The 57,671-nt window shown below is 69.2% G+C and carries 49 protein-coding genes and 2 pseudogenes (2 of these 51 running past the window's edge); 14 read left to right on the plus strand and 37 right to left on the minus strand.

Translation table 11 applies throughout. The annotated features are described in order from the left end of the window. The 5 genes from PV646_RS39360 to PV646_RS39380 all read right to left on the minus strand — a co-directional run. Positions 1-4,652, minus strand: partial view of an SAV_2336 N-terminal domain-related protein gene (locus tag PV646_RS39360; protein WP_500347616.1) — the 5' portion only. The gene continues 652 nt to the left of window position 1, outside the view; the window shows 4,652 of its 5,304 coding nt (coding positions 1-4,652); its start codon is at positions 4,650-4,652; its stop codon lies beyond the left edge, outside the window. 3 nt (positions 4,653-4,655) lie between these two features. After that, positions 4,656-5,567: an AAA family ATPase gene (locus tag PV646_RS39365; RefSeq protein ID WP_500347618.1), complete on the minus strand. Its 912-nt coding sequence runs from the start codon at positions 5,565-5,567 to the stop codon at positions 4,656-4,658. Further along, positions 5,564-7,552 (minus strand): vWA-MoxR associated conflict system protein, encoded by a 1,989-nt coding sequence (locus PV646_RS39370; protein WP_500347619.1) that lies wholly within the window; start codon positions 7,550-7,552, stop codon positions 5,564-5,566. Before PV646_RS39370 ends, PV646_RS39365 begins: the two co-directional genes overlap by 4 nt. A 5-nt stretch (positions 7,553-7,557) precedes the next feature. Next, positions 7,558-8,964: an esterase/lipase family protein gene (locus PV646_RS39375; protein WP_500347621.1), complete on the minus strand. Its 1,407-nt coding sequence runs from the start codon at positions 8,962-8,964 to the stop codon at positions 7,558-7,560. Positions 8,965-9,033: 69 nt separating this feature from the next. After that, a complete protein-coding gene (locus tag PV646_RS39380) occupies positions 9,034-9,960 on the minus strand; it encodes a DNA topoisomerase IB (protein WP_500347623.1) in 927 nt (308 codons plus the stop codon). A gap of 61 nt (positions 9,961-10,021) precedes the next feature. Between PV646_RS39380 and PV646_RS39385 the strand changes: the two genes are divergently transcribed. From PV646_RS39385 to PV646_RS39395, 3 genes are read left to right on the plus strand one after another with little or no spacing between them, the layout of a single operon-like run. Continuing rightward, positions 10,022-10,480, plus strand: coding sequence for a hypothetical protein (locus PV646_RS39385; protein ID WP_500347625.1), 459 nt, complete (start codon positions 10,022-10,024; stop codon positions 10,478-10,480). After that, positions 10,480-11,247: an iron-containing redox enzyme family protein gene (locus PV646_RS39390; protein WP_500347626.1), complete on the plus strand. Its 768-nt coding sequence runs from the start codon at positions 10,480-10,482 to the stop codon at positions 11,245-11,247. The genes PV646_RS39385 and PV646_RS39390 overlap by 1 nt, the downstream gene beginning before the upstream one ends. A gap of 20 nt (positions 11,248-11,267) precedes the next feature. Continuing rightward, positions 11,268-11,633, plus strand: coding sequence for an STAS domain-containing protein (locus PV646_RS39395; protein ID WP_500347628.1), 366 nt, complete (start codon positions 11,268-11,270; stop codon positions 11,631-11,633). Here the strand turns inward: PV646_RS39395 and PV646_RS39400 are convergent. The 4 genes from PV646_RS39400 to PV646_RS39415 form a co-directional block, all read right to left on the minus strand. After that, positions 11,618-12,022, minus strand: a complete 405-nt coding sequence (locus PV646_RS39400; RefSeq protein ID WP_500347629.1) for a hypothetical protein — start codon at positions 12,020-12,022, stop codon at positions 11,618-11,620. The genes PV646_RS39395 and PV646_RS39400 overlap by 16 nt on opposite strands. 10 nt (positions 12,023-12,032) lie before the next feature. Beyond that, positions 12,033-12,476 carry a nucleoside deaminase gene (locus PV646_RS39405; RefSeq protein WP_500347630.1) on the minus strand — a complete coding sequence of 148 codons (444 nt, stop codon included), beginning with the start codon at positions 12,474-12,476 and terminating at the stop codon, positions 12,033-12,035. Between the two features lie 27 nt (positions 12,477-12,503). Next, on the minus strand, positions 12,504-14,828 hold the full coding sequence (locus PV646_RS39410) for an immune inhibitor A domain-containing protein (RefSeq protein ID WP_500347632.1): 2,325 nt from the start codon (positions 14,826-14,828) through the stop codon (positions 12,504-12,506). A 119-nt stretch (positions 14,829-14,947) separates the two neighbouring features. Next, a complete protein-coding gene (locus PV646_RS39415; RefSeq protein WP_500347633.1) occupies positions 14,948-15,277 on the minus strand; it encodes a TfoX/Sxy family protein in 330 nt (109 codons plus the stop codon). Positions 15,278-15,397: 120 nt separating this feature from the next. On the opposite strand from PV646_RS39415, the gene PV646_RS39420 reads away from it, so the two are divergent. Next, positions 15,398-15,637, plus strand: a complete 240-nt coding sequence (locus PV646_RS39420) for a YggT family protein (protein ID WP_452255505.1) — start codon at positions 15,398-15,400, stop codon at positions 15,635-15,637. Here PV646_RS39420 and PV646_RS39425 read toward each other — a convergent pair. Beyond that, entirely contained in the window at positions 15,618-17,150 is a 1,533-nt protein-coding gene (locus PV646_RS39425; protein WP_500347635.1) for an FAD-binding oxidoreductase, read from the minus strand. The two genes, PV646_RS39420 and PV646_RS39425, sit on opposite strands and share 20 nt — an antisense overlap. Positions 17,151-17,243: 93 nt before the next feature. On the opposite strand from PV646_RS39425, the gene PV646_RS39430 reads away from it, so the two are divergent. Continuing rightward, on the plus strand, positions 17,244-18,035 hold the full coding sequence (locus PV646_RS39430; protein ID WP_500347636.1) for a hypothetical protein: 792 nt from the start codon (positions 17,244-17,246) through the stop codon (positions 18,033-18,035). A 4-nt stretch (positions 18,036-18,039) separates the two neighbouring features. Here the strand turns inward: PV646_RS39430 and PV646_RS39435 are convergent, their stop codons facing one another. Continuing rightward, complete coding sequence (locus PV646_RS39435) at positions 18,040-20,628, minus strand: CHAT domain-containing protein (protein ID WP_500347637.1); 2,589 nt, start codon at positions 20,626-20,628, stop codon at positions 18,040-18,042. Then, a complete protein-coding gene (locus PV646_RS39440; RefSeq protein WP_500347638.1) occupies positions 20,625-21,047 on the minus strand; it encodes a hypothetical protein in 423 nt (140 codons plus the stop codon). The genes PV646_RS39435 and PV646_RS39440 overlap by 4 nt, the downstream gene beginning before the upstream one ends. Between PV646_RS39440 and PV646_RS39445 the strand changes: the two genes are divergently transcribed. From PV646_RS39445 to PV646_RS39465, 5 genes are all read left to right on the plus strand, one after another. Beyond that, a complete protein-coding gene (locus tag PV646_RS39445; protein ID WP_500347640.1) occupies positions 21,009-21,905 on the plus strand; it encodes a S8 family peptidase in 897 nt (298 codons plus the stop codon). The genes PV646_RS39440 and PV646_RS39445 overlap by 39 nt on opposite strands. Before the next feature lie 54 nt (positions 21,906-21,959). After that, positions 21,960-22,577 carry an RNA polymerase sigma factor gene (locus PV646_RS39450; RefSeq protein ID WP_500347641.1) on the plus strand — a complete coding sequence of 206 codons (618 nt, stop codon included), beginning with the start codon at positions 21,960-21,962 and terminating at the stop codon, positions 22,575-22,577. Beyond that, positions 22,555-22,998, plus strand: coding sequence for a hypothetical protein (locus PV646_RS39455; protein ID WP_500347643.1), 444 nt, complete (start codon positions 22,555-22,557; stop codon positions 22,996-22,998). The genes PV646_RS39450 and PV646_RS39455 overlap by 23 nt, the downstream gene beginning before the upstream one ends. A gap of 98 nt (positions 22,999-23,096) precedes the next feature. Then, on the plus strand, positions 23,097-23,897 hold the full coding sequence (locus PV646_RS39460) for an SAM-dependent methyltransferase (protein ID WP_500347644.1): 801 nt from the start codon (positions 23,097-23,099) through the stop codon (positions 23,895-23,897). Continuing rightward, positions 23,897-25,729, plus strand: a complete 1,833-nt coding sequence (locus PV646_RS39465) for a diguanylate cyclase domain-containing protein (RefSeq protein ID WP_500347646.1) — start codon at positions 23,897-23,899, stop codon at positions 25,727-25,729. The genes PV646_RS39460 and PV646_RS39465 overlap by 1 nt, the downstream gene beginning before the upstream one ends. A 43-nt stretch (positions 25,730-25,772) precedes the next feature. Here the strand turns inward: PV646_RS39465 and PV646_RS39470 are convergent, their stop codons facing one another. The 5 genes from PV646_RS39470 to PV646_RS39490 all read right to left on the minus strand — a co-directional run bounded on the left by PV646_RS39470 (position 25,773) and on the right by PV646_RS39490 (position 31,643). Continuing rightward, complete coding sequence (locus PV646_RS39470) at positions 25,773-26,288, minus strand: snapalysin family zinc-dependent metalloprotease (RefSeq protein ID WP_500347647.1); 516 nt, start codon at positions 26,286-26,288, stop codon at positions 25,773-25,775. A gap of 322 nt (positions 26,289-26,610) precedes the next feature. Then, positions 26,611-27,207 carry a GTP-binding protein gene (locus PV646_RS39475; protein ID WP_500347649.1) on the minus strand — a complete coding sequence of 199 codons (597 nt, stop codon included), beginning with the start codon at positions 27,205-27,207 and terminating at the stop codon, positions 26,611-26,613. A gap of 16 nt (positions 27,208-27,223) precedes the next feature. Then, positions 27,224-27,646, minus strand: coding sequence for a roadblock/LC7 domain-containing protein (locus PV646_RS39480; RefSeq protein WP_030468876.1), 423 nt, complete (start codon positions 27,644-27,646; stop codon positions 27,224-27,226). Next, a complete protein-coding gene (locus PV646_RS39485) occupies positions 27,643-30,429 on the minus strand; it encodes a nitrate- and nitrite sensing domain-containing protein (RefSeq protein ID WP_500347651.1) in 2,787 nt (928 codons plus the stop codon). The genes PV646_RS39480 and PV646_RS39485 overlap by 4 nt, the downstream gene beginning before the upstream one ends. Positions 30,430-30,647: 218 nt before the next feature. Next, on the minus strand, positions 30,648-31,643 hold the full coding sequence (locus tag PV646_RS39490; RefSeq protein ID WP_500347653.1) for an ABC transporter substrate-binding protein: 996 nt from the start codon (positions 31,641-31,643) through the stop codon (positions 30,648-30,650). Between the two features lie 198 nt (positions 31,644-31,841). On the opposite strand from PV646_RS39490, the gene PV646_RS39495 reads away from it, so the two are divergent. Both PV646_RS39495 and PV646_RS39500 read left to right on the plus strand, forming a co-directional pair. Further along, the gene (locus PV646_RS39495; protein WP_500347655.1) at positions 31,842-33,011 is read left to right on the plus strand and encodes a 4-hydroxybenzoate 3-monooxygenase; all 1,170 of its coding nucleotides are present in this window, start codon (positions 31,842-31,844) and stop codon (positions 33,009-33,011) included. A gap of 175 nt (positions 33,012-33,186) precedes the next feature. Further along, entirely contained in the window at positions 33,187-33,882 is a 696-nt protein-coding gene (locus tag PV646_RS39500; RefSeq protein WP_500347657.1) for an IniB N-terminal domain-containing protein, read from the plus strand. A gap of 165 nt (positions 33,883-34,047) precedes the next feature. Here PV646_RS39500 and PV646_RS39505 read toward each other — a convergent pair whose 3' ends face one another. From PV646_RS39505 to ald, 14 genes and pseudogenes are all read right to left on the minus strand, one after another. Then, on the minus strand, positions 34,048-34,845 hold the full coding sequence (locus PV646_RS39505; protein WP_500347726.1) for an ABC transporter ATP-binding protein: 798 nt from the start codon (positions 34,843-34,845) through the stop codon (positions 34,048-34,050). Beyond that, positions 34,838-35,605 (minus strand): ABC transporter permease, encoded by a 768-nt coding sequence (locus tag PV646_RS39510; protein WP_500347658.1) that lies wholly within the window; start codon positions 35,603-35,605, stop codon positions 34,838-34,840. The genes PV646_RS39505 and PV646_RS39510 overlap by 8 nt, the downstream gene beginning before the upstream one ends. Then, positions 35,602-36,180 (minus strand): ABC transporter permease, encoded by a 579-nt coding sequence (locus PV646_RS39515; RefSeq protein WP_500347660.1) that lies wholly within the window; start codon positions 36,178-36,180, stop codon positions 35,602-35,604. The genes PV646_RS39510 and PV646_RS39515 overlap by 4 nt, the downstream gene beginning before the upstream one ends. A 245-nt stretch (positions 36,181-36,425) precedes the next feature. Continuing rightward, entirely contained in the window at positions 36,426-39,158 is a 2,733-nt protein-coding gene (locus PV646_RS39520; protein WP_500347662.1) for an nSTAND1 domain-containing NTPase, read from the minus strand. 115 nt (positions 39,159-39,273) lie between these two features. After that, positions 39,274-41,988, minus strand: coding sequence for an nSTAND1 domain-containing NTPase (locus tag PV646_RS39525; protein WP_500347663.1), 2,715 nt, complete (start codon positions 41,986-41,988; stop codon positions 39,274-39,276). Between the two features lie 182 nt (positions 41,989-42,170). After that, positions 42,171-44,882 (minus strand): nSTAND1 domain-containing NTPase, encoded by a 2,712-nt coding sequence (locus tag PV646_RS39530; RefSeq protein ID WP_500347664.1) that lies wholly within the window; start codon positions 44,880-44,882, stop codon positions 42,171-42,173. Positions 44,883-45,052: 170 nt separating this feature from the next. Continuing rightward, a complete protein-coding gene (locus PV646_RS39535) occupies positions 45,053-45,787 on the minus strand; it encodes a pseudouridine synthase (RefSeq protein WP_500347666.1) in 735 nt (244 codons plus the stop codon). Beyond that, a complete protein-coding gene (gene scpB / locus PV646_RS39540; protein WP_500347667.1) occupies positions 45,780-46,712 on the minus strand; it encodes an SMC-Scp complex subunit ScpB in 933 nt (310 codons plus the stop codon). The genes PV646_RS39535 and scpB overlap by 8 nt, the downstream gene beginning before the upstream one ends. Continuing rightward, entirely contained in the window at positions 46,709-47,536 is an 828-nt protein-coding gene (locus tag PV646_RS39545) for a segregation and condensation protein A (protein ID WP_500347668.1), read from the minus strand. Before PV646_RS39545 ends, scpB begins: the two co-directional genes overlap by 4 nt. After that, a pseudogene (locus tag PV646_RS39550) lies at positions 47,533-47,754 on the minus strand (hypothetical protein); the annotation flags it as partial. The gene PV646_RS39545 and the pseudogene PV646_RS39550, both read right to left, overlap by 4 nt. 98 nt (positions 47,755-47,852) lie before the next feature. After that, positions 47,853-48,761, minus strand: a pseudogene (locus PV646_RS39555) (ParA family protein); the annotation flags it as partial. A gap of 116 nt (positions 48,762-48,877) precedes the next feature. Continuing rightward, complete coding sequence (locus tag PV646_RS39560; protein WP_090074115.1) at positions 48,878-49,207, minus strand: ArsR/SmtB family transcription factor; 330 nt, start codon at positions 49,205-49,207, stop codon at positions 48,878-48,880. 24 nt (positions 49,208-49,231) lie between these two features. After that, positions 49,232-50,119, minus strand: coding sequence for a site-specific tyrosine recombinase XerD (xerD, locus tag PV646_RS39565; RefSeq protein ID WP_500347670.1), 888 nt, complete (start codon positions 50,117-50,119; stop codon positions 49,232-49,234). Next, the gene (ald, locus tag PV646_RS39570) at positions 50,116-51,186 is read right to left on the minus strand and encodes an alanine dehydrogenase (RefSeq protein WP_500347672.1); all 1,071 of its coding nucleotides are present in this window, start codon (positions 51,184-51,186) and stop codon (positions 50,116-50,118) included. Before ald ends, xerD begins: the two co-directional genes overlap by 4 nt. A gap of 52 nt (positions 51,187-51,238) precedes the next feature. On the opposite strand from ald, the gene PV646_RS39575 reads away from it, so the two are divergent. Next, entirely contained in the window at positions 51,239-51,838 is a 600-nt protein-coding gene (locus tag PV646_RS39575) for an NINE protein (RefSeq protein ID WP_500347674.1), read from the plus strand. Here the strand turns inward: PV646_RS39575 and PV646_RS39580 are convergent. Genes PV646_RS39580 through pyrG form a run of 3 tightly spaced genes read right to left on the minus strand, consistent with a single transcriptional unit; the run spans position 51,835 to position 54,536 of the window. Continuing rightward, positions 51,835-52,230, minus strand: coding sequence for a DUF2752 domain-containing protein (locus tag PV646_RS39580; protein ID WP_500347676.1), 396 nt, complete (start codon positions 52,228-52,230; stop codon positions 51,835-51,837). The genes PV646_RS39575 and PV646_RS39580 overlap by 4 nt on opposite strands. 9 nt (positions 52,231-52,239) lie before the next feature. Further along, on the minus strand, positions 52,240-52,857 hold the full coding sequence (locus PV646_RS39585) for an NUDIX domain-containing protein (RefSeq protein ID WP_500347678.1): 618 nt from the start codon (positions 52,855-52,857) through the stop codon (positions 52,240-52,242). Then, on the minus strand, positions 52,854-54,536 hold the full coding sequence (gene pyrG, locus PV646_RS39590; RefSeq protein ID WP_500347679.1) for a CTP synthase: 1,683 nt from the start codon (positions 54,534-54,536) through the stop codon (positions 52,854-52,856). The genes PV646_RS39585 and pyrG overlap by 4 nt, the downstream gene beginning before the upstream one ends. A 176-nt stretch (positions 54,537-54,712) precedes the next feature. Between pyrG and PV646_RS39595 the strand changes: the two genes are divergently transcribed. Then, positions 54,713-55,372, plus strand: a complete 660-nt coding sequence (locus tag PV646_RS39595) for an SMI1/KNR4 family protein (RefSeq protein ID WP_500347681.1) — start codon at positions 54,713-54,715, stop codon at positions 55,370-55,372. Here PV646_RS39595 and PV646_RS39600 read toward each other — a convergent pair. From PV646_RS39600 to PV646_RS39610, 3 genes are all read right to left on the minus strand, one after another. Continuing rightward, a complete protein-coding gene (locus tag PV646_RS39600) occupies positions 55,369-56,307 on the minus strand; it encodes a copper transporter (RefSeq protein ID WP_500347683.1) in 939 nt (312 codons plus the stop codon). The genes PV646_RS39595 and PV646_RS39600 overlap by 4 nt on opposite strands. Continuing rightward, a complete protein-coding gene (steA, locus tag PV646_RS39605; RefSeq protein ID WP_500347685.1) occupies positions 56,304-57,488 on the minus strand; it encodes a putative cytokinetic ring protein SteA in 1,185 nt (394 codons plus the stop codon). The genes PV646_RS39600 and steA overlap by 4 nt, the downstream gene beginning before the upstream one ends. A gap of 62 nt (positions 57,489-57,550) precedes the next feature. Further along, positions 57,551-57,671: the 3' portion of a hypothetical protein gene (locus tag PV646_RS39610; protein WP_500347687.1), read on the minus strand. It continues 320 nt past the right edge of the window; only the last 121 of its 441 coding nucleotides appear in the window; its start codon lies beyond the right edge, outside the window; its stop codon occupies positions 57,551-57,553.

The following is a 57,671-nucleotide window of genomic DNA, read 5'->3' on the forward strand; positions in this document are numbered from 1 at the left end:
GGGACAATGCCGTTGTCTTCGGCCGTCCTGCGGAACTCACGAGCCATTTCGACCGCATCGGCGCGCAAACCCGCCCGTTGCAACGCGAGCAGGTTGAGCCGCACCAACCGTTCCCGAAGCGGAAAACGGGCACGAAGGTTCGCCAGCTCCACCAGCAACTCCAGATGCCGGTCGAGCTCGAGCTCCGCCTCGATGCGCTCCTCAGTGGCGGAGAGCCGCAGCTCGTCCACCTCAGCCTTGAAGGGCAGGTCCGGCATGTCTTCGAACGCAGGTCCGCGCCAGAGCCCCAAAGCCTCTCGCAACAGCGCCACACGGATCTTGGCGGGCTTACCGCCGGCAGACTTGATCAGTTGACGTGCTCGATCCAAGTCGAGGCACACCGGATCTACGATGAACACGACGCCGTCCGACGTCGCGGAGATCATCGCGGAGCCACGCGCATCCGCGTCGGAGAACACCTCGTCCAGCCGCGAAACAGTCCGACGCACGATGGCTTGCGCGGTTTTCGGAGGCTCGGCGGGCCAGAGCCACCCGACGATGTCGTCGATGCGGACCGATCGACCGACGTTCGCCACCAGAAGAGCGAGCAACCTGCGCCCTTGGGGCGGTAAGTCCCACACTTCTGACCCGTCGACGACTATCCGTACCCGCCCGAGCACATCGATCTCCAACTGCTGGCCGTGCTCGGCTCTCTCTCGGAGCAGCGCCAGCTCGGTTTCGAGCAAGCGCCAATCCTCGCTGCTCGCGGTAAGCCTCAGCGCCGGTGCGTACTCAGCCTGCGGCCTCTCTCCGACGCCGTCGAGATACGCCGACAGCTGGGCGCTCGGTTCGACCGTCAACGAGTGCACGTGCTGGTACAGGGGCCTGGCCCGCTCACTCGTCCGGGCGTACCTGATGACCTCGATCCATTCCGAGAGGTCGGTGTACCCGTCGACGAGCCGATGGGCGAGCGCCACCGTGGCCGGTTGTCCTGGCTCTACGGTCAACCTCTCGAGGATGGTCCGGAGCACCTTCATCCGCTCGGCGAGCACTTCGAACGCATGGTCGTCGTTGTCGGCGACGTGGAGGATGGAGACGTTGAGGCCCTTCTTCCGCAGTCGCACGCGGCCTTGCCTGATGACTTCGTCGAAGGTGAGCGCCGGAGACTCGCGCAGCAGCTCGGCCAGCCTCTCCAGCGCCAGGTCGACACGGCGCTGCGCGATGCTCTGGCTGTGGGCGGCCGTGCGGGCAAGCCACTCGAGGCGCTCCCCTGCTGTCAGCATCGCGGTCTCCGTGCTCAAGCCCAGAGCGGCGGTCGCCACGATCTGCTGAGCACTGTTGAGCTGCTCGCAGGCCAGACTCAACCTTCGAGTCAGCAGGCGGTGCACTATCGCGGTGTCGTCGTGGTCCGACACGCCGCAAACCGCGCGCAGTGCGGGACCCACGCGCAGTTCCAGATCAGGCTCTCGCAGTCCCAGCCCTCGTGACAACGCCCTGAGCTCGTCCACGAGCTCCGGACGCAGTCTCTTGACCACCAGGTCAGCGATTTCAGCGGACGAGTGAACCCTCGCGTCGAGGAAGGTGATCTCAGGCCGAGACGACCGGCCGGCATCGTCGAGCACCATCGGCAAGATCCGCTGGTGTTCAGATGCCTCCCCGTCGACCAGCGCCCGCAAATCGACACGGTAGTGCGCCGACATGATCGGCAGGAGGTATCTCGCCGCTCTGTACATCGCCGGGAGGTCACGAAACCCGTCCTCGTAGTAGAAGACAAGAACACCACGAGAGCGGAGTTGCTGTGCTATTTCTGCGGCATACGAACCATCCTCTGGTGCGCAGGTGATGGCCACGTCCCAACGCAGGGTCTCCATGACGCGCACGATCAGCCTGGCGAACTGCGCTCTCCGCGGATGCAGCTGCCGCAACACGCGCAATTCGTTCACCAGCTCGATCACGCGATCCGGCGTCGGTTCCAGGGCGAGGTCCGCTTCGATCCTGGCGGCGAGCGCGTCCAAGCGGAGCCTCTCGGCGTGTGCCGCGAGCGGATGCCCGGGGAGCTCGGGGAGAGCCGGCCCTCGCCAGAGGTGCAGTGCGTCCCGCAACATCTGGGCGCGGACCTCCGGCTCCCGCGAGCGTGCTGCCGTGATCAGACGCTCGGCGCGGTGGACGTCGACCCTGGCGAGGTCCACCACGAGGGTGCACCCGGATTTTGATTCTCGAATCATCGCCGAACCGTCCCCGCCGGCGGCCACCAGCCTGGCACGCAGACGGGTGAGAACGTGACGTCCGGTCATGGGCTCGAGCGCCAGCGTGCGGTCGATGGTCTCGAACGTGACGAGCTCGTTCGCGTTGGCGACCAAGAGCGCGAGCAGGGTCAGTGAGTGGACGGTCTGCAGCGGTACGGGGATGCCGTCGGAGAGCAGTTGCACCGGGCCGAGCACGCTGAACCCGACACCTGACTCCCCCTGGTCCAGGTCTGGAACCGCCCTGGGGAAAAGGCCGCTCGGCACCCCGTCACAGCAGTAGCCGGACCGGCGACCTGTCGCCTCGAAGTCCTGTGCGAATGCGCTCAGGAACGTGGGCCCGTCGATGAGTTCACCGTGCCCGGGCCAGCCGGCAGCTGGACCGGCCCGCAGCAGCCCGGTCACCTGGTCGAGGAACACGTCGTCCAAGTCGCCGCCTGACTTGAGCGCACCCCACCAGCTCGGGCCGTCGTCACCCGAGCTGTCCCACAGGTGGTCGTCGAGGTCGAAGTCGGCTCCACGAGCGTCGAGGATCAGAAGCACCTGATCCGCGCCGGACCGCAGACACCAGGCCCAGAGATCGGAAAGCGCCACACCACCGGAGTCGTGATCGTTGTCCACGGCGAGAAGCCGGACCTCGTTCGAGGTGACGGCGGCGTGCCCGCTCCAGACGACGACGAGTGCGCCGCCTTGCTGCGGAGCACTGGCGATCATGGACAGAGATCTCCGCATGACCACTTCGGCCGGGCCCGTGTGCGTGGCGCAGCGGAAACCCCCGAACATCAGGAAGTCGACCATCTCCGACACACTGCGTCCAGCCGACAACGGTTCCAGCGACTGGTATTCGTCAACGGCGATGCCCACGAATCTGGGTTGTGGAGGTGGCTGTTCGACATCAGGCGACGTGGTTCGACGGGGTTCCCGCACGGGCACGGAACGCGGTTCCAGCAGTCGCAGGGTCGCCGCTTCCGCGTGTGCGAAGGGCACCAGGTGGTCGGGCACCATGAGGTCGCCCGTGTCGGTCTCGGCCGCGGCGGCGACTCGGCCGCGGTCGACGCCGGAGCGTCGCAGGACGGCGCTCATCGCGTCGTGCACAGACCACGTATCCATTGTGGACAGATGATCGCGCAGCACCTCGGCCACGCCGGGGAGGAAGGCCAGAACCAGGTCGGACGGGGAGGATTCCGCCGCCTCGGCGAAGAGGCCGCTCACCACCAGTTCGGCCAGGTCGGACACCTGGGACTCGGGGACCATCTCCTGCGCGATCGCGCGCAGCACACCCAGTGGCAGGCGGTCCTGGGTCGAGGACAGGACGGCCAGGCGCCAGGCCTGCGGGGAGGCGGTCATGCGGAACGCGTGGACCTGGTCGGCAGTACTCGCCGGGAGATCGTCGTCCTCGTCGGTGCGGGTGAGTCCGTCATCGTCCGGGACGAGGACGCCGTCGCAGCCGCCGCGGTGGCCCGCCATCGCGGTGTCAGCCCACTGGCGCAGCGAGAACGGGGACAGGCCCGCCACCGGCAGCGGGAGCCAGCGGCCGGCGAACCACAGGCTGGCCATGGCCGGCACGTCGTGCTTCAGGGTGGCGCTCGGGGCACCCGGTGTGGTGGCGTGCAGGCGGGTGGCGGGGAGGTCCAGGGCCGTCTGGCGCCACAGCTTCGGAGGCAGCGGGTTGAACAGGACGGTGTGGGTGGAGGCGAGCCAGGAACGCACCATCGTCCACGTTCGTCCGGCGTACCAGCCGGAAGCGACGCAGTCCGAGATGATCACGATGAGGCGGCGCTGGTGCGGATCACGCAGGCGTTCTGGCCGGATCGGCATGCCGTTGATGTCACGCAGCAACGACTCCTGGTCGTCAACGTCCAGATGCCACTCGCGGACAAGCCGGAACGCGCCGGTCTGCCGCAGGAGCTCAACCGCCTCGCGGACGGTCTCCTGCCACACCCGCATCGACGAGGAACGGTCGATGACGACATCGACGTTGAACCAGCGTTCCGGCACCGGCTCGAACACCGGTGTCAGGGAGCGGGTTTCCACGTACCGGTCGATGGTCGCGTCGACCGCCAGCTCGTAGCGGGCGCCGTTGCGGAACGGCGTCTTGAACGGCCTGAGCGCTCGGCCGAGTTCCAGGGCCTGGGGCAGCGCACGGCCCGCTGGGACGTAGGTCCTGGCGGCGCGGCGGGTTCCCACGTCGTCGGGCTCGTGCGAATGGACGCCGATCTCGTTCGTCGTGCCGTGCGCGGGCTCGACCCGTTCCTGCTGCCGCGGCGGGTCGAGCGGAACGAGGGGCTCGCCGGGGCCGGGCGCCTCCACCGGCCCGGCCTCTGGCTGCTGCTGCTGCATGATCGCGGCCAGCCACAACGACTCGGCGATCGACGTGGTGTCCACGTCGACGCCGAGCTCGCGGAGGCGGCGGATCAGGTGTTCCAGCACGGCTCAGGTGGCGGAGAGGTCGCGGAGCAGGAGCTTGGTCAGCCTGTCGCGGTGGTCGCCGTCCGCGGGCAGTTCGCGGGTCACCAGGAAGATCGCGTTGAGCAGTTGGTCGACGGCGAGGTTGCGACCGTTGCGCAGGTCGTCGGCGAACGTGTTCAGCAGTTCGTCCGCCTGCAGCGCGGCCTCCGGACCAAGGTGCGCCTTCACGATCTTCGCCAGCATGCCGGCGTCCGGGCTGGGCATGTGGAAGCGGATGCAGCGCCTCAGGAACGGGGCGGGGAAGTCTCGTTCGCCGTTGCTGGTCATCACGATCACCGGGAACATGTCGCACCGCACCTGGCCTTTGCCGATCTCCCACGTCGACTCGGACTTCCAGGTGCGCACCCGCACGGACTCCGTCTTGTGCCGGGTGAGTTCGGGAACGTCGTACTCACCGCGTTCGAGCACGTTCAACAGGTCGCTCGGCAGGTCGATGTCACTCTTGTCGATCTCGTCGATCAGCAGGATCCGCTGCTGCCCGGAAGGTAGCAGCGCCGTTCCCAGGGGGCCCAGTTCGATGAAGCCGCCGATGTCGTCGTCCTCCTCGCGCTTGGTGGCCTCAAGCCGGCCGAGCGCGTCGTAGCGGTACAGGGCGTCGACGAGCGTGCTGCGGGAGGTGATGTGCCAACGCAGCAACGGTTCCAGCCGCAGTTCGGCGGCGATCGACTCGGCCACCGAGGACTTGCCGGAGCCAGGGGCGCCGGTCAGCAGCAGCGGGCGGCGCAGGCACAGCGCCGCGTTCACCGCGTCGACCAGGCCGTCCGGCGGCTGGAAGGTCGGTTCCGGGACGACGTCGAAGGTGCGCCAGGGCGGCGCATCCGGCAGTTCGACGTCACGCGCCTCGCCGGTGCCCCGGTAATAGGTGTTCCAGGTCATGCGGCTCCTCCTGATGGGGCGATTCGCGCGCGTTTCTTGGCCTTGCGGCAGAAGGTCAGCCATTCCTGGTCATCCCACACGGCACGCATTCCGGACAACGGCGTCTTCTCACGTCGTGGCGGCCAGTTCAGCCGGTAAGCCCTGGCGAGCGCCGCCGGCAGCACCGTCCACTGCACGCGGAGCTCGTCGTCGATGCCGTCCCAGCAGGACGTTTCCCCGTCCGGCCACAGCAGCACCGGTGAGAAGGCGAGCAGCAACTCCAGCAACTCGTCGTTGCGCTCCGGGGTGAACCGCAGTCCGAGGCCACCGGGATAGCCGCCGCTGCGCAGGTGTCCGAGCAGTTGCCCGAGGTCGCGCGTGTCGCGGTCGGCCAGCCAGTCGACCCCGCCGTTCTGCTCGATCACGGGCCACCTCCTGCCCGCCTCGCGCACGGCGAAGCTGAGATGGGCGGGCGGACTCAGCCGCTCACTCCAGCGCACCACGACGTCGTGGTGCAGTCCGAGCCTGCTGCCGATCTCCGCGTCCTCCGGCCGCCACAGCGACAGCAACGCGGTCGGAACAGCCACGTCGATCCTGCTCACCTGCAGCGCGGAGTCGCCCAGCAGGTCGTCGACCCAGTCGAGCAGCACGCCGATGGTCTTCTCGACCGACCGCTGGTTCGGGGCGCAGGGTTCCGCGGTCGAGGCGCGGACCTCGTCGCCGTCGAGCAGCAACACCGCGATCGACTCCGGCCACCCGCCCGTCGGCGGACCGTGCAGGCTCAGCAACACCCGGAGCCGCGCCGACTCGTGGAGTCGCCGCACCTTGTCGTGCAGGTCGTTGACGGCGACTCGGCCGACCAGCGGCTCTGCCCACGCGAGGAACTCCGGCACCAGCGGCTCGACACCGACGTCGAGGGCCAACGCGAGGACGAACGACACCAGGTCCGGACCGCAGTGCCCGTCCAGCAGGCGGTGGTGCGACGCCACACAGGTGAGGTAGTCCCGGTCGTCATCGGCCGCGGTCATCTTCTTGACGAGGTCGGGTTTGACCATGCCCAGCGCGCTGCGGAGCCTGGCCGTGGTCAGCGCTTCCGGTATCCAGCTCCGTACGAACGCCGTCGCGTCCAGCGCACTGCGCAGCGTGCTCACGACGCCGGCCAGTGCGTTGTCCTGAGTGGACACGCGGTCGAGGTCGTCGATGTCGCTCTGTCCGGTGAAGGCGGGCAGTTCCGGCTGCCACCTGTGCAACGCCTCGACCCCGAACCTGCCGATCCCGGACCTCGCGGCGGGAACGCGCATCGCGGGCCCGTACGGCTGTTGCAGCCGGTTCACCTGCAGATAGGTGACGTCGACCAGGTCCTTGAGCTGGTTGCCCTCCAACTGCTCGGCGCCCCGCTGCAGCGCGGCGTCGAACGACAAGGTCCCGGTGTCGCCGTTCAACGTCTTCGTCTCCGCGAAACCGGTGCACTCGACGAAGACCCATTGCTTCCCGTCGGCCCGCTCGATCAACGCCGCGACAGCATCGTCGCGGTCGCTGCCGGGAGTGAGCAACCCGCGCCGCATCAACGGGTAGTCCTCGCGCGGAGTGGCGAGCGTGTCCACGACCGGTGCCAGGTCCCGGTCCAGTCGCACGGCGACCAGCGCGTGTCGCTCGAACAGCACCACCATCGGGTAGAGCTTCAGCTTCTGGCACAGTCCCGCGAAGATCAACGACAGTTCGAGGCAGTTGCCACCACTGGCCGCGACCTCCTCCGGCCGCCTGATCGACTGCTGGACCTGGTTGAAGTCCATCAAGTCGATTTCCGCCGTGCTGTAATGGATTCCCCGCGACGCGAGGTGCTCGTACGCCCGGCGGACCAGCGAGAGCCGATCAGCGACCTGCAGGTCGTAACCGACCGCACCGGCCGTCGGGGGCTCGCCGAACAACCGCACCGACTCGATCTTGTGCACGTAGCAGGCGATCCGGGCGGGCTCGGTCTTGTTCCAGGGAGGCCACTGAAGCATGGGGCTCAGCAGACTTCGAACACGTCGGTCACCGAGCAGCCAGCCCAGTCGACCGTCACCTCGTGCGCGCCCACGGGCAGGCCCCGGAGCATGAAGCGGTGCCCCTCGCTGGTCTCCGTGCGCTCAACCGTCACGTTCTCCGATGTCGTCAGAGAGGGTGGATCAGTTACGGCCGGATCGTCGAGCACGCAGTCGACGGCCACGGGGTCGCCCTGCGCGTGCACCTCGGCCAGCCGGACGTCCAGCGCGGCGCGGTCGGGACGGGGTGCGCCCTGGTCCGCCGATCCCGGGTTCTGCAGATCCCCCAGATCGGTGAACGGCGTGAGGGTCCTGACCAGGTTGTCCAGCACGTCCTTCTTGGTGTGCATCGACGAGTGCTTGCCGTTGTGCCACCACCACGGCGAGTCGGTCAGTTCGACCGGCATGGCCGACACCTCGGGCACGGTGCCGTCACCTGTGTTCATCGCACGTAGTGAAGCGTTGTCCGTGACGACCTGGTCACCGACCAGCACGGTGCCTCCGCGGACCACGGCCGACTGCGCGGTGCGGTGTCCGTAGCCGATCAGCGGCCTCAGCCGGCTCCGGTAGCGCTCGGGCGTGCCGAGTGCGCGGTGGAAGTCCTGGTAGGCGGCCTGTGCCCGGCTGATCTTCAACTCGCCGAGGTCGGTGTCGAACTCGTGCACCCTGCGCACCTGGCCGTGCTCGTCGCGAACCATCGGGTAGCGGGGCAGCAATTGGTGCACCGATGTGAACCGGCGCAGCAACGCCGACACCGCGCCGATCTCGGCACCGCACGCGGTGAAGCCGTTGGCCAGCACGTTCAGCGCCTTCGGAGCGCCGCGGAACGGCGTGCCGAACGTGACCAGCGCCCGGCAGTGCCGCCAGCCGCCGAGGACGTCCAGGTAGTACTTGGCCACCAGCCCACCCATGCTGTGGCAGACCAGCACGGTCCGGGGTTCGCCGTAGGGCAGCACCGACCGCCACTTCGGCAGTTCGCGGTCCACCAGTTCCTTCAACCTGGCCGCCGAGATCCTGTTGTCCCGGCGCCAGTCGTAGGCGAACTCGAAGTAGTTCGCAGGTGGCCCGTCCACCAGCGGATCGCCCCGGACGAGCTCGAACGAGCCGGTGAGCGCCGCCGTCAGCGATCGGTACTGGTTGGTCGAGGCCAGGCCGGGGATCGCGACCGGCGAACGGATGAGGCCGGTGGCGACGACGCCGTCGTCGTGTTCGGGGTCGTCGAGCTTCTCCGGATCTCCTCCAAGCCTTTCGAGCACGTCGTGCCGGTCCTTCAGCAACGATCCGGCCAGGCGGCGCGACGGTTCCCACAACGGGCCGCCGGGCGAGCTCAGGACGCTTCCGCCGAGACCGGGGATGACGACGAGGAAGTCACCGAACTTCAAGCCCTCACGCATCAATCCCCCAAACGAGTCAGGCCAGCAGCCTAGGCAACGGAGGATCGGCGCAGGGGCGAATTCGCCCGTTCAGACCAGCTGCCGCAGCAGCTTGCGCACCGCCCGTTCCGGATCACCCCCGCCGATGACGTCGCCGCTCTCGAACGCCTCGACCAGGCGCGGATCCACGTAGGACTTCCTCGCCACGGTCGGAGTGTTCCCGAGGTTCGCCGCGACCTCCTTCATCACCGCGCTGACCGCCCGTTGGGACGGCCTGCCGCGGTCGGCGAGAGCCTGGGCGAACGCCTGCGCGGCGTACACGGTGGCGTGCCAGGTGCGGAGGTCCTTCACGCTGAACTCGTCGCCGACCAGTTCGCGGAAGCGCTCGTTCACGTCGTCTGCGGTCAGGTCGAACACCCGGCAGTCCGGTGTCCTGTCCTTGAGCAGGGTCCGGACGGCGCGGGCGAGTTTCGGGTCGGTGATCTCCTCGTCGACCTCGACGCCGGACTTGGCCGGGAAGCGGAACCGGACGCGCTCACCGCGCACCTCGAGGTGTTCGCACAGCAGCGTCGCGACGCCGTGCGTGCCGTTCTCCTCCACGTACTGCTCGTGGCCGACGCGGAAGACACCGAGGTCGAGCATGCGCAGTGCGATGGCGAGCAGCCGTTTGCGGCCGCGTGACGCCATGTCCCGCTCGATCTGCTCGCGGAACCTCCCGAGCTTCGGGGCGAGCTTCAGGACGCGGTCGAACTTCTCCGCGTCGCGCTCGGTGCGCCACTGCTCGTGGTAGAGGTACTGGCGGCGGCCGGCGTCGTCGTACCCGACGGCCTGGATGTGGCCGGTGGGATGCGGACAGATCCAGACCTCCTGCCACGCGGGCGGGATGACCAGGGCTTTCGCCCTTGCGACGTCGTCGGCGGTGAGGGCCTGGCCGTGGGCGTCGGCGTAGCGGAAACCCTTGCCGTGACGGCGGCGGGTCCAGCCCGGGCGAGCCGGGTCGCTGCGGCGCAGTCTCATGTGGCCACTCCGAGATTGATCAGCACGAGACGCGGGTACCCGCTCGTCGATGAATCACCACATGGTCGGGGTGGAACAGGAGTTCCTCCTCGTCGATCCCTCCTCCCGGCGGCCGGTCGCACTGGCGCCGCGTGTCCGGGAGATCTCGCGCGCGCCGCAGCCGGCAACGGAAGTCGCGGTTCCCGCCGAGTCGATCCGGGCCCTCGTCATGACGGAACCCTCCGAACAGCGGGTGGACGATTCCGTGCTGCGAGCGGCATATTGGCGGGCGTCGCGCGACGGGGTCGACGGACTGGCCGCCGATCCACACACCGGAAAACTCTCCCCCGCGTTCGACCGGGCAGTGTCGCTCTTGGAGCACGTCGAAGTCGCCCTGCGCGATCACGGCACGCTGTCTACTGTGGAGCAGCAGTTGGACTGGTTGCGCCACAACGGCTGCGGTGCCGCTCGGCAACGACGCTGCCCGGACCCCGAGTCCCTTGTGGACATGCCGATCGCCCGAACGCGTGAGGAAACCTGATGCGCCTCCCCGCTCCCCGCGGCCACATGAGCTCGGCCCTGGTCGCTGCGCTGCGACTGCCGCCCCCGCCGCGGCCCGCGCTGCTCGTCAGCGGCGGCACCAGGGAAGCCTGGCAGGACGACGACCTGCAGCTGTCGCTGTGGATCTGCTACGAGCTGCGGATGCGCGGCTTCGACGACGCCGACACCGGCTGGGAGGACCACCCGGCGCTGGCCCAGTTCCACGCGGCACTGGAAGCCCGCTGGGAGGAAGCCCTGCGGTCGCTGACCGGAGTCACCACTCCCGCCGTGCTGTCGGAAGAGGGACTTCTCGAGCTGCGCAAGCACCACGCGTTCTGGCAGCCGCGCCGCGAGATGCGCTCGGTGCTGCGCGACATCCACGGCGACGCCTACGGCACGCGTTCCGAACGCACCCACTCGGTGCTGTTCACCGTGACGCTTCGCGACCTGGACCCGTTCGTGAGCGCCGACGAGATGCCCGCGCCGACCCTTGCGCTGGTGAACGCGCTGTCGCTGTTCGGCCTGCACCGGCGCCTCGTCGGCGCCCTCGTCGGCTTCCTGAGCGCCGTCGACACCATCGGCGGTGACCCGTTCGCCCAGCTGCTGCCCGTCCAGTGCCCGCCGGAGGACGTCCGGCTCGGCTTCACGGCGTGCCACGAACTGCACGCCCGACTCACCCACCACGTCCGCACATCAGTGCAGGCCGGTCGCACCTCGCTGAGGGGCCGTAGGCTGGCCTCGCAGACCCGCGTCAACGTGGGGTGCTGACGCTCTTGAAGGGAGACAGCGTGCCCGACCCCACCGCTCTGGCCACCGTGGTCGTCGATCGGATCACACCCGACGTCGTAGTGCTGCACGTGTCCGGTGAACTCGACACCACGTCCAGCGGCTCTCTGACCGGTCCGCTCGAAACGCACGCGGTGCAGGGACAGCGGGCCGTCGTGGTGGACCTCGCCGGGGTGCGCTTCCTCGGGTCGGCCGGGCTCGAGGCCCTGGTGCTCGGGCAGCAGCACGCGTCGAAGGCCGGCGTCGAGTTCGTGGTGGTGGCTTCGAGCCGCGCGGCGTTGCGGCCCATCGAGGCGACCGGCCTGGACGCGGTGTTCACGATCGTGCGGTCGGTGGACGAGGCGACGGAGCGCTACACGTCGAAGTAGCCACCGCTCGGCCCGTCCGGCCCGATCAGCGCCGTCCTCGCGACGATCTCCGCGTCCGGTGCGGCCGCGTTGATCCGGAGCCTCGGGAAGGTCCTCGCGTACTGCACGGTCACCAGGGTGGCCGCCGCCTCGGCCTCGGCGTCCCGGGCGACGACCACCACGACCGGTGCCGCGGACCGTTCCAGCGCCGGCAAGAAGGCCTGCAGCACGCGGGCCAGGCCGGAGACCTCGTCCTCGAACGGCTCGGAGCCGATCCCGACAACCAGCACGTCCAGCACCGCGGGTTCGGGGTCGGCGCTGACGGACACGGTGTGCCCGGCGCGGGTGAGCAGGCGGGCGGTGTCCCGCGCTAGTTCGTCGTCCGCGCCGGCGATCAGCACAGCAGCCATGCGCCCCACGCTAATCCTGGCCGATGTCCTCGTACCAGAGTTCCGGGCGGTCGGCGATGAACGTCGTCATCAGCTCGATCAGCTCCGGATCCTCCACGACGGTGATGCCGACGCCGTGTTCCGCGAGCCAGTCGTGGCCGCCGTGGAACGTCGTGGCCTCGCCGATCAGGACGTTCGAGATGCCGAACTGGCGGACCAGGCCGCTGCAGTACCAGCACGGCGACAGGGTCGTGACCATCGTGGTGCCGCGATAGCTCCGCTGGCGGCCCGCGTCGCGGAACGCCGAGGTCTCCGCGTGCATCGAGGCGTCACCGTCCTGCACGCGGCGGTTGTGGCCACGGCCCAGCAGAAGGCCGTCGCCGTCGAAGAGTGCCGCGCCGATGGGGATCCCGCCCTCGGCGAGTCCCGTGCGCGCCTCCTCGACAGCGACGGCCAGCATTTCTGAAGCGGTCATGCCGTTGAAGCTACCCGTAAAGGCGTACTACTTCGTCTTGAACAACTTCACCGTCATCGACGTGCCCGACTGGCGGAGAACCTTCAGGCCGACACCGGCGGCGGGCAGCTTCACGCCCGCGTTGGGCTGTTCGGCGAACCAGAACTGCTTGGTGTCGTCGAAGGTCGGCTGGGCCGCGGCGCCACGGACGTAGGACGCCTTGCCGTTGACGTGCAACGTGAAGGAGTCCGACTTCTGCAGCCCGAACGGCGCGTCGTACCCGCTGACGGACGGCGACCAGCGCTGTCCCTCGAGGTTGTAGAGCGGGGCCGGGTTCGCGTCGATCGGCAGGATCAGGCCCTCACCGGGGTGCTCGCTGACGTTGTTGTCGAGGAAGCTCGTGTTCCACAACGAGACGAGCAGGCCGTCCTGGTACGGGAAGTGCTCCACGAAGTCGGGCTTGTCCGGGAAGCTGTAGCGGTACGGGCCGGTCTGGTTGTACTTGCCGTACGACTCGTACGTGCGGTTCGACGCGATGTAGAACTGGTCGAACGTCTTCGTTTCCTTGCCCTCGGTCGTGCGGAAGCCGCGCGTGGTCCACACACCGGCGGTCTCACCGCCGTCCGTCAGCACCGGTGCGCCGTCGGCGGTCACGGTGATCTGGTCGGCGAAGAAGCCTTGCAGCGCCAGGGCTCCGTCGGTGCGGTAGGCGAAGCGCAGCTTGGTGTTCTTGCCGGCGTACGCGTCGAGCGACACGTTCACGTCGACCCACTGGTTGGCAGACGAGCTGCTGATCGCGGGCGAGTCGCCGGAGTCGCGGGCGAACGGCTGACCGCCGGCGGTGCCGTCGAGCTGCGTCCAGCTGCCGTCCTCATTGGACGCTTCGACGTAGAGGTAGTCGTAGTCGGCCTCGATGTCGAAGCGGGCCTTCAGCGTGAGCGACGCGCTGGTCTTGCCGCGCAGGTCCAGCGGGGCCGTCATGGAGTGGTCGAGGTCGTTGCCCTTCTCGCTCCACCACATCTTGCTGCCCGCGAACGGGGTGCCGTAGTCGAAGTTCTTCGAGATGTCCGGCAGCACGACGACGAGTCCCTGCGCCTTGGCGCTGTTGTACTCGTGCGGACCGAGGTCGAAGACGCGTTCCTGACCGGCGACCGCGACCTCGTAGTCGAGCCAGCCGAGCTGCAGCTTGTCCCACGCGGAGAACTCGTTGGCGCGCTCACCGGGAGCCTCACCGGGGGCGTTGACCCGGTTCTGCGCCATGATCGACCACCAGTTGACGCCGTTCGAGCCACCGTTGGTGTCGTAGTGGTCCGGCAGGCCGAGGTCGTGCCCGTACTCGTGCGCGAAGACGCTCACGCCGCCGTTCTCGGGCTGCACGGTGTAGTCGCCGACCCACAGGCCGGTGTCGCCGATCTGAGCACCGCCGAGCTTGTTGGTGCCAGGACCGGTCGTGTAGTTCTTGTACGCGTAACCGCGGTGGCTCCAGAGCGCGTCCTCACCCTGCAACGGGTCGCCGTCGGCCTGGTCACCACCGGCGTGCACGATCTGGAAGTGGTCGATGTAGCCGTCGGCCTCGTTGAACTCGCCGTCGGAGTCGTAGTCGTAACGGTCCCACTGGTCGTACTCCGCCAGCGACGCCTTGATCTGCTCGGTGGTCTTGCCCGCGGCCTTCTGGTCCGCGACCCACTGCGTGACGGCGTCCTTGATGAGCTCACGCGAGTTGTTGCAGATGTTGTCGTTGCACGGGTAGCCGTTGCTGCGGCCGTACCGCGCCTCGTTGTACTTGACCTTCACCCAGTCCGTGACGAGTCCGTTGACCGTGTACCGACCGCTGGACTGCTTGTCGTAGAAGTTCGCGACGGAGTTGGCGTCCTTCTTGCGGCTGAAGTACAGGTCCTGGAAGTACTTCTGGCTGAAGTCCTTGCGCCAGATGGTCGTGTTGTCGACGGCCCGGTTCGGCTCGGGAATCTCGTTGTGCGCCGGCCCGTCGAACCGCTGCGGCCCCGGCGTCGCGGGACTGGTGTCCTGGTCGGGGAAGTCGGGGTGCCGCTCGTTGCCGAACTCCGTGAGGATCACGAAGATCCTGTCGGTCTTCTCCCGCTTGAGCTCGACGTACTGGTCCTTGTCCTTCTTCTTGCCGACCTTCGCGACGGTGCTGGTCCCCCGCTTCTCGGTGGTGACCTGACCGGTCAGCACGTCGGCGAGCGCCTGCTGCTTCAACGCGCGGCGCTTGACCTCCAGCTCGTGCGGCTGCTCGTCGGACTGCCGCGTCTCCTGCTTCTCGGGCTGCGCGGGCGGCGTCGCGGTGGCCGGCGTGACCATGCCCGCCGTGATGAGCGCGAGCGCCGCTGCTCCCGCCAGAACTCTTCGCACTTTGTGTTCCCCCTCCTCGGAAATACCGGGGGGACGCTACGTCCGGGTCCGGCGGCTCGACACGTCCGATGGTCGGGAGAAAAGGGACACCGGGCACGGCAACCGTTCGCTGCCCGCGCTCACTTCGGTGGCAGCGCTTCGACGAACTCGCGGCACCGCCCGATCCAGTCCTCGAGCGCCTCGTCCTCCCCCACCGCCTCGCCGTCGACGACCACCCAGCCGTTCATCGGCCGGCCGGTGAAGTCGAAGACGCGAGCACCCGGCTGAGCCAGCGCGTCGGCCTGCGCCTCCGGGCCGACGCGCGCTATCAGGTCGGAGCCCAGCACTCCTACCAGCATGTTTCCTCGCCACAGGAACACCAGGCTGCCGAACATCTTCTTCGTGCCCAGGTCCGGGAGATCACCCAGCGACTCGCCCAGGCGGTGGGCCAGGCCCTCGTCGTACGCCATGCGCTGAATATTGTCTCAGCGAGTTGCCAGGCGCCTCTCAGTTTCATGTGGCTTCATGGACGTACAGGACATAGGAGGAGGCCCATCTTGTTCGGCTTGGTCGGATGGATCGTCGGTTGGGTGTTGACGCTGTTCATCCTCGTGATGATCGGCCGGATGATCGTGGACTGGGCGGTCACGCTGCAGGCGCGTGGCGACTGGGTGTGGAAGGTGCGCCGGGTGACGCACGGTGTCACCGAGCCCGTGCTGGCGCCGGTGCGCAAGGTGCTGCCGCCCGTGCGGTTCGGCGGGTTCGGGCTGGACCTGGCGTTCACCGTCGTGTTCATCGCGGCGCTGATCCTCAGGTCGATCGTGTGGTGAGGACCCCCGGGTTGAGCAGGCCCTGAGGATCCAGCGCGGACTTGGCACCGGCCAGGGCCGCGCCGAAGACGTCCGGGCGCTGCCGGGTGTACCAGGGCATGTGGTCGCGGCCGACGGAGTGGTGGTGCGTGATCGTGCCGCCCGACGAGATCAACGCCTCGGAGACCGCGGCCTTGATCTCGTCCCACTGCGCGGTGAGGCTGCCCCAGCGGCCCGGCGCGTAGATGCCGTAGTAGGGCGCGGGGCCGTCCGGGTAGACGTGGGTGAAGCGGCACGTGACGATGCCGAGGCCGCACACCTGCCGCAACGCCTCGGTGGCGGCGGAGGTGACCGCCGCGTGCAGCGCCGGGAAGCGGTCCCAGGTGCAGGCTGTCTCGAACGTCTCGGTGATCATCGCGTGCTGGGCCATCGCGTTGCGCTGGTAGGGCATGCGCAGGAACGACTTCCGCCACTGCTGCGCCGCCCCCTCGACGACCTCGCCGTCACCGCAGAGTTCGAGCGCACGAGCGAGCAGCGCGTCGACGGGGTGGTCGGCGGACTCGAAGGCCAGCACCAGCACGGAACTGGGCGACCCGGCGTTGAGGAACGCCTCCGCCGGGTCGAGCAGCCGGCAGTTCGCGGGGTGCAGCCCGGACTGCGCGATCAGTCGCGTCGCCTCCACCGCCCGGTCCCACGAGGCGAACCGCACCGACGCGCCCGCCCGGTGCACGGGCGGTGCCTGCAACCGCATCCACGCCTCGGTGATCACGCCCAGGGTGCCTTCGGAGCCCAGGAAGAGCCGGTCCGGCGACGGCCCCGCACCCGACCCGGGCAATCGGCGCGACTCGCTGATCCCTTGCGGCGTCACGACCCTGAGCGACTCCGTCAGGTCGTCGATGTGCGTGTAGAGCGTGGCGTAGTGACCACCGGCCCGCGTCGCGAGCCAGCCGCCGAGCGTCGAGAACTCGAACGACTGCGGGAAGTGCCGCAGCGTGAGCCCGTGCGGCTTGAGCTGCGCCTCCAGCGAAGGCCCGAGCACACCCGCCTGGACGCGCGCGGCCCGGCTCGTCGGGTCGACTTCCAGCACCCGGTCCAGGTGCTGCAGGTTCAGGGTCACGACCCTGTCCAGGTCACGCGGTTCGACGCCGCCGACCACGGAGGTACCGCCACCGAACGGGATCACGGCCACGTCGTGCGCCGAACACCAGTCGAGCACGTCCACGACGTCCTGCTCGGTGCGTGGCCGGGCCACGGCGTCGGGCACCACACCGACGTCGCCGGCCAGGTTGCGGGTGACGTCGCGGTAGGCCTGGCCACGGGCGTGCGCGAGCCGGTCGACGGGATCGGTCGAGTAGATCTCGCTCGCCTCGACGCGCGAGGCCGGCACGTCGAGCGTCGCGGGATCCGGTGGCTCGTGGAACGTCAGGTCCGCGTCCGGGAGCACTGCCTGGACCCGCTCGACCAGCGCACGGCGTTCCTCGGGGGTGACGGCGTCCTCGACGTTGCCCCAGCCCCACCACGACCTCGTTGTCATGGCGAGCAACCATAAGCGAAACGCCCTAGTTCTGGAATGGCTTGAGTAGAAGTACTCGCGACCCGAAACCTCCGACGCCACTAGCCTTCGACCATGAAGACCTGGGGGGTCGTGCTGATGCTCGCGGTCGCGCTCGTGGCGACCGCGTACTTCGCCACGCGGAAGTCGGACAGCACCGCGTTCACCGACGAGAAGGCCAGACAGGTGGCCGAGCGCATCGGCTATCCGGTCCCTCGCGACGCCGACGCCTACGCCCGCGCCGCTCTGCAACGGGAACCGGACCAGGAGTCCTTCGCGATCCTGGAGATCACCGACCGGAAGCCGCTCGACGCCGAGGAGGTCCGTGCCAGCCTGGTGTTCCGCATCCACGACCCCGGCGTGGACAAGCCCACGTGGAACTCCTGGCAGTCGGGGCGAGACCCGGTGACCGCCTGCTACCGCGCGGACTTCAACTACTACGGCGTGATGGACGGTGGCCCCGAGTCCGTGCCCTGCCCCGCCGGCGCGCGACCGATCGTGCCGCCTCCGGTCCAGCGCACGGCCGTCCCCGACACCTACCCGGACGCCGTCAAGACGATCCTCACCGCACTGCCACCCGCGTCGACGAAGGACGAGGTGCTCGCCGCGTTGCGCGCCGGGTTGCCGCCGATGCCGGTCGACCCGGAGTCCAAGCTGCCCTGGGCCGATCCCCGGCTGGACGTCTTCGTCGAGGAAGGCGCTGTCGGAGTCGTGGCGGCCAGTGGCACCGACTGCCTCAACGGTGTGCGGCTCGCCGACGGCACGGTCGCGTCGTGGTACCCACCGCGCGTGCAGACCCAGCCAGGTGAGATCGGGTGCTCCGGCGAGGCCGCGCTGACCCTCTACCGGACACCACCACCGCATTGAGCGCCTAACCCGCGCCGAAGCACACGAACCCGACCGCCGCCGCATAGGCGGCGTCGTCGGCCGAGGCCCGTTGCACGGCGGCAAGCGCCTCGGCCGGCGCCATCCCGGCCGCGAGTTTCTGGTGCAGCTCCACCATCACCGGTGCGGTTCCGTCGGTCGGCACCGGCACCACGGGCGCGATCAACGTCCGCGTCCCCAACCCGAGCAGCGCCGCCGTGAACCCCATCAACTCGTCCCCGGGACGAACCGCGGACTGACCGGTGTCGCACGCCGACAGCACGACCAGCGTGGGCGGGCGGCGCAGGCGTTCGATGTCGTAGACGGTCAACGGGCCGTCGGCCAGTTCCAGGGCCGAGAACAGCGGGTTGTCGACGCGGAACGAGCCGTGCGCGGCGATGTGGGCGAGCGCGGCACCGTCCATTGCGGACGCCACGGCGCTCACGGTCGCCTCGGAGTCGACCAGCACGCGGCCCGGCACGTGGGCGCTGATGGCCTTGATCTCGGCGGGGGCCGCGGCCATGCGCGGACCGGCCGCCAGCACCGGTTCGCCCGCGGCGTCGGGGACCGAGGTGGCGCGCAGCCAGACGGAGGCCGACGGGGCGACGGTCACCTGGCGGTTCAGCACGGCCCACGGCAGGCCGTTCAGGGCGCCGGTCGGGACGACCACGAGCGGGCGGCCGTCGATCCTCGGTGCCAGCGGGTCCAGCAGGCGGCGGGCCAGCAGCGCGGCGGCGTGGGCGGCGGAGGACCGGGCCACGGCCAGGTTCGGCAGGTTCGGCGGCAGGGTCACCAGGCGGTGCAGGGCGAAGCGGAGCAGGCGGATCTCGCGGACCGCACCCTCCAGCGGGCCCAGCGAGTGCAGCGAGGAGCGGCCGGCGGCCAGGACGACGGCCATCAGCACGCCGTCGTACTCCACGAACTCGATCAGCGCCGACGAGCCCAGCGCCGAGACCAGTGCCGCGACCGGCGGGGGCTTGAAGACGGAGACCTCACCCGACATCAGCCTGGTCAGGTCACGGACGCGCTGCTCGGCGCGGACCAGCTTGGCGCGCAGCGAGCCCGCCGGTTTTCCGCCCAGCACAGCGGATTCCACGTCCGCGGAGACCGCGCGCAGCGACGCCAGGGCGTCTTCGAGACGGGGGTCCTCCGGCGGTGACACGGACTTCATCCGCAGGGCCCCGGCGCGCCAGCTCTCGGTCCACGACAGCACTCGCGCGGCGTTGCCCGAGGCCACGGCCAGCCGCAGACCCTCCAGGGCGAGGGCCTGGCCCTGCACGCCCGCCGACGCCCGCAGCTCCGCCGCGCCCAGCGACACGCGGTACTCGTCCAGCAGCCCGATCCCCCGCCGCAACGCCGACGAGGTCCCCCGCACGTCGCCGGAGAGCTTGCGCCGCAACGCTTCCGCGTACCAGCCGCGCACACGCAGGCCGGCCGGGCCGCGCAGCCGGGCCGACGCGGCGACCGAGAGCTCCGCGACGGCACGGGCGCGGTGGCCCAGGTCGGCGGCGACCAGGCCCGCGTCGATGCGGGCCTCCAGCGCGGGCAGCCGCCAGTCCATCGCGTCCAGTTCGGAGGCCACGCGGGACAACGCGAGCCGCAACGGACGGGAGCGGTCGCCACGGAGAACGGCCGCGTGCAGTTCCAGGAAACGCGCGCCGGCCGCCCACAGCAGGCGTTGCTCGCGGCGGAACCGGCGGCGTGCCTCGGCGGCGAAGCCGTGCGCCGCCGACGGATCGTCGTCCAGCAGGGCGATGCGGGCGCGGAAGTACAGGGCCTCCGAGACGCCCAGCGGGTTCTTCAACGTCTTCAGCTCGACGATCGCGCGGTCGGCCGCGGCACGGGCCTCGTCCAGCAGCGGCACCGAGACGAGCAACTCCAACCGGTTGACCAGGAGCACCGGGCGCATCACGTCGAGGCGGCGGTAGACCTCCTCCGCCTTGTCGAACAGCGTCAGCGCGGCGGGGACGTCACCGCCGCGGGTCGCCATGATGCCGCCGTTCCAGTGCACGTCGGCGACGCCGAGTTCCTGGCCCAATTCACCCAGGAGAGACGCCGCCAGCGTGAAGTCGGCCGACGCCTCACGCATGTTCCCCACGTACGCGCGCACGAGGCCGCGGTTGTTGAGAGCGCGCGCCTCGACCAGCTGGTCCCCCACGCGCCGGGCACCGGCGATGGCCGCCGTGTAGTCGCGCTGGGCGTCGTCGTAGCGGGTCAGGTAGTGGAAGACGACACCGCGCTGCATCAACGCCGCCACCGAGTCCGCGCCGGTCAGCGACGGCATGGCGTCGTCCAGCAACGTCAGCGCGGCCTTCTGCTTGCCCGTGTAGGCGAGCACCCACGCCAGGCTCATCTGGGCCAGCGCGGACAGCCGGGGCAGTGCGGCCTCGGACGCGATCCTGATCGAGCGGCGCAGGTGCCGGGCCGCGCCGGAGAAGTCGTGCATCTCCCGCAGCGCGAGGCCGATCGCACGCTCGGCGATGGACCATTCCGCGCGATCTTCCGTCGTGCGGAGCACCGCGCGCGCCATCTCCACGGCCGCGCGCGGGTTGCGCTGCCTGGCCTCCAGCGCGTCCTCCGCAGAAAAGTCGGTCACGGCAACACTTTATCCGCTGTGGTAGCTTGATCAAGCTCGGTCGGGGTGCCCGTCAACGCTGCTTTAGTGAGGCCGTGGTGTCGAAAACGCCAGAAAGCGCGGAGCTTTACCAAAGAGCTTTCCTGCAGCTCATCGCCGAGGACAAGACCATCAGCTTCCACGCCGAACGCGGGCGTGAATTCCTTTATCGACCCGGCCAGCTGCTCGTCGCCGCCGAGGACCAACAACGGGTCGTCGAAAAGCTCCGGGAAAACAACATCATCGCCCGGCCCGGCGAGGGATTCGCCGGATTGGCGCGATTGACGTTGCCGAACAACGCGGAGGACATTCCCCGCATTGTCCGCCTGTTGCGCGACCAGCGGAACTGGCCGAACGAGCGCGTGCCGCTCGTGCAGCCGCACCACGTGATCGTCGGCCACGGCGGCCTCGTCATGGGCAACCCGGGCGACCGGCCCCACCCGACCGACCCGATCTCCGCGCCGAAGTTCGACGAGCGCCTCAAGAACGTCCGCGTCGGCATCATCGACACGGGCATCTCGCAGGGTGCCGACAGCGAGCACTCCGACTGGTTCGACGGCCGCTACGCCAAGGAGGCCGACGACGTCGACCCGGCCTACGCGAGCGGCGACAGCTTCGCACTGCAGGGCGGCCACGGCACGTTCGTCGCGGGTGTCATCCAGAACGCGGCCCCCGGCGTCACCTTCGACCCGGAGGCGGGCCTCGACCCGAACGGCTTCGGCGACGAGGAACGGATCTGCCGCAAGATCACCGAGCTGGGCCGCAAGAAGATCAACGTGCTCAACCTGTCGCTCGGCTGCTTCACCGAGGACGACGTGGCCTCCGAACCGCTGCGGCGCACCATCGCGGCGCTGCCGGACGACATCGTCGTGGTCGCCTCGGCCGGCAACCAGGGCACGCAGCGGCCGAGCTGGCCGGCAGCGCTGTGCGGGGTCACCGCCGTCGCCGCCGCCCAGCAGGAACGGGACGGCTCGATCGGCCCCGCCTTCTACTCGAACTTCGGCCACTGGGTCGACGCCTGCGCGATCGGCAACCGCGCCTCGACCTACCTCAAGGGCGAGTGGCACCTGCCCGGCGAGGCGGCGGCTACGCCGTTCGCGCTGTGGGCGTACTGGTACGGCACGTCGTTCGCGGCTCCCCTGGTCACCGGGCGGATCGCCGCGACGATGGTCTCGGAGGGCATCGACGCACGTCAGGCGCGTGACAAGCTGCTGACGGGCACCGAGTTCCACCCCGGCTACGGAATTTTCGTCAAATAGTTGTATCTGCGAGGCAACCTCGGCCTCCGCCAGTTGTGACCGCAAGGAGTCGACGTGACCTCTGCATCCCCGATCGCCGCGCTCGTGAGCGCGGCGGCCGAGGGCGATCAGTCGGCGTGGAACGAGATCGTGGACCGTTACACGCCGCTGGTGGTGTCGGTGATCTACAAGCACCGGCTGCGCCCTTCGGATGCGGCCGACGTGAACCAGACGCTGTGGCTTCGGCTCGTGGAGCAGATCGGACGACTGCGCGAGCCGGAGGCGTTGCCGGGCTGGATCATGACGACCACCCGCAACGAGTGTCTCCGCGTGCTGCGCGTGCAGCAGCGGACGCACCTCTACGACCCGCTGTCCGAGTCCGACGCGCTGGAGTCGGAGCAGGTGGACGCGGACGTGGAGGCGGACCTGCTGGCGGTGGAGCGGCGGCAGGCGTTGCGCGACGGGTTCGCCGAGCTCACGGACCAGTGCAAGCGGTTGCTGCAGAAGCTGATGACGGACCCGCCGCCGAGCTACCAGGTCGTGAGCGAAGAGCTCGCGATGCCGGTCGGCAGCATCGGCCCGACACGGATTCGTTGCCTCGAGAAGTTGCGGAAGACCTCTGCGCTCTCGGCTTTTCTGGGATCACCGGTCAAGAGAGGAGGTGTGCTGGGTGCGGCACGACTGGGACAGTGACGAAGACCTGCTCGACGCCTTGCGTGACGCGTTGAGCACACCTCAGGACGACGTTCCGCCGGAGTTCGTGGAAGCCGCGAAGGCCGCGTTCACCTGGCGGACCATCGACGAGGAGCTGCTGCTCATCACGTCGTACGACTCCGTGCTGGACGACACGCTGTTCTCCCGTGCGCGGTCGACGGCGACGGCACGGCAGCTGGTGTTCGACGCCGAGGGCGTGATGTTGCAGGTCGAGGTGTCGGCGGCGGGGGTCACCGGTCAGCTGATGCCGGCGTCCGGCTCGGTCACCCTGGTGACGCCGAACGGCGACCACGAGACCGCGGCGATCGACGAACTGGGGATGTTCGTGATGGGGGTGGCGCCACGAGGACCGGTGAAGTTCCGGTTCGCAAGTGGTTGCACCGATTGGTTCATCCTCTGACTCTCATTCGCGTGACACAGCAATTCCCTCGTTCGGCGTACAACCTCGGCCAGTAGGGTTGTCGGCGCTCAGAATTCGCATCGCGAGAGGTGTGTGCTGTGGTCGATCGAGTCAGCTGGGTTCCGGAAGGTGTCAACGTCGACGTCCCGAGTTCCGCCCGGATCTACGACTACCTGCTCGGCGGTGGGCACAACTTCGAAGCGGACCGGGCGACGGCGGAAGCGCTGATCAAGGTTCTCCCGGTGCGGGGCATGGCGCGGCTCAACCGCGCCTACCTGCGCCGCGCCGTGCTGGAACTCGCCGGCCTCGGCATCCGGCAGTTCCTCGACCTCGGGTCGGGCATCCCGACCGTCGGCAACGTCCACGAGGTGGCGCACGAGGTCGACCGCGAGTCGAAGGTCGTGTACGTCGACTTCGAACCCGTCGCGATCACGCACGCCGAGCTGATGCTGGCCGGCGAGGCGAACGTGACGGCGCTGCTGGCCGACCTGCGCGAGCCGGAGAAGGTCGTGGCGCAGGCCGCGAAGCACCTCGACTTCTCCCAGCCGGTCGGACTTCTGGTCGTCGGCGTCCTGCAGTTCATCCCGGACTCGGACGACCCGTGGGGCGTGTTGTCCCGCTACGTCGAAGCCCTCTCGTCCGGCTCGTACCTGGCGCTGTCGCACTTCACCGCGGACAGCATGCCGGCGGCCATGGCCGCGGGTAAGGAGATCTTCGCGAAGACCGCGGAGCCGATCACCCCGCGTACCAAGGCCCAGGTCGCGGACATGCTGGCGGGCACGGAGATCGTGGAGCCCGGCATCGTGTTCACGCCGGAATGGCGGCCGGAGACCCCCGAGGACGTCGGCACCGAACCGTCGAAGGCGAACCTCTACGCCGCGGTGGGTCGTAAGCCCTGATGTCCCCCTCGCCCCTCGCACAGCGCTGGGCGGCTGTTCTGATCGAGAGCGCGTACTCGCCGATGTCCCGGCGGAAGCTGACGCAGCACCTCGAGGAGCACGCCGCCCGGCTGCGTGCTGGGCAGGCGGCGGTGGCCATCGGCGAATGGTTGGTGCGCAAGCGTTTCACCGGCCCCGACTCGTTGCGGCGCACGCTGGAGGTGCTCGGACCGGAGTTCTCGCCCGAGGTGCTCGGCGCGCTGGCGTCCGGGTACGTGCGGGCGACGCGCGACCAGTTGTTCGCCGAGCAGGAGAAGGTCAAGAACTCGCTGCTGAAGGCGGTCGAGGACGCTCAGCGCGACCTGCACGACAGCGAGGCCCGGTTCGCCCAGGTCTTCGCGACGACGGCGGTGGGCATCGCGATCTTCGACCTGCACGGCACGGTCGTCGAGGCGAACGAGGCGCTGGCCGCCATCCTCGGCCACGAGGAGATGCCGAAGGAGCTCTTCACCGAGCCGGACGCGGCCGCACTGGCCGCGGCCTGCCACCGGATGGCCGCGTCCTCTGTGGACACCGACCGGCGCGAGTGGGAACTGGTGCGCGGCAACGGGGACACGGTGTGGGCGAACGTCGTGCTGTCCGTGCTGCGCGGCTCGGACGGGCTGCCGAAGTTCCACGTCGCGCTGATCGAGGACGTCACCGAGCAGCGCATGCTCCAGGAGTGGCTGCGCCACCAGTCGCTGACGGACCTGCTGACCGGGCTGCCGAACCGGGCGTCGTTCACCGACAAGCTGGAGTCCGCGCTCGCGACCGGCGAGCCGTACACGCTGGGATACCTCGACGTCGACAGCCTCACGATCGTCAACGACGGCCTCGGCTACCGGGCGGGCGACGCGGTGCTCGTCGAGGTGGCCCGCCGGTTGCGGGTCGCGCTGCCGGACGCGGTGGTGGCGAGGGTGGGCGGTGACGAGTTCGTCGTGCTGATCCACGGCTCGCCCGACGTGGCGGCACTGGCGGCGCTGATCGACGAGGAACTGTCCGAACCGGTGTACCTGGAGGGCGCGGGCGTCGCGGTGTCGACGTCGATCGGATTCGTGCACACCTCCGGCCCCGGCGCGGATCCCACGGCCGTGCTGCGGCGCGCGCATTCGACGTTGCGCAGAGCCGAGACCGGCGGCAAGAGGCAGTGGGGCATCTACGACCACGAGGCCGACGCCGCCGACCGCACCCGGTTCGCGCGGATCGCCGCGATGCCCGGCGCCTTCGAGAACGGCGAGATCTCCGTGGAGTACGCGCCGGTGTCGTGGACCTCGGGCTCGATGGCCTTCGTGGAGGCGTCCCTGCGCTGGGGCACCACCCGGCACGACGACGTCGTCGCCTACGCGGACGCCCTCGGGCTGGCCTCGCGGGTGGGGCGGCTGGTCCTGCAGGACGCGTGTTCACGGGGTGAGCCGGTGCTGATCCGGCTGTCGCGGGACCAGTCGCGGGACCCGGACCTGACGGCGCACGTGCGGTCCACGTTGCGGGCCGGTTCGTTCCCGGCCTCGTCGCTGTTCCTGGCGCTGGACGTCCGGTCGATGCCGGACGGCGAGGAGAACCTCGAGGTGCTGCACGACATGGGCGTGCACGTGCTGCTGCACGAGTTCGGCGGCGGGTTCGCCGGCCTGTCCACTGTGGACCGCGCTCCGGTGTGGGGTGTCCGGCTGGCACGGCCGCCGTCGGAGCGCCTGGCGCGCCAGGGCCTGGCGCTGATGGTGCCGTTGCTGCGGTCGGCCGGCGTGCACGTGATCGGCGGGCCGGGCGACCCGGACGAACTCCAAGCGCTCGGCGTGGACCTCGTGGTGACGCGCTGAGCGGTTGTGGCCGTCAGGGAGACCACAACCGCTCATCAGCCGCTTAGGCAGCGTCCTCGAACGTAGAGGCCTGGACCGTCACCATCGTGCGGAAGTTCGCCTCGACCTCGGCCTTCTCCCTGGCGTTCGGGTTGGGGTTCTTGCACGACGTGCCGGCGCTCGCGCCGGACATCAGGTCGGTGCACAGACCGGTCCTGCGGTCGGGCAGACCGAGCAGGTGGCCGAACTCGTGGGACGAGATGCGCACGGTGTCGTGGCCCTCGTTGACCGCCTGACGACCCATGACCCACCGGCCGCGGCCGAGGCTCGTCACGTAGGCCCGGGGCCACTGGTTGTCCACGCTCACCGTCACGTTCGCGGCGCCGGTCACCTTGCGGAACTGGACGTTCGCCACGCTGGCGTTCCACACCTGCGCGCCCTTGTCGATCGCCGCCTGGAACTCGCCGGTGTTGCTCGAGTTGTAGGTGACGATGCGGGGCGCGGCTTCCGCGGTGCCGATGAGGCCGACCGACAGGCCGACGACACTGGCCGCCACGGCAATTGTTTTGCGCAGGGACACAGGAATCTCCTCGCAATGCAGGGTAATTGCACCCCGACTGTATCGCCGAGCCGTTGGCGCACAAGAAGAGTCAAGTGTGAACCGGCGCTGGCACGATCAAGAGCGTTCGTAGGTGATCTGGCCGCGACCAGCCGAGACGGAGCGCTTGGAGAGCGGAAACACGCCCTACCACTGGATTTCTCGCGGTCCAGCACCACGAACAGGCCGCCGCCAGACGGGCGAATAACTGTTCACACGCGACTGGTTCTGATGGACCGGAAGGCCGAACGCGAAAAGGGCCGGTGCACGTGGCACCGGCCCCGTCTTCCGCGGGAGCGAAAATCTAGGCGAACGAAGGCGCGCGCAACGCGTGCTCCACCAACGCGATCAGGATCTGCTTCGTCGACTGCCGGTTCCGCGCGTCGCACGGGATTATCGGCACGGCGGAGCTGATCGTCAGCGCGTCCCTGATCTCCTCGGCCCGGTGGTGCATGAGGCCGTCGAAGCAGTTCACCGCGATCACGTACGGCAGGTCCCGGTCCTCGAAGAAGTCGATGGGCGCGAACGCCTCGTCGATCCTGCGGGTGTCGACCATGACCACGGCGCCGATGGCGCCGCGGACCAGGTCGTCCCACATGAACCAGAACCGGTGCTGACCGGGTGTGCCGAACAGGTACAGGATCAGGTCCTTGTCCAGCGACACACGGCCGAAGTCCATGGCCACCGTGGTGGTCACCTTGTCCGGCACCATCGACAGGTCGTCGACTCCTACCGAGGCCTGGGTCATCACGGCCTCGGTCGTCAGCGGGGTGATCTCGGAGACCGACCCCACGAACGTCGTCTTGCCGACACCGAACCCGCCCGCGACGACGATCTTCGACGACATCACGCTCAGGTCCGCCCCAGGTGACCCCGGACGACCCGGAGCACCGTTGCTCATGGGAACTTCTCTCTACTCAGGCTCGCATGGAGACGTGCAGCTGGGCTCTGATCTCCGGCGTCAGCTGGAGACCGACCCGTTCCACCAACCGGGTCATCGCGTAACCGATGAGGCCGATGTCGCAGTTGGGTGCGGCGAGCACGGCGAGGCAGGACCCGTCGCTGATGGACATCAGGAAAAGATAGCCGCGTTCCATCTCGACGACGGTCTGTTTGACCTCACCGGCCTCGAAGCAGCGCGCCGCCCCGAGGTTCAGCGAGACCAGACCGGACGAGACGGCGGCGAGCTGCTCGGCGCGGTCGTGCGGGAGCCGGTCCGACGATGCGAGCAACAGGCCGTCCGCGGAGACGACGATCGCGTGCGCGACACCGGCCACCCTGCTGACGAAGTCCTCGACCAGCCAGCTGAAGTTGTCCAGTTCCTCAGTCGCGGTGGTCACTGGCGTTCCCTTTCTGCGATCACGGGGATGCCTCCGACGGCGGAGTCGAAGAGCGACTCACGGCCCATCTGGACACCCTTCTGGTACGTGGCGAACCGCTGGCGCAACCGGTCGGCCGACCGGCCGGGGATGGCGGCTGCGGTCGCCAGCTGGGGTGCCGGCGACGACGGCTTCGGCAGCGAACCGGGAACCAGGCGCGCCTTCGGGACGCGCTTGGGCAGACCGTTCTCCGTGGTCGTCGCGGGAGCGCCCTTGTCCTCCAGCGCACCTGCGGCCTTCCAGCCCTCGTCCGACGCTCCCCAGTCGGACTCGGCGTAGTCGGCGACCGCGCGCGGCACCGCCGTCGGTGCCTCGATCTTCACGGTGTCCGCCGAACGCTGCCGCTTGGGCAGGCCGTTCACGGTGGCGGGCTCCGCGTCGTCCGCTTCTTCCTCGTACGAGGCGACGGCACGTTCCGGCTCCGCTGACGGAACGTCCCTCAGGGACGGTTCGGGCGCCGAGGGGGTCTGGAACCACCTCGACAGGTCGTCGTGCGAGATCAACGGCTCGTCGGTGATCGCCGGGAAGATCTCCGTGGCGGGATCGGCCGGGCGTTCGACGGGCGGCTCGTAGGAGTACCCGTCCTCGGCGACCTCCTCCGAGGCCTCGATCCGCGCGGTGAACAGGCCGTCGGTCGACGTCTGCTCGATGCGGTGACGGCCGGAGTTGTCGTCCGAGGTGGCGGGCGACGGCACGACGACCGGGTGCTCGGGCGTCCACTTCGGCACACCGGACAGGGCCTCGCCCGTGCTGGTGGTCTCGGCGGTGGACGGAACCGGTGCGGCGGGCAACGGCAGAGCGGGCGCGGCTCCCTTGTGCAGCAAGGAGACCGGCAGGATCACCTGTGCGGTGACACCACCCTCTATGTCGTCGTTGTTCCCGAGCGTCACGCGGATCTCGTGGCGCTTCGCGAGCTGACCGACCACGTACAGGCCCATCTCGCGGGCCACCGAGACGTCGACCTCCGGCGGCTCGGCGAGCTTCGCGTTGAACTCGACGACGTCGTTCTCCTGCATGCCGACACCGCGGTCGTGGATGCGGATCGCGACCTCGCCGCGGCGAGTCTCTATCGTCCGCACCGTGACCTTGGTGCTGGGCTTGGAGAACGCCGTGGCGTTGTCCAGCAGCTCGGCCACGAGGTGCGCGAGGTCGTTGACCACGCGGCCCTGGACCATGAGCTCCGGCGTCGGCGCGATCTGGACGCGCGCGTACTTCTCCACCTCGGACACGGCGGCACCGAGCACCTCGGCGATCGCGACCGGGCGGGTGACCCGGCGGTTGACCGTCGTGCCGGAGAGCACCAGCAGGTTCTCGCTGTTGCGCCGCATCTGCGTGGCGAGGTGGTCGAGCTCGAACAGCGACGCCAGGTGGTCCGGGTCCTGCTCGTCCTGCTCGAGCCGGTCGATCACGCTGATCTGCCGCTCCACCAACGCCTGTGAACGCCGCGACAGGTTGATGAACATGTCGTTGACGTTCGCGCGCAGTGCCACCTGCTCGACGGCGAGGCGGACCGCTTCGCGCTGCACGAGGTCGAACGCCCGCGCGACCTGACCGACTTCCTCGGTCGTGTTGATCGGCACCGGGACGATCGCCTCCTCGGCGGCGCGTTCCGGCTCGCGGTGCGAACGAATGCGCTTGATCGCCTCGGGCAGCTGGTTGCGGGCCACGTCGAGCGCGCTGCGACGCAGCACTCGCAGCGGCCGCAGCATCGACTGCGCGACCATCGCCATGAGACCGAACGCGATCAGCAGCGAGATCGCGACCAGCGCCGCGTCACGCCACGCGGAACCACGCGCGTCCGAAGCGAGGCGGGTGGTCGTCGCGTCCGCCTGACCCTCCAGGTCGACCGCGACCTCGCGAACCAGCTTCGCGGTGTCCTCACCGATCTTGAGGACCTCGGCGTCCGTGATGGACACCGGCTTGCCGGCCGCGTCCTGCGCGAGCGCGAGCTTCACGAGCCGGTTGCGACCGTCCACGGCCGAACCGGACACGATGTCCTGGAACCTCTGCCGGTTCTGCGCCGACGCCACGTCGTTGAACTCCGTGAACGCCGCGTCCAGACGGGACTGCGCGGCACGCAGCTCGTCCGCCGCGCCGGGAGCGAAGTTCCGGCGCAGCGCGGTGGACGTCAGGATCGCGTTCTGCTGGCCGAGTTGCTCCTGCGCGCTGTAGAGCGCCTGAGCGGCGGTCGCCAGCGGAACGATCTCCGGCTCGCTGAGGCTCGAGATCGCAGCGCGGTGCACCTGCGTGAGCGACGCGATTACCTGGTTGTACGCGCTGACCACCGCGACGTCGGGGTACTTGGTGCTCAGCACGGTGATGCGCAAGCTCGCCAGTCCGTCGAGGGACTGCAGCGACTTGGTGAAAGCTTCCTGCAGGGGCGCGCTCAAGGCCGTGGCCGTCGCGCCCGAATCCCGATACTTGCCCAGTTCCGTGTCGGTCAGGCCGTTGCGGGCGGCGTGCTCGGGGCACGCGTTCTGCCGGCCGGCGGCCACACACTGGACTGCCCAGTCACGTTCGACCTGTAGAGCGTTCTCCACCTTCGCGGCCTGGTGGCTCACGGCGAGCTCGCGCTGGACGCCGTCGAAGAGTTCGACGTCGTCGAGCTGGGTGTTCAGCCGCAGGCCCGCGAGAGTCGCGGTGCTCAGGGCCGGAACTAGCAACACCACTGCGAGCTTGCTCCGCAACCGCCAGTTGCGTAGGCGGAACCGGTCGATGCCTCGCTGGTCCTCACGACCGCGCACCGTCAACACTCCCCGCCCGTTTAATAGCTGCAAACCTGGTGGATCTTGGAGTAAAACGCGCTGTTCTCATACCGCCGTTCGGACGACAAAACAGTGGTTCGAGAATCAACAACTCAGACCTGCGCGGCTAAACGGCCCCCGCGCGATAATTCATCTGGAGGAAACGATCGCGCGGGTGACCGCGATCACGGCCTGATCACAGTCACCCGCGCTGTTCGTCAACTACCGGAGGGCTGGATGAGCATCGGCTTGACGTCGAGCTCCTTGTCCAGCATCTGGTACCGCTGCATCAGCTGGACGACGCGCTGCAGGCGCGTCGCGTCGAGCGTCGTCGGGAAGGCGCCGAAGTGGACAAGACCTGCGGTTTCCTTGTCGACCTTGGCGTACTCGACGAGCAGCGGCTCGACCGTGGGACGGTCGGTGGCGTCCGCCTGGCCCTTGGCCATCGCGCGCTGGAAGGCGGCGACGGTCTTGGGGTTCTCCTTGGCGAAGGCGCCGGTGGTGGCGTAACCCGCGATCGGGATGTTGTCGGTCGGGCCGGACGCGGCGTCCAGCACCTTGATCTGACCGGCGGCACGCTGGGCGCGGGTGATGAACGGCTCGACCATGAAGGCTGCGTCAACGGTCTTGTTCGCGACCGCGGCCTGCATGTCCGGGAACGGCATCTCCTTGAACTTGACCGAGTTCACATCCACGTTCGCGGCCTCGAGCGTGGCCTTCGCGGTGAGCTCCGCGATGTTCTTGAACGTGTTGATCGCGATGGTCTTGCCGGCGAGGTCGGCAGGACTCTTGATGGCCGAGTCACCGGCCGCCAAGATCAGGAACATGTCCGGCTTCGCCTGGTAGCCGTCCGAGATGAGCTTGATGCCGTCGACCGCCTTGGCCGTGTCCTTCGCTTGGGCGGCGAAGAACGAGACCCAGTTGCCGAACGTGAAGTCCAGGTCCTTGCTGACCAGGCCGGGGATGGCCGCGGCTCCACCCTGGATGACCTTCAGGTCGACCTCGAGGCCTTCGGCCTTGAAGTAGCCCTTCTTGATCGCCACGTGGACGGAGGCCACGTCGAGGATCGGGAGGACCCCCAGCGTGATCTTGGCCTTCTCGACCGGACCGCTGCTGTTCGCATCGGCCGGGGGTGCCTGCTCTTTGCCGCCGAGCGCACCACAGCTCGCCACTGTGGCGAGCAGCGTGGCAAGGGCGATGCCACGGATGGCCATACGGCGGACTCTTCGAGTCATCGGGAGCACTCTCCTGTCGGAGCGGTGTCGTCGTTGCGGGGAATGATCGCGACGGTCAACCACTCAGAGTAATGACGCTGCTCCAAAAGACCCCAGTTGACCGACACGAGCAGGTTCCAGTCCACTACCTGCGGTGAGCATCTAAGCACAGCAGGTCTAGGGCTAGGAGAACCCCAGTTGAAGCGCTCCGTGACCGTTGTCGGTGCCGGTCCGGCCGGTCTGACCTTGGCAAACTTGATCCAGCAGTCAGGCATCGACTGCATCGTGATCGAAAAAGCTAGTCGATCCCAAGTGGAAACACGGCCACGCGCGGGAGTCCTGGAGCACCGCTCCGTGACCATGTTGGAGTCACTCGGTCTGGCAGATCGTTTGCTGATGGAAGCAGACCGTCACGGAACGTGTGAATTCCGCGTGAGCGGCAAGGCGTTCCAGGTGTCGTACAGCGACCTCTACGGGGGCCGCGAACACTTCGTCTACCCCCAGCAGGAAGTCGTCAAGGACCTCATCGGGGGATTTCTGGACAGCGGAGGTGACATCCGGTTCGAGGTCAGCGACGTGGAGTTGCACGACCTGACGTCGTCGAGCCCCTCGGTGGCCTTCACCAGCGAAGACGGCACCCGCGAGACCATCACGAGCGACTTCGTGGCCGGATGTGACGGATTCCACGGTGTGAGCCGGAACTCCATTCCCGACGGGGCACTGAAGGAATTCACGCACCACCACGGAATCGAGTGGCTGACAATTCTCGCAGAGGCCCCGCCGTCGACTAAAGCCACCATTTACGCGCTGCACGACGACGGTTTCGCCGGGCACATGTTGCGCTCCGCGACGGTGTCCAGGTTCTATTTGCAGGTACCGGTCGGAACAAAGCCTTCGGATTGGTCCGACGAACAGGTCTGGGAGGCGCTGCACAAGCGCTTCGCACTACATGAATCTTCATGGACTTTGACCGAGGGAAAGATCATCGAGAAGCGTGTGCTCGACATGCGCAGCCATGTGGTCGAACCGATGTCCTACGGCCGGCTGTACCTGCTGGGTGACGCAGCACACATCATCACTCCGGTCGGCGCCAAGGGCATGAACCTCGCCATGAACGACGCCGCAACGTTCGGACGTGCGCTTATCGACTTCTACGGCACCGGATCCGAGACCGGCCTCAAGACCTACTCGGAGGACTGCCTGCGTCGCATCTGGCGGGCACAGGAATTTTCCCAGTGGATGGTGAACATGATCCACACCGACGTGAGCTCCCCGTTCTTCGGACGGTTGGCCCAGGCGAGGCTGGAGCACCTGGCGGAGTCCCCCGCCTACCGCGCCACGTTCGCGGAGAACTACGTCGGTCCATGAGGGAAAAGATCAGCCCTGAAGGGTGAAAACCCGGTACCCCTAACGGGTGACGCTGTTCCCCTAGGGGCGTCCGCACGTCACAATCTGGGGCCAACTCCCGATGCCGGGGGGTGTCGTTCATCCATACGGTTGAGCCCAACACCCCCCGTTCCCCGTATCAGGAGCTTGAGTTCGCATGAGCACCCAGCAGACGCTGCACGACTTCACCCTCGACCTGCTCGGCGACCTGGACGCCCGTGAGGCGTTCCAGCTCGACCCGGAGGGCACCCTCGAAGCCGCCGGCCTGGGTGACATCTCCCCGGTCGACGTCCACGAGATCCTGCCCCTGGTGCTCGACAGCGCGTCCGTCGTGCAGGTCGACGCGCTCGACCAGGTGCTGGCGGAGGCGGGCGACATCACCGCCGTCGACAGCCTCAAGCTCATCACGGGCAACCTGGAGGGCGTCAGCGGCATCGCCGACATCGCCTCCCCGTCCGCGATCACCGCGCTGGTCAAGGACTTCGACGGCATCGGTGACGTGACCGGCACTCTCGACGCGGTCAACGCCAACGAGGTCGTCACCAAGGTCACCGACGTCGCGAACGTGACCGACGTGGCGGACGTGCAGGGTGTGGCCGACGTGCTGGTCAAGGACCTCGACACGGACGTCGTCCTCAAGGACGTCGTGGACACCGACGTGCTGGTCAAGAACGTCGTCAGCGACGTGGACGTCAAGAACGTCCTGGACGTCAGCGACAACGTCGTGCAGGACGTCGCCCAGGTCGGCGACGTGCACACCGACCTCGGTCAGGTCGTCGACGACGTGAAGATCGGCGACATCGACCTGGTGCACGACGGCATCGGCAACGGCAACGTGGACATCCACTTCTGAGCCGTGCCAGGACCAGGGAAACGGGCGCTGAACGCTCTGCCCCCGAGCGCGGGCGCCCGTCCTTCCCTCGCAGTGCCCACGCCCTCCCGCAGGCACTGAGAACGCAACTGAGCCCCGGACCGCTGCGGTCCGGGGCTCAGTTGCTGTCAGCTGTTCGAACGACTGTCAGGACGAGGACGACACGGCCTCGCTCAGCGATTCCCGTTCCGCCGCAGCCCACTTCTCCATGTCGAGCGTCTGCTTGCCACCGACGTTCAGCAACCGCGCCACCTTGGACCGCAGCGCCACGAACGCCTCGTCGGTGCGCGTGGTCACCTGGTCGCGCTCGGCGGGCAGCGGCACCTCCAGGTCCGCCACCAGCTTGGCGGGCGAACCGGAGAGCACCAGAATGCGGTCACCCAGGTACACCGACTCGTCGATGTCGTGCGTGACCACGAGAACCGTCGTGTCGTGCTCGCGGCGCACGCGCAGCAACAGGTCCTCCAGTTCGAACCGGGTCTGCGCGTCGACGGACGCGAACGGCTCGTCCATCAACAGCAGCGCCGGCCGGTACGCCAGAGCGCGCGCGATCGCCACACGCTGTTGCATGCCACCGGAAAGCTGCCACGGCCGCTTCTTGGTGGCCGCGCCGAGGCCCACCCACTCCAGCGCCTCGGCGGCACGCGCGCGGCGTTCCGCACGCGGCAGGGAGCGCAGCGGGAACTCCACGTTGCCCTGCACCGTGAGCCACGGGAACAGCGAACGCTGGTAGTCCTGGAACACCACCGCGAGGTGGGAACCCTTGAGGGACACGTCGCCGCGGGAAGGCTCGATGAGTCCCGAGATCGTGCGCAGCAGTGTGGACTTGCCGCAGCCGGAAGGTCCGACCACACACACCAACTCTCCGGCGCGCACGGTGAACGTGAGGCCGCCGATGGCCTCGTAGTCGCCGTAGGTGTGGCCTAGGTCGGCCACCTCAAGCATGTTGCTCATCCCTGCTCCTTGGTTGCCAAGCCAGAGCTCTGCGTTCCACCGCCAGAAGCACGGTGTTGAGTCCGTAGCCGAGCACGCCCAACAGGACGATGCCGGCCCACATGCGCGTGTAGTCGAACTCGCGTTGCGCCACCATGAGCTGCGAGCCGATGCCGTTGTCCGTGCCCACGAGCTCGGAGATGACCATCAGCACCAGGGAGAGGGAGAGCGACACCCGCAGCCCCGCGAAGATCTTCGGGGAGGCGGCGGGCAGCACGACGCCCAGAATCCACTGGTGGCGCGGGATCCGGAAAACGGCGGAAGTGTCCACTTTGGTCACGTCGACGGAACGGGCGCCGTCCACGGTGTTCAGCAGCACCGGCCAGATCACGCCGAAGACGATCGTCGCGAGCTGCATCGAGGTCCCGCCCCTGAACAGCAGCAGGAACACCGGCACCAGCGCGGGCGGCGGGATCGAGCGCATGAACACCAGCAGCGGTCCCGCGTACTCCATCGCCCGGTCGGAGCGACCGAGCAGCAGGCCCAGCGAGACGCCGATGACGGCCGCGATCGCCCAGCCCGACAACAGCCGGCCGATCGACGGCAGGATGTGCTCGGTGATGTTCTCCGGCTCGAGGACCCACCACTCCCAGGCCGCCGTCACGATCTCGGACGGCGGCGGGAAGAACGGGTCTTCGGCCAGCATTCCGGCGACTTGCCACACGACGATGAGACCGGCGAACACGGTCCACCGTTGAAGGAACTTGTTCACCAGGCCACCCAACGCCGGCGGACGCGCTCGAGACCGTTGTTCAGCAGGACGCCGATCGCGCCCGCGACCACGGTGCCGACCAGCACCTGGTCCATCCGGCCAGGCCCGCTGCGGGCCTCCATGATGAAGTAGCCGAGCCCGATCTGGGCGCCGGCCATGAGCTCCACGCTCACCATCACGATCAGCGCGGTGGTCGCCGCGAGCCGGATTCCGGTGAGGACGAACGGCAACGCGCTCGGCAACGCCACCCGGAACAGCACACCGACACGTCCGGTGCCGAAAACCCGTGACGTCTCAACGAGCAGCGGGTCCAGTTCGTCGAGCGCGTAAATGGTGTTGAACAAGATCGGCCACAGTGCCGCGTAGACCGCGAGCGTGATCTTCGTTTCCGGGCCGAAGCCCAGGACCACGAGCGCGAGCGGAATCAGTGCCACAGAAGGGATCGGGCGCAGGAACTCGATGACCGCCCGAGTGGCGTGGCGTACGGCAGGGACGCTGCCGAGCACCAGTCCACTCGGCACCGCGATGGCGATGGCTATGCCGATCGCGATCAACACCGCCAAAACCGTTGCCACGACATGACTGAGGAACTCTGGAGAAGTCAACTGCGTCACGAGCTCACCGAACACTGCGGACGGTGGCGGAAGCGCGTGTGCAGGTATGAGGGGTGAGCGCCCTAGCAGTTCCCAGAGCGCGAGGAACCCGGCTATGCCGATGAGTCCCCTTGTGAACGCACGCACTCGGTCACCCTAGAGAGTGGATCTCCAGTTCACAATGCGTGCTCGCTCAACTCCGGCTTGTTTCGTCACATGCCGTCGGTTCAGCAGACCTCTCTGCGCTCCACTTCGCCGAAGCTCTTCACCCATTCGGAGTCAGTGAGCCTCGCCCCGTCTTTTTCACACATCCTCTTGATGATGCGTCCGGTGTCGAGGTCGTAGGGCAGCAGCTCGGGGTCCTGGCCCCCGCTGCGCACGAGGAAGTCGCGGTTCTGCGGCCGGTAGACCGCCCGCGTCGAGTTGCCGTGCCCGACGACGTACACGAGCCGGTCCGCGGGCCGTTCGTTCGCGTAGAGCTGCTGCACTTCGAAGACGTTGTCACGGACGACGGCCACGCGACCGTCGTCGGAGAACGTGACCCGGGCACCGGCCCGCAACGCCGTGTCGAGCCGTGCGCGCAGCACGGGCGTTCCGCTCGGCACGCGCTGCCACACCTCGACGATCGACTCCGGCGAGGAGTGCTCGACGGCGAGCCAGCGCCCGTCACCGCTGTAGGTGATGCCGCGGACGTAGGCGTGCTGCGACATCGGGGGCCCGGCGGGCTCGACGGTGCCGCCGATGCTCCAGAACTCGATCGTCGTGGTGCCGGTGGCCTGGTTCCAGACGCCCGTCGCGAGCTCGCGGCCGTCCTGGCTCAGCGCGACGGTCCCGGGGTTGCCCACCGGCATCGGGAGCTTGCGGGGACTGCGCGGGTCGCTCAGGTCGTAGAGCTCCGCGTACTCGGACTCGTCCGGCGTCGGGAGCCCGAACTCGACCGAGGCGCCGACCTTGCCGACGATCCGCGAGCCGTCCGGGCTGAGGTCGAGCGTGCGGAACCGGCTGGGCAACGCCGTCAGGTAGGTGATGTCGTTCGCGTCGTTGACGGACCACAGGTGTTCCTGGCCGTTGAAGTCCCTGGTGACGGCACGGCGTTCGGCGAGCTTCACGACCCGATGGCGGTCGGCGAACTTCTTGCCCGGTGACGCCTTGTCCTCGTCGATGCTCCACATCCGGTCGGTGCCGTCCTCGTCGGTCACCGCCGCCATCTCCCCGCGCGGGGCGACCACCACGTCCGCGTCGTCCTTGGGCGTGCCGGTGAACGGGATGCCGCGCGCGACGGCGCTCGCGAGCCGCAGCACCTTCTCGGACTCGGCCGACGGGCTGACGTCGTAGCCGACCAGCGCGTACTTGTCCGCGTACGGACGCCGCTGCTCCAGCAGCGCCTCGGACTGCGACAGCGCCTTGCCGCCGAGCGCGGTCGCGTTCATCTCGGTGATCTTGCGTTCGTTCGCGAGGGCGTAGACGACCGTGCCGGGCACCAGCGCGAGCAGCACGGCCACGACCGCGATCAACGCCGTCGAGCGGCGCGTCTCGCGTTTGACGCTCCTGGTGACGAACTGGCGTTCCTTGACCGTCAGGAACTCGCCGAGCTCCTTGGCCTTGCGCAGCCGCACGCCCCGGTACAGCGCCAGCGGGTCGCGGTCGCTCGCCTCCCACAGCTCGATCGCGGTGACGAGCTGCTGGTGCGTCTGCAGGTTCTCGCGGTCCTCGTCGATCCAGCCGGCGAGCCTCGGCCAGCGCAGCACGGCGTCGTGGACGAGTTCGGCGCCGTCCTCGGTGAGCGTCACCAGCCTGGCCTTCACGAGCAGGCCGAGCAGGCGGGCGTCGACGTCCAGCAGGCGGGTGTGGCGTTGCGCGATCCCGTTGCGCTGCAAGGAGACGAGCCTCAGGAACAGTTGCCGGGCCGCACGCTCGTCGGTCTCGTCGAGGGTGGCGAAGAAGGTCTCCGCGGACCGCGCGACGACGTGTTCGACGCCGCCGGACTCCTCGAAGCCCGCGAGCGAGAGCGTCATGCCGCGCTTGCGCCGCCACGTCTCGGCCAGCGCCTGCTGCACCAGGGGCAGCGCGTGCTGGTTCGCGGCGTCGGCGACGAGTCGCGCGATCACGGCGGTCTCGACGGTCGCGCCGATCTTGGCGGCGGGTTCGGTGATCGCGCGGCGCAACTGGTCCGCGCTCATCGGCTCGACGGTGATCTCGGTGCCCTCGACGCCCAGCTCGCGCCACCGCTTCCGCCCGTCGGCACGCACCGAGAGCACGACGTGGGGGCAGCGGATCACGGCGGCGACGAAGTCGGCGGCGTCCAGCGCCGCCTCGAAGTCGTCGACGAGCAGCACGAGGCCGGGGCGGTGCTGGCGGATCCGCAGCCTGAGGTGGTCGGGGTCGTCCCGGAACTCCTGCGCCAGCCGGTCCGCGGTGGTGTTCTCGAAGACCTCCGCGAGGGCCTCTGCCAGGTCCTGGACCGGGTCCTGCCCCGGTGTGACCAGCACGGCGTCGTCCAGCGCGGGCAGCAGACCTGCTCGCAGCAGCGACGTCCGGCCCGACCCGGAGGCCCCCAGGACGACGGTGAGGGGCTTGGCCTTGACCGCCTCGACGACCTGCTCGACGAGGCACTCGCGCCCGAAGAACCGCTTCGCGTCGTCCTCGGTGAAGGGCTCGCCGCCGGGGTACGGCGTGTCGGGGTGCGGCGGCTGGGTGTGTTCGACGGCGAGTTCGCGCCACCGCTTCGTCCAGGAGGCCGGATCGGCCTCGCAGGCCCTCACGAACGCGAGCGTCAGCGCGAGTGACGGCAGCTTGCGGCCGCCGGCCGCGTCGGACAGCGCGGTCGGCGAGTAGTTCGCGCGCCTGGCCAGCTCGCGATAGCTCGGTTTGCCTGCCTGGTCACGCAGTCTGCGCAGGTCACCGGCGAACCGCAGCAGTGCGGTGTCCTCCGGGCCCAGCGGACGTTCCCCTCTTGGCATGCCGCCTCCTGGCGGGATTGTCCACCAGAGGTTCGCCCTCCGTCTAACGGCCCGCTAACCAGCCACCACCCCGGTCTGCTCTTCGTGATCGTTTCACCTGCGAGGAGCTGCGGCTTCAGTCGCGGCACGGCGGGGTGAACTCGATTCCGGCGAAGTACTGCCCCCACTCCTCGCCGGTCATCCGGGGAATGGCCTGCTCGCAGATCCGCACCGCCGGGTCGCGCGGGTCGGCGTTCCACAACCGCACGGCCCGGTCCGCACCGCCCGTGACGACGTCGTCACCCCGGGGTGTCAGGCCCACCGCGGTGACGGGTCCGGTGTGCCCGCGCAGCAGGGCCTGCTCGACCGGTTCGCCGTCACCGAGCCGCCAGAGGCGCACCAGACCGTCGTCGGTGGCGATCGCGACCCGGCCCGCGCCGAGCCAGGCCGACGTGACCTCACCACCGCCGGTGCGGATCGCCGCGCGCAGGACCGGGGCGCGCGGGTCGGTGGTGTCCCAGAGGTGGACGGCCGTGCCCGCGGCGGTCATCAGCTCGCCCGCGGCGGCGAACTGGGCGCTGCGGGCGAACTCCCTGGTCAGTGACAGGAGCTTGACGTCACGCGGGTCGGTGACGTCGGCCAGGTGCACGGCGTGGCCGGTGGTGACGGCGGCGAGGACCTGGCCGTCCGGGCGGAACGACATGCCCGCCAGCGGTCCCAGACCGAGCTGGACGGTGGTGAGGAGCCTCGGGCGCTCACCGCGCAGGTCCGTCCAGAAGCTCAGGGCGCCGTCTCCGCCGGTGGTGACGAGAGTGTTGCCCTGCCAGGCGATCGCGGACGCGCGCACGGGAAGCACGGCCAGTTCGCGTGGTTTGCCGAGAGAGGCGTCGACGACGTGCACGGTGCCGTCCTCGGCAACGGACGCGATCAGGCCTCCGGTCGAGTCCATCGCGAGCGCGGTGACGGCGGCGGCGTGCCTGGTCGCCTCGTGGGAGGTGCGCGGGGACGGCAGGTCGTCCAGCGCCGTCAGCACGACCGTGCCGTCGCGGTGCCCGGCGGCGACCTGCTGCTGGGTCGGGCTGACCATGAGTGCGGTGACCTCGGTCTGGGCTTCGCGCAACACCTGGGACGGCACGTCCTCCTGCCGGAGACTGTTGCGCGCCTGGGGCAACGGCACGAGCTGGTAGGCGGCGAGCGCGACCTGCTGGGCCAGGGCGGGGTTCGTGGAACGCAGTGCGGCGGCCTCCCCCACGGCGCTCAGCACGGCGGCGTTGGCGCGTTGCTCGTCGGCGGCGATGCTCGCCCTCAACGCGAAGACGGTGGAGCTGGCGGCAACGACCACGAGTGCCACCAGGACGGCGAGCAGCTGGCGTTGACGGCGAGTGCGTCTTCGGGCACTCGCGGAGACCTCTTCCTCCGCGGCCAGGCTCGCCGCGAGGAAAGCGCGTTCGGCCGCGTTCAGCGACAGTCCGCCGGGAACGTTCGCGAGACGGCGGCCCCGCCACAACGCGCCGGCGTCGCGGTCGAGCGACTCCCAGGTCTGCGTGGCGTGCGTGAGTTCGCGCTGCGCCTTGATGTTCGCGCGGTCCTCCTCGACCCAGCCCTGGAACGTGGGCCAGCCGCGGATCAACGCCTCGTGCGCCAGTTCGACACCGTCGCGGTCGATCACCACGAGCCTCGCCGCGGCCAGTGCGAACAGCACCTCGTCGTCGGCCTCGAGTTCGGACTGGTGCGCGCGGCGTTTGGTGTCGTCGGCGGTGACGAGCCGCAGCAGGATCCGTCTCGCCTGCTCCCGCCCGGCCGGGGACAGCCCGTCGAGGACGTCCTGCGCGGTGCGGGCGACGGCGTGGTCGAGACCGCCGACCTCCTCGTAGCCGGAGAGGGTCAGCGTCATGCCGCGCCGGTGCTGCCAGGTCTGCGCGAGCGCGTGCGACAGCAACGGCAACACGGCCGCCTGCCCGACGGCGTCGGCCATGAGCCTCGCCAGCAGGGCGCTCTCGACCTTGGCCCCCACGACCGCGGCGGGTTCGGTGATGGCGAGGCGGAGTTCGTCGGGTGTCATGGGACCGACGAGGAGCTGGCTGCCTTCGAGGGCCTCGACCAGTTCGGGATGGCGCGCGCAGTGACCGTAGTAGTCGGCGCGGACGCCGATGACGACCTTCGAGCAGCCGAGGAGCGCCGTGATCAGCCACTGCCGGAGTTCTTCGTTCCGGCACAACGTGAACAGCTCTTCGAACTGGTCCACGACCACGAGATGTCCATGCCTGCGCCGGAGTTCGCCCGGATCCGCCAGGTCGTCGGCGAGCGCGACCGCCTCGCCGCCGGTGAGCCGGGCGAGCGCGAGCGCGCACTCCTCCACAGGGTTAGCGCCGGGGGTGAACAGCAGCACCGGTTCGCGGGTGCGGGCGATCAGACCGGCCCGCAGCAACGAGGACTTGCCCACACCGGACGGTCCGAACACGCCGGTGAAGCGGTTCCTCGTGCCGAGCAGCTCCGCCGTCAACCGCTCGCGTCCGAAGAACCTCGGTGCGTCACCGGGCTGGAACATCGCGAGCCCGACGTACGGACTGTCGTCCGCCGCATGGGGTTCCGACTCGACGACGGCACGCCACCGCCGCGCCCACTCCTCCGGATCGGCGTCACAGGCCTTCGCGTACGCCTTGGTCACCGCGAGGCTCGGCAGCTTCCGCCCACCGGCCGCCTCCGACAGCGCCGCCGCCGAGTAGTGCGCCCGCCGGCTCAGTTCGCGGTAGGTGGGGCTGCCCGCACGCTCCCGCAGCCGGCGCAGGTCGGCCGCGAACCGCAGGAGACCGCTCTCGCCCTCGTCGAGAGGGCGTTCCCGTCTCGGCATCCCGTCATTGTTCAGAGAACTTTGTTCAGCGGCCAACACATGACCGTGAACAACCCGTTCGCCCTAACGTCGACACACGCCCTGGACGCAATGACAACGGGGAAGGCCCGGTGCTCGCGCCCCGAACCGGCGCCGGAGTGGCCGTGGGTGGCCCGCGCACGTGCCACCCACGGCTCACGCGCTCAGCAGACGGGAACGCGCTTGATGTCCGGGAAGTACCGCGCCCAGTCATGGTCGGACAGTTGCTCCCCACCGAGACACAGGTTCCTCAGGACCTGCCCGACGTCCGTGTGCAACGGCCAGACCGCCTCCTCGGTCACCGCGACGAACTCCCGCTGCTCCGGCCAGTAGTCGAAAGCCGTGACGACCTGTGGGAAGTTCTCGAACCCGGCGAGCGAGACGGGTTCGTGCCGGGTGCCGAGACTCCGCACCTGCGCGGACCGGTCGGTACCGATCAGCACCTGACCGCTGTCCGGGGTGAACACGACGGAGTGGCTCGTGCGAGGCGGTACGGAGAACTCGGCCCAGTCGACCGGCTGCGCGGGGTTCGAGACGTCCCACACCCGCGCGACACCCGTGATGGTGTCGATCAGCAGGAAGAGCCTGTTGTCCGGACTGAAGTAGCTGTCGCCCCCCGGAACGCTGATCGTGCTCACGTGGCTGGCCGTTTCTCCTTCGAGCCGCCAGAACTCCACCGTTCCAGGGCCGAACCGCGACACCGCGAGCATCTTGCCGTCCGGCGAGAGACGCATACTCCTCACCCCCTGGCGGCCCGGCACCGGGGTCTCGCGCATCCCGCCGGAACCGTCGTACGTCCAGACCGTCGGCAGGCCGGGTCGGCTGGAGGTGATCCCGGCGAACCTGGTGAGGGTGCTGTCCGCGGTGACTTCGACGGGGGTCGCGGAGATCAGGGCGAGCTTGCGCGGCTGGGCGGGATCGGTGATGCCCATCAGCACCACGCCTTCATCGGTGACGGCGACCAGGCGACGGTCGTCGTCGCTGACCGCCCCCACCCTTCCGGGGAGACGCAAGCTCGGAATCGCCTGGCGGGCGCGGAGATCCCACAGTCTCGTGGTGGGCGACGTCCGGTCGGAGTCAACGAAGAACCGGCCACCGCTCGTCTTCTTCACCGGTGAGAGCACGATCCCGCGCAGGAACCGGTCCCGCCCGGTGGAAGCTGCGATGCTCAGCAGGTGGTCGCGGGTCGAGTCGTCAGGCGCCACCTTGTAGGCGGCGAGGGCCAGCCGGATCGCCTGGCCGCCGTCGGTCTCCAGCAGCGCGAGCCGCCTGGCCTCGGCGGCAGCTGACCCCGCCACAGCGAGATCTCGTTGCCTGGACACCTCACCCGCCTTGTCCATCGCGAACACGACGGTGCCGGCGAGGAGCAGCACGAGCACCGAGAGGACGCTGATGACCGCGCGGGCCCGGCGCACGCGGCGGCGGCCCTCCGCCTGGCTCGCGGCGAGGAACGCGTGCTCGGGTTCGGTCAGCGAGTCCGCGCTGAGTTCCTCGGCCCGGGCCAGCCGCACCCCCTGGTACAGGAGGTCGGGATCACCGTCCCACTCCTTCGCGGCCTCGGTGAGCTGGTGGTGCACGCGCAGCGCCTCGCGGTCCTCGGCGATCCAGTCGCGCAACCTCGGCCAGGAGCGGATCAACGCCTCGTGGGTGAGTTCGGCGTGCTGCTCGGTGAGCGTCACCAGGCGGGCGCCGGCGAGGCGGTCGAGGACGTCGGCGTCGAGGTCCTCGCGGTTCGCGCGCCGTTTGGTGTCCTCGGTGCCCTCGCCGAGCGCGATCAGGCGCAGGAACGTGCGGCGGACGGTCCGCCGCTGCTCCTCGTCGAGCTGGGAGTACACCGCCTCGGCGGTGCGGGCGATGGCGTGCTCGACGCCGCCCGCCTCCTCGTAGCCGACGAGCGACAGCGCCATGCCGCGTCGGCGGTGCCAGGTCTCGACGAGGGCGTGCTGCACGAGCGGCAACGCGGCCGCCTGGCCCGCGACGTCCGCGACCAGGCGGGTGACCAGGGCGGACTCGACGGTGGCGCCGACGTGCTGGGCCGGTTCGACGATGGCCCGGCGCAGTTCCTCGGTCGTCAGCGGCCCGACGAGGACCTGGGCGCCTTCGAGCGCCTCGACCAGTTCCGGATGGCGGCCGACGTGGCCGTAGAAGTCGGCGCGGACGCCGATGACCACGTGCGGTGCGCTCATCAGGGCCTGGACGAACCAGTCACGTTGCTCGGGGCTCGCGAGCGTGAAGACCTCCTCGAACTGGTCCACGACCAGGACGAGCTCCTCGTCGTGCTGCCGGATCAGCAGCCCGAGTGCCCCGGGGTCGGTGAGCTCGCTGCGCAGGACCACCGCGGAGTGCCCGGTGAGCTGGGCGAGGCGGACGGCGCACTCGTCGAGCGGCTGGACGCCGGGCGTGAAGACCAGCGCCTGCTTCAGCCTCGGCAGCAGACCGGCGCGCAGCAGTGACGACTTGCCCGAGCCACTGGCGCCGAACACACCGACGAACGGGCGGGTGCGGGTGAGTTCGACAAGCTTCGCGGTGAGCTTCTCGCGGCCGTGGAACCGGTCGGCGTCTTCCTTCTGGAACGCCTGGAGACCCACGTACGGCGCTTCCCCCGTGGGAGCGGGCGGAGCGGCGATGTCGCGCCAGCGCCGTTCCCACTCCTGCTCGTCGCCGCCACAGGCTTTGACGTAGGCCAGCGCGACCGCGAGGCTCGGGAGCTTCCTGCCCCCGGCGGCGTCGGACAGCGTCGCCGCCGAGTAATGCGCGCGTGAAGCGAGCGCGCGGTAGGACGGTCCACCCGCCTGGTCGCGGAGCTTCCTCAGATCGGCCGCGAACCGGCCGAGTTCGGTGTCCGCGCTCTCCAGCGGGCGTTCGGTGCGTGGCATGTCGATCTCCCCCTGAGATCGATTGTCCACACCCTGTTGTTCACTGCGCACTTCCGACCCCTTACAACGTCGTCGCCGTAGCGTTCTCGTCGCAAGGTGAACGGGGGTTCACCGCAGGTCGTCCCTCCGGCCGTCGGGGGCTGGAGGGACGAGCGGAGTTCAGATTCTGCTCAGAGACCGACGAGCTTGTACAGCCCGCCGACCTCCTGCCGGTTCAGCACCCGCATCGCACCGGGACGCTGGTTGCCGAGCAGCACCTCGCCGACCGCGACGCGGACCAGCGACTGCACCGGGTAGCCGGCGGTCTCCATCAGACGGCGCACGATGTGCTTGCGGCCCTCGTGCAGCTTGATCTCGACCAGCGCCTTGCCGGGCACGACGCTGATGACCTTGAAGGAGTCGACCTTGACCGGCCCGTCCTCCAGCTCGATGCCCGCCTTGAGCTTCCTGTTGAGACCCTTCTCGACCGGGCCGGGGACCTCGGCGAGGTAGGTCTTCTTGACGTTGTAGCTCGGGTGCATCAACCGGTGCGCGAGCTCGCCGTCGTTCGTGAGCAGCAGCAGCCCCTCGGTCTCCGCGTCGAGGCGACCGACGTGGAACAGCCGTTCCTTGCGGTTGCGCACCAGGTCGCCCACGCACGGCCGGCCCAGGTCGTCCTCCATCGTGGAGAGCATCCCGTACGGCTTGTTGAGCGCGATCGTGACGACGTCCTCGCGGATCTGCACCCGCAGCCCGTCGACGTGCACGACAGCGGTCTCGGGGTCGATCCGCCGCCCCTGCTCCTTCACGACCTTGCCGTCGACCTGCACCCGGCCCTGCTCGATCAGCTCTTCGGAAGCGCGGCGCGAGGCGATCCCCGCTTGCGCGAGCACCTTCTGCAGGCGCACGCCCTCGTTCTCAGACATCGTCGATCGCATCCACTTCGGGCAGCAGCGGGGCGATTGGCGGCAGGTCGCTCAGCGAGGACAGCCCCAACCGCTCCAGGAACAGTTCGGTCGTGCGGTACAGGATCCCACCCGTGTCGCTGTCGGTGCCCGTCTCTTCGATGAGCCCTCTGGCGACCAGGGTCCGGATCACACCGTCGACGTTGACGCCGCGAACCGCCGCGATCCGCGCCCTCGTCACGGGCTGCCGGTAGGCGATCACCGCGAGCGTCTCCAGGGCCGCGCGGGTGAGTTTCGCGCGCTGGCCGTCGAGCAGCAGCTTCTCCACGAACGGTGCGAACCGGTCTCGCGTGTAGAACCGCCAGCCGTCCCCCGCCCTGCGCAGGTCGATGCCGCTGCCGGACTCGGTGTACCGGGTGGAGAGTCTACGGAGTGCCTGCTTGATTCGCTTAACCGGCTGCTCCAGCGCACTGCTGAGGGCGTCCTCGCCGATGGGGCTGTCGACCACGAGCAGCACGGACTCGAGCGCGGCCTCGAACGTCGCGTCGTCGGTGAGGTCCGGCAGGCCGCTGTCCTCGATGGCCTCGTCGGGGGCCGCGGCGAGGAGCTGGGCCTCGAGGGCTGCGGCGTCCTCGATGTCGGCTTCGGAGGTCTCGGGAACCTCGGGCTCGTCGAGCACGACCGGGGCGGGCGCGGCGTCGTCGAGGGCGGCGTCCGACTCGGGTTCGGGCTTCGCGGCCTTGCGTTCGCGCTTCGGGGCCTGGGGCCCGAGCGCCGCGGCGATGGCGGCACCGTCGAGCACGACGGGCGCGGGGGCCGCGTCGGACAGGGCGGCGTCAGCGGGCTCGTCGGTGGCGACCCCGGACTCCGCGCCCTCGCCCCCGTCGAACGCCGGTCCCGGCTTCTCGATCTCCGCCGCGTCCGGCCCGACCAGTGGCTCGCTCATCCGTAGTCCTCATCCTCGTGGCCGACGTGCACCTGCGCCTGCGCGTCGTCCAACGTCCCGCCGACCCACGTCACCTGCAGCGGACCGAGCGGGTCCTCCTGCTCGAAGGCCAGCGACTTCTCGCGGTACAGCTCCAGCAGCGCCAGGAACCGCGCCACGACCTCCATGGTCTCGGTGCAGTCGGCGACGATCTCCGAGAACGACGCCGTGCCCTTGTCGATCAGGAACGCGCGCAGCACGTCGGCGGTCTCGCGGATCGACACGCGGTGCTGGTGGATGTGGTCGACCGAGAGCGTGCGCTTCTGCTTCGGGCGGAAGGCGGCGGCCGCGATCAGGGCGAACTTGTCCGGCGTGACGCCCAGCATCACCTCGGGCAGCAGGCCCTCGAAGCGCGGTTCCAGCGACACCGAGCGCGGGTAGCGGCGGTACGCGCCCTGCTCCAGCTCCGCGAACAGGGCCGCGACCTGCTTGTAGGCGCGGTACTGCAGCAGGCGGGCGAACAGGAGGTCGCGCGCCTCCAGCAACGCGAGGTCGTCCTCGTCCTCGACGTCACCGGTGGGCAGCAGGCGGGCGGCCTTCAGGTCCAGCAGCGTGGCGGCGATGACCAGGAACTCGGTGGTCTCGTCGAGGTCCCACTTCTCGCCCATGCCGCGCAGGTGCGCGATGAAGTCGTCGGTGACCCGGTGCAGCGCCACCTCGGTGACGTCGAGCGTGTGCTGGGAGATCAGCTGCAGCAGCAGGTCGAACGGACCCTCGAAGTTCGTGAGCCGGACCTTGAACTTGCCGTCGTCGACCGGGGTCTCCGCAGGGGTTTCCTCGGTCACTGCTCGCGCAACCTGCGTACCAGCAACGACGCGTCACCGAGTGCCTCGAGGTCGTCCAGCACGATGGCGATCGCCTCGCGCACCACCCGGCCGCGGTCGACGCCCAGGCCGTGGGACCCGCGCAACGCGAGCCGCGCCTGCTCCAGCGCCATCAGTTCCTCGTCGGACACGTAGACCGTGATCTTCGTGGTGTGCTTGGTGCGGCCGGAGCCACGGCGCTGCTGCGGAGCCTCTTCGGAGGACGAGACCTCCGGCGTCGGCGCGGCGGCGGTCAGCCGGAAGAGCTCCGCCGCCCCGGGCAGTGACGGGCGACGATTCACCGGGCGATCACCTCGCGGGCCAGCGCGCGGTAGGCGTTGGCACCGGACGACCGCGGCGCCCAGCGCGTGATCGGCTCACCGGCGACCGTGGTCTCCGGGAAGCGCACAGTGCGGTTGATGACCGCGTCGAACACGATCTCGCCGAACGCCTCCACGACGCGGGCCATGACCTCGCGCGAGTGCAACGTGCGCGGGTCGTACATCGTCGCGAGGATGCCGGTGATGTCGAGCTTGGGGTTCAAGCGTTCCTTGACCTTCTCGATGGTGTCGATGAGCAGCGCCACCCCGCGCAGCGAGAAGAACTCGCACTCCAGCGGGATCAGCACACCGTCCGCGGCCGCGAGGGCGTTCACCGTGAGCAGGCCGAGCGAGGGCTGGCAGTCGACCAGCACGTAGTCGTAGTGGTCGATCACGGGGCGAAGGGTGCGCACGAGCGTGTGCTCGCGGCCCACCTCCGACACGAGCTGGATCTCGGCCGCCGACAGGTCGATGTTGCTCGGCAGCAGGTCCATGTCGTCGATCATGGTCTTGCGGATGACGTCGGGAACGGCGGTGTCGTTCTCCATGATGACGTTGTAGATCGTGGTTTCCAGCTGGTGCGGGTGCACGCCGAGGCCCACCGAGAGCGCGCCCTGGGGGTCGAAGTCGACGAGCAGCACCCGGCGGCCGTACTCGGCCAGCGCAGCGCCCAGGTTGATGGTCGTCGTCGTCTTGCCGACGCCGCCCTTCTGGTTGCAGACAGCCAGGATCTTCGCCGGGCCGTGGCGCAGCAGGGCCGGCGGATCGGGGATGTGCCGACGAGGTCTGCCGGTCGGGCCGATGCCGTCCCGCTGCTCGTGGGCGACGTCGTCGACCGGCGCGGCGTGCGGGGCCAGGTTCAGATCGGCACGGGGCGCGAAAGCGTGCTCCGGTGTCGACATGGCTGGCGTTCCCTCACTGGTCGTAGTCGTCTCTCGGGGCGCAGCCTAGGCCGCACCCGTGCGAGCGGCAACGCGCCTCGCCGGTGTTTGTCAAGACTGAGTTAGACGGTGACATCCGTTCGTGTTCGCCTGTCCGCGGCGGACAGCACCACGTCGAGGAGGCCCGGGAAGAGAAGGTCCAGGTCATCGCGGCGCAGTGAGACCCAGCGCTGGTTGCCGCGGCATCGTGTCCGTGTGATGCCCGCTTCGCGCAACACGCGCAGGTGCTGGGAGAGGGTCGACTTCGCGACGTCAACCTCGAAGGCCCCGCACAGCCGCTCGCCGCTCGACTGGATCTGGCGCACGACCGCGAGCCTTGTCGGGTCACTCAGCGCGTGCAGCACGGCGGCTAGATCGATGGCCTGTGGGGACGGCTCGTCCAAGTTCGGCACCTGTCCACCGTACCCGTGGAAGCCTCATGTTCCAGTGGCTCGAGGGTGGGCAGTTGTGTAGACCTCCCTCAAAGTCGTAACGGTTACCAGTGTGTACACCTGAGTGGTCGTAACGGATGCGTGCCCGAGGAGTTCCTGCACCACCCGAACGTCAGCACCCCCTTCGAGCAGATGGGTGGCGAACGAATGCCGCAACGTGTGCGGGGACACCACAGCGGTGATGCCGGCCTGTTCCGCGGCGGTCTTCAGCACCGTCCACGCGCTCTGCCGCGACAGCCTTCCGCCGCGTGCGTTCAGGAACAGCGCGGGCGTGCCACGCCCTTTCGCCGCCAACGCGGGGCGCGCCCGGACCAGGTACGCGTCCACCGCGGCCAACGCCGGCCGCCCGACCGGAACCAGTCTCTGCTTGCCCCCCTTCCCGTCGAGCAGCACGGTGCGCTCGGTCGCGTCGATGTCGTCCACGTCGAGCCCCACCACCTCGGAGATCCGGGCTCCCGTCGAGTACAACAACTCCAGGAGGGCTTTGTCCCTGAGGTTTCCCACGGTGTCGAGCAGTGTCAGAACATCATTGATCGGCAATGCTTTCGGCAGCCTCTTCGGCGGTGACGGCGGATGCACCGCCCGTGCGGCGTCATGCGGGACAACGCCTTCACGGTGCGCGAAGCGGTGCAACCCGCGCACGGCGACCAACGTCCGTGCGGCAGACGACGCAGCGAGCCCGCTTTCGCGCAGCACGGCCAGGAACTCACTCACCTGGAGTTCTGTCACGGCACCCAAGTCCGTGACACCAAGCGATTCCAGGTGTTCGGTGTAGCGGCGCAGGTCGCGGGTGTACGAGTCGAGCGTGTTGCGGGCGGTGCCGCGTTCCACGGCGAGGTGGTCGAGATAGGTCGCCACCAACTCAGAAATCACGCCAGCCCTTCCAGGACGATCTCTCCGGCCGTTGCGTTGACGCCCTTCGCCAAAGCGGGGTCGTCGGCGACGGCACGCTCGAAACCCTTGTCCGCCAACGCGATGACGTACGGCAGCGTCACGTTCGTGAGCGCGTACGTCGACGTGTTCGGCACGGCACCGGGCATGTTCGCGACGCAGTAGAACACGGAGTCGTGCACGCGGTACGTCGGCGCGTCGTGCGTGGTCGGCCTCGTGTCCTCGAAACAGCCGCCCTGGTCGACCGCGATGTCCACGAGCACGCTGCCCGGCCGCATCCTTGACACCAGGTCGTTGCTGACGAGTTTCGGCGCCTTCGCGCCGGGCACCAGCACGGCGCCGACGACCAGATCCGCCCACCGGCAGGCCTTCTCGACCTCGTAGGCGTTCGACGCGATGGTCTGCAGGTGCCCCCGGTAGGTGAAGTCGATCTGCCGCAACCGGTTGACGTTGGTGTCGAGCACGACCACCTCGGCCTGCATGCCGACGGCCATCGTCGCCGCGTTCATCCCCGCCACCCCCGCGCCGATCACCGCGACCTTGCCCGCGGCGACTCCGGGCGCACCGCCCAGCAACACCCCGCGCCCGCCCTGCGCGCGTTCCAGACAGTGCGCGCCGACCTGGGCGGCCATCCGCCCGGCGATCTCGCTCATCGGGGCCAGCAACGGCAACGACCCGTCCGCGAGTTGCACGGTCTCGTAGGCGATGGCGGTGATCCCGGACGCGGCGACGGCCGCGGTGCACGACGGGGACGCCGCCAGGTGCAGGTAGGTGAACAGCACCTGCTCGCGGCGCATCCGGTGGTACTCGGCCTCGATCGGCTCCTTGACCTTCAGCACGAGGTCCGCCGCGCCCCAGACCTCGTCGGCGGAACCGGCGATCCGTGCCCCCGCCGCCTCGTACTCGTGGTCGGGGAACGACGAGCCCGCACCGGCGTCCCGCTCGATGACGACGGAATGCCCGCGGCGCACCAGTTCGACCACTCCAGCGGGGGTGATGGCGACGCGGTACTCGTGGTTCTTGATCTCCTTTGGGACACCGACCAGCATCGTCGCAGCGTATTCCCGATATCGATCTGCTGCATCGGATACCGTGCGTGCCGTGTCAGACGCATTCGGGCCAGAACAGCAGCGCATCGGCAACCAGCAGCGCGAAGAAGCGATCACCGCTCTCAACGACCACTTCGCGATGGCGCGGCTCGACATCGGCGAGTACCAGGAACGTGTGAACCGCGCGTCCGGCGCGCAGAGCTACTTCGAGCTCGCGGAACTGTTCCGCGACCTGCCGCAGCCCCACCCGCCGTTCCTCGCGCCGCCGTCGGTGCCGTTCGCCACGCCCCAGGCGCCGCCCGGTTACGTGCCGCCGCCCACCCAGCCGTACTACCCGCCGCCCACCGGCCCGCAGCCGCAGTACGGGGTCCCGCAGCCCCCGCCCGGCATGATGGGCCCGGGGTACGCGCCGGGGTACGGGATCGACCCGTACACGGGCCTGCCGCTGTCGGACAAGTCGAAGATCGTCGCGGGCCTGCTGCAACTGTTCCTGGGCAACCTGGGCATCGGCCGCTTCTACACCGGGCACACCGGCATCGCCGTCGCACAGCTGCTGACCTGCGGTGGCTGCGGCATCTGGTCGCTGGTCGACGCGATCATCATCCTCGTGCAGGGCGGCACGGACTCCGAGGGCCGCAGGCTCAGGGACTAGATCCCCGCGAGATTCCGCCCCACGCCCCACACCGCGCCCACGACGAGAACGGCGAAACCGACCGATTTCGGCACGGATCGCCGTTCGCCGGTCCACTTGCCGCGCGTCCACCGCGCGAACAGCCACACGGCCAGCGGCAGCCCCAGGACGAGCAACGCGGCGTTGAAGTGGAACGCGCCGACGACATCGCCGTGCAGCAACGCATGCGTCATGCGCGTGACACCGCAGGCAGGGCAGTTCAACCCCGTCAGCCAGTGGAACGGGCACTTCGGCAGCAGGTTGCCCGGCTGGTTCGGATCGACGAACAGCAGCAACGCGGCCCCTGCCGCCGCAGCCGCGAGAACGCCGACGGGTGCCTTCAAGCGAGCGAAGGCACCCGTCGACGTCTGCATGAGTCCAACCTACTTCTTGCGCGCGGCGAACCGGGTCGGCCTGTCGCGGAAAGGCGCGTCGGCCGGGCGAGCCTCGGCCCGCCCCTCCAGCACCTCACGCGCCGCCAGCAGCCCGGCCGAGGTCGAGGCGTTCACGATCTCCCCCGCCAGCACCATCCGCACGGCCTCGGCGAGCGGGAAGCGGTGGATCTCCAGGTCCGCCTCCTCCTCGCCCTGCACCTCACGGTCCACTTCGGACAGTTCGCGCGCCAGGTACACGCGCACGACCTCGTCGGTGAAGCCGGGGGACGCGGCGACGTCGACCAGCGTGTCCCAGCGCGCCGCGTCGAGCCCGACCTCCTCGGCCAGCTCCCGGCGGGCACCGATGACGGGCTCCTCGCCGTCGTGGTCGAGCAGCCCGGCCGGCAGCTCCCAGAGGTGCCTGCCCAGCGCGTGCCGGTACTGGTGGATCAGCACGACCTGGTCCGAGGAGTCCACGGCCACGACCGCGACGGCGCCCATGTGCTCGACGATCTCGCGCTTGGCCGTGCCGCCACCGGGCATCTCGACCTCGTCGATCCGCAGCGCGACGACCCGTCCGACGTGCACGTCCTCGCTGGAGACCGTGCGGAAGTCGTGGCGGGTCACTTGCCCGCTCCGGCCTTGAGGGGCAGCCGGTCGGCCACGCGGTAGTCGATCGCGGCCTTCACGAACGCCGCGAACAGCGGGTGCGGCTTCGTGGGACGCGACTTGAGTTCCGGGTGTGCCTGCGTGGCGGCGTAGAACGGGTGCACGTCCGACGGCAGCTCGACGAACTCGACCAGGCGGCCGTCCGGCGAGACACCGGAGAACACCAGGCCGGCCTCGGAGAGCTTGCCCCGGTACGCGTTGTTGACCTCGTAGCGGTGGCGGTGCCGCTCGGACACCTCGGTCGCGCCGTACGCCTGCGCGACGACCGACCCCGGCGTGAGCTTGGCGATGTACGCGCCCAGGCGCATCGTGCCGCCCATGTCGCGCTGACCCGAGACGACGTCCTGCTGGTCGGCCATCGTGGAGATGACCGGCGTGCCGCCCTCCTCGAACTCGCTGGAGTTCGCGTCCTCGATGCCCGCGAGGTTCCGCGCGGCCTCGATGACCATGCACTGCAGGCCGAGGCACAGGCCCAGCGTCGGCACACCGCGCGTGCGCGTGTACTTCAGCGCGCCGACCTTGCCCTCGATGCCGCGCACGCCGAACCCGCCGGGGATCAGCACGGCGTCCATGCCGGACAACGCACGTGCGGCGCCCTCGGGCGTCTGGCACTCGTCCGACGGCACCCACTTGATCTCGACCTTGGCGTGGTGCGCGAAACCGCCCGCACGCAGCGCCTCGGTGACCGAGAGGTACGCGTCGGGCAGATCGACGTACTTGCCGACGAGCGCGATCTTCACCGTCTCGGACGGGTTGTGCACCCGCTCCAGCAGGTCGCCCCACACCGTCCAGTCGACGTCGCGGAACGGCAGGTCGAGGCGGCGCACGACGTAGGCGTCGAGGCCCTCGGCGTGCAGCACCTTCGGGATGTCGTAGATCGACGGCGCGTCGACGGCCGCGACCACGGCGTCCGTGTCGACGTCGCACATCAGGCCGATCTTGCGCTTGAGCGAGTCCGGGATCTCCCGGTCCGCGCGGCACACGATCGCGTCGGGCTGGATGCCGATGTTGCGCAGCGCCGCGACGGAGTGCTGGGTGGGCTTGGTCTTCAGCTCGCCGCTCGGCGCCAGGTAGGGCACCAGCGAGACGTGCAGGAAGAAGACGTTGTCGCGGCCGACGTCGTGGCGGACCTGGCGGGCCGCCTCCAGGAACGGCAGCGACTCGATGTCGCCGACCGTGCCGCCGACCTCGGTGATGACGACGTCCGGCGTGACGCCGTCGGCGTCCGGCTCGGCCATCGCCCGGATGCGGCGCTTGATCTCGTCGGTGATGTGCGGGATCACCTGGACCGTGTCGCCCAGGTACTCACCGCGCCGCTCCTTGGCGATCACCTCGGAGTACACCTGGCCGGTGGTGACGTTGGCTTCGCCGCTCAGGTCCCGCGCGAGGAACCGCTCGTAGTGGCCGATGTCGAGGTCCGTCTCCGCGCCGTCGTCGGTCACGAAGACCTCGCCGTGCTGGAACGGGTTCATCGTGCCGGGGTCCACGTTCAGGTACGGGTCGAGCTTCTGCATCGTCACCCGCAGGCCGCGCGAGGTGAGCAACTGACCGAGGCTGGAGGCCGTGAGCCCCTTGCCCAGGGAGGACGCGACGCCTCCCGTGACGAAGACGTGCTTGGTCGTACGTGCCTGCTGCACCAACGGGGCTCCCGTGAAAATCGTGGGGGTAGATCCCCCTATCCACGGGCCATAACGCTAACACGCCGCCGGTCACTCAGCGCACCACGACCCGGCAGATCACATCACCCGATCGGCGCAGTGAGGGGTTTTCTGAACTTCCCCCGGCACAGGCCGACATCAGGAAAAGTTGTCACGTGACCTTCGACGTGGCAGGGAGCGCGACACGAGCCATGCGCGACCGCTCGGCGGCGTGGCGTTTCATAGAGGGGTTCGCGGCCGCGTGGGCCGAGCCGATCGAGGCCAGGGACGGCTGGAACCAGGCCGACCTGGACGCCGCGGAACACCGCCTCGGTGTGCGGCTGCCCGGCGCGATGCGCGACGCCTACGCGTTGTTCGGCAAACGCCCCGACCTCACGAGCAACCAGGACTGGCTGCTCACCCCGAGCGAGCTCCGGCGCGACGGCCAGGTCGTCGTCTTCCGCCGGGAGATCCACACCGGCACCTCGTGGGGAGCGGCACTCGACGCCCCGGACCCCGCGGTCGTGCACGAGGCGGAACGCGGCTGGGAACCCTGGCTCCCGCACTTCTCCGCCGCCTGCGTGGAGCTGGTGCTGTCCGAGGCCCTGTTCCGCGACGAGGCCGTCACAGCAGACAGGGAGATGTCCGCGGTGGACATCTCCCTGCTCGAAGACCACTTCGCACTGCTGCCGCTGGGCAGTCCGGGCACCCGCTGGTTCGTGGCGGACGACCTGATCGTCCGCGAGGACGCCGGCGAGTGGCTCTGGGCCCGCGCCCGCACACCGCAGGCGCTGGAACGACTCCACACGGCCCTTCCAGGCACCTGGAAGTACTAGCCGGCGGTTCCCGGAGAAGAAGCTTCCGCGTTCCCGGCCACGCCGTACCGGCCGGAGCGGCCCTCCAGCTGTTCGCGCAACGCCATCACCACGACGACCTGGCCCGCCGGGGTGTCGGAGTTGTCGACCGTCGACAGGATCGACGTCGCGGCGGTGTCCGCGCGGACCACACCGATCGCCCCCGTGCCGTTCGCGGACCCGTTCGCACCGGCCAGCACGACACCCGCGCCGGCCCGGTCGAGCTGGGTGGCGAAGCGCGCGATGGTCGACGCCCGGTCCGCGGCCGAGTCACCGATCGCGGCACCCCCGGTCAGCACGATCGCGAGCTGCGCCGGCTTCACGCCCGAGGTCGCCTTCACGAAACCCGAGTTGGTCAGCCCGGACAGGGCGGACGCCGTCTCGTCGGCTGTGGCCTGCGGCTCGTTGTTCGACGAGTTGAGCAGCAACAACGCCCCGAACAGGCCACCGGCGCGGGTGCCGGGGTCCGCGGCCGTGGGCAGCTGCGAGCCGGCGGGCTGCAGCCGTGCCACGAGATCGCGGAGCTGGTCGCCGCGCGACGGGTCGGCGAACGCGTCGGTCAGCTGGATCTCGCCGGTGACGGTGGCGCTCGCGGACTTCAGCAGCCCGGTGAGGGCGTCCCGGTCGGACGGACGCGCGTCCGCCGTGGTCACGATGACGACCGTGCGCTCGGTGAGCCGGTCCTTGACGGCGAGCGGGCCGACGGACGCGGCGAACTTGTCCGCCTCGGTCAGCTTGGCGTTCAACGCGTTGCGGTCGTTCTGGAGGTCGTTCACCTGCTGTGCCAACGAGTTCTTCTCGTCGCTCAGCCCGGAGAGCAGCCGCCCGCTGATCGCGGTCGACCCCAGCACGACACCGACCGCCAGGGCGAGGAACACCGCGGTGATCGAAACTATGTGGTAGCGCAGCGTGATCACGAGAACAACCCCTTGAACCAGTTGACGACGGAGTGCCAGCCGTCGACCACGATGTCGACGTAGACGTGACCGACGCCGGACACCGCGAGGGCCGCCGCCATGGCGACGATCGCGGCGGTCACCAGCAGGACGATCACGCCCAGCGAGACCCGGCTGCGGTGCAGGGTCGCGACGGCCTCCCCGTCGACGAGCTTGCTGCCGAGCTTCAACCGGGTGAGGAACGTGGAGGGGTTGGAACCGGAGTGCCCGCGGTCGAGGAACTCGCGCAGCGTCGCGCGCAGTCCCACCGTGACGACCAGGGACGCCCCGTGTGCTTCGGCGAGCAGCAACGCGAGGTCCTCCGCGTTGCCCGACGCGGGGAACGTCACCGCGCCGATGCCGAGGTCCTGGATCCGTTGCAGGCCGGGCGCGTGGCCGTCGGTCTGCGCGGGGACGACGACCTCGGCGGCCGCGCGCAGTGACGCGGTGCCGATGCCGTCGGGGTCGCCGACGATGATGTCCGGCTTGAGCCCGGCGTCGATCAGCGTGTCGGCGCCCGAGTCGACACCGATCAGCACCGGGCGGTACTCGCGGATGTACTTGCGGAGCTTGCGCAGTTCCTCGGCGTGCGACGGGCCGCCGGCGACGACGAGCACCTGCCGGTCGCGCATCGGCACGTACACCTCGGGCACGCCGACGCCGTCGAGCACCAGGGCGCGTTCACGGCGCAGGAACTCGATGGTGTTGGCGGAGAACGCTTCCAGCTGTGCCGACATGCCGGCCTTCGCCTCGATCATCGCGTCGGCGATGCTTTCGGCGTTCTGCTCGATCCCCTTGGCCAGCTCGCGTTCCCCGGCGTAGACGACGCCTTCGTGCAGCCGGATCTTGACGCCTTCCTTGATCTCCCGCAGCGCGACGGCGCCGACGTTGTCGATCAGCGGAATGCCGGCCTCGATGAGCAGTTCCGGGCCGAGGTTCGGAAAACGCCCCGAAATGGACGGTGACGCGTTCACGACACCGACGACCTCGGCCGCGACGAGCGCTTCGGCGGTGCGCCGATCGAGGTCGATCAGGTCCATCACCGCGACGTCACCGGCACTGACGCGCCGCACCAGGTCGCTCGCGCGCCGATCAACCCGCGCGACGCCCGTGACACCGGGAAGTTCGTGGTTGGTGCGGCTCAGCAGCCCGGAAAGCTTCATGCGCCGATAGTGACCCACGGTGCGCACGCGACAGGTGAGGCACGCCGGACGATTCCAGGTGGTCAGTCGTCGGGGTGAAGCACTACGGCCCCAAACGCGAGAACCACTGCACTTATGAGCACCCAAATACCGTTGCCGAACCCGGCTTCCAGCGCCGGGTCGATGGCGATGTTGCCCTCGCGG

It is taken from the genome of Streptomyces sp. ID05-26A (assembly GCF_033794685.1).
Lineage (GTDB): Bacteria > Actinomycetota > Actinomycetes > Mycobacteriales > Pseudonocardiaceae > Lentzea.

Bases quoted from the DNA above. Each gene is read 5' to 3' on its own strand.
- PV646_RS39385 (WP_500347625.1), top strand. From the start codon at position 10,022: ATGGTCGGGGTGGAACAGGAGTTCCTCCTCGTCGATCCCTCCTCCCGG.
- PV646_RS39390 (WP_500347626.1), top strand. From the start codon at position 10,480: ATGCGCCTCCCCGCTCCCCGCGGCCACATGAGCTCGGCCCTGGTCGCT.
- PV646_RS39580 (WP_500347676.1), bottom strand. From the start codon at position 52,230: ATGCAGACGTCGACGGGTGCCTTCGCTCGCTTGAAGGCACCCGTCGGC.
- PV646_RS39380 (WP_500347623.1), bottom strand. From the start codon at position 9,960: ATGAGACTGCGCCGCAGCGACCCGGCTCGCCCGGGCTGGACCCGCCGC.
- PV646_RS39465 (WP_500347646.1), top strand. From the start codon at position 23,897: ATGTCCCCCTCGCCCCTCGCACAGCGCTGGGCGGCTGTTCTGATCGAG.
- PV646_RS39365 (WP_500347618.1), bottom strand. From the start codon at position 5,567: ATGACCTGGAACACCTATTACCGGGGCACCGGCGAGGCGCGTGACGTC.
- PV646_RS39375 (WP_500347621.1), bottom strand. From the start codon at position 8,964: ATGCGTGAGGGCTTGAAGTTCGGTGACTTCCTCGTCGTCATCCCCGGT.
- PV646_RS39525 (WP_500347663.1), bottom strand. From the start codon at position 41,988: ATGCCGAGACGGGAACGCCCTCTCGACGAGGGCGAGAGCGGTCTCCTG.
- PV646_RS39415 (WP_500347633.1), bottom strand. From the start codon at position 15,277: ATGGCGTACGACGAGGGCCTGGCCCACCGCCTGGGCGAGTCGCTGGGT.
- PV646_RS39405 (WP_500347630.1), bottom strand. From the start codon at position 12,476: ATGACCGCTTCAGAAATGCTGGCCGTCGCTGTCGAGGAGGCGCGCACG.
- PV646_RS39430 (WP_500347636.1), top strand. From the start codon at position 17,244: ATGAAGACCTGGGGGGTCGTGCTGATGCTCGCGGTCGCGCTCGTGGCG.
- PV646_RS39505 (WP_500347726.1), bottom strand. From the start codon at position 34,845: ATGCTTGAGGTGGCCGACCTAGGCCACACCTACGGCGACTACGAGGCC.
- steA (WP_500347685.1), bottom strand. From the start codon at position 57,488: ATGAAGCTTTCCGGGCTGCTGAGCCGCACCAACCACGAACTTCCCGGT.
- PV646_RS39370 (WP_500347619.1), bottom strand. From the start codon at position 7,552: ATGCTTCAGTGGCCTCCCTGGAACAAGACCGAGCCCGCCCGGATCGCC.
- ald (WP_500347672.1), bottom strand. From the start codon at position 51,186: ATGCTGGTCGGTGTCCCAAAGGAGATCAAGAACCACGAGTACCGCGTC.
- PV646_RS39400 (WP_500347629.1), bottom strand. From the start codon at position 12,022: ATGGCTGCTGTGCTGATCGCCGGCGCGGACGACGAACTAGCGCGGGAC.
- PV646_RS39520 (WP_500347662.1), bottom strand. From the start codon at position 39,158: ATGCCAAGAGGGGAACGTCCGCTGGGCCCGGAGGACACCGCACTGCTG.
- PV646_RS39475 (WP_500347649.1), bottom strand. From the start codon at position 27,207: ATGAGCAACGGTGCTCCGGGTCGTCCGGGGTCACCTGGGGCGGACCTG.
- PV646_RS39535 (WP_500347666.1), bottom strand. From the start codon at position 45,787: ATGTCTGAGAACGAGGGCGTGCGCCTGCAGAAGGTGCTCGCGCAAGCG.
- PV646_RS39500 (WP_500347657.1), top strand. From the start codon at position 33,187: ATGAGCACCCAGCAGACGCTGCACGACTTCACCCTCGACCTGCTCGGC.
- PV646_RS39530 (WP_500347664.1), bottom strand. From the start codon at position 44,882: ATGCCACGCACCGAACGCCCGCTGGAGAGCGCGGACACCGAACTCGGC.
- PV646_RS39490 (WP_500347653.1), bottom strand. From the start codon at position 31,643: ATGGCCATCCGTGGCATCGCCCTTGCCACGCTGCTCGCCACAGTGGCG.
- PV646_RS39425 (WP_500347635.1), bottom strand. From the start codon at position 17,150: ATGACAACGAGGTCGTGGTGGGGCTGGGGCAACGTCGAGGACGCCGTC.
- scpB (WP_500347667.1), bottom strand. From the start codon at position 46,712: ATGAGCGAGCCACTGGTCGGGCCGGACGCGGCGGAGATCGAGAAGCCG.